This is a genomic window from Spectribacter acetivorans (assembly GCF_031846305.1).
Classification (GTDB): Bacteria; Pseudomonadota; Gammaproteobacteria; order Nevskiales; family Salinisphaeraceae; genus Spectribacter; species Spectribacter acetivorans.
The window spans coordinates 230,687-286,592 of sequence record NZ_JAVRHY010000004.1; the positions used below are offsets into that span (position 1 = coordinate 230,687).

Sequence of the window (55,906 nt, forward strand, 5' to 3'; positions counted from 1 at the left end):
TCGAGGAGGCGTTCTATTACGCGGGTGGTGATCTGGTGGATTACGCCACCTACGACACCTCGCAGAACGACCACGCCGAGCCGATCAAGCGGGTGCTCAGGTATACCGGTGTGCGCGAGGGACAGGCCCGCGAGGTTGCTACCAATGCTGATGGCGAACCGGTTGAGCAGGGCCGGCGCCAGGACGTGGACTTCGTGTTTCTGGCCGCCCAGCCCAACCACGCGCGGCTGATCCGCACTCAGCTGCGCTTCTACCGGGCCACGAGCCTGCCGGTGCTGGCCACCTCCCACGCCTATACCGGCCAGGTCGACCCGGACCGCGATATCGATCTGAACGGCCTGATGTTCGCCGACATGCCCTGGGTGCTGGCACGCGACGATGTCCCCCGGCTGAGCGCAATCGCCGAACGCTGGCCGGATGATGCCGACCGCTATCCGCGCCTGTTCGCCATGGGGCTGGATGCCTGGCGACTGGCGGCTCGCATCCGGGCCGGGGAAATGCGGGCGGGCGACCTGTTTGAGGGTGCGACCGGCGCGTTGTATCTGGAGCCCGACGGTCAGATCCGTCGCCGCCTGAACTGGGGCGAATTCAGCCGCGGCAAGCCCACGCCGATCGAGCCGGCACGGCCGGAAAACGGGTTCATCCCGCTGGACGCCGGGCAGAGCGGCAGCTGATTCGCCCATGCCCGCGACCACCCGGCAGGCCCGCGGCGCGGCCGCCGAGTCGGCGGTGCTGGAACGCGCCCGTCAGCAGGGCCTGCGCTGTCTGACCCGCAATTTTCGCCGCCCCGGCGGCGAACTCGACCTCGTCCTGGACGACGGCGAGACCGTTATCGTGGTGGAAGTGCGCCAGCGCAGTCGATCGGATTACGGGCGGGCGGTGGAAACCGTCACCGCCCGCAAACAGCAGCGGCTCATCCATGCCGCCCGCTGTCTGCTGCAGGCCCGCCCGGCACTGGCGGCGCGGCCGCTGCGGTTCGACGTGGTGGGCGTGGGCCCCGATGGCGCTCTCGAATGGATCGAGGACGCCTTTCAACTGGACTGACGAGCATGAGCACGACCCATCGGATCACCCAATTCTTCGAAGACAGCATCGCCGCCAAGCGCGATACGCTGACACGCACCCTGCCCCAGATCAGCGCCGCCGGCACCATGCTGGCCCACCAGCTGGCCGCCGGCCGCAAGATTCTTTCCTGCGGCAACGGCGGCTCGTCGGGCGACGCCCAGCATTTCTCCTCGGAATTGATCAACCGTTTCGAGCGGGAACGGCGGGCGCTGCCGGCGGTGGCGCTGACCACGGAAAGCTCGACGCTGACCGCAATCGCCAACGACTACAGCTACGAGCGGCTGTTCTCCCGGCAGGTCGAGGCCTTGGGCCAGCCCGGTGACGTGCTGCTGGCAATCAGCACCAGCGGCAACTCGCCCAACGTGGTAGCGGCCATCGACAGCGCCCACGCGGCGTCGATGCGGGTACTGGCGCTGACCGGCCGGGACGGGGGAGCGATGGCCACCCGGCTGGGCGCGGAGGACATGGAACTGCGCGCCGCCTCCGACGTCACCGCCCGCATCCAGGAAGTGCACCTGCTGTTCATCCACTGCCTGTGCGACACCATCGACGAAGCCCTGTTCGGGACGCCCTGAGTCCGACGGCTACTTGACCACCTTGAGGTGACTGCCGCGCGGCTTGCCGCCGGTGTCGCTGTCATCATCACCGCCGGTGTCGGGCGGTGGCGGTTCGGGCGGGTCCTCGGCCTCGCCGAAGAGCATGCCCTCGCCGTTCTCGCGAGCGTAGAGCGCCAGCACCGCGCCGGGGGGCACATTCACCTGGAACGGCCGGCCGGAAAAGCGGGCCGAGAAGTGAATCCAGTCGTTGCCCAGCTCGAGATTGCGCACCGCGGTGGGGCTGACGTTGATGGTGATCCGGCTGTCCTCGGTGACGAACTCCCCCGGCACCTCGACGCCGACAGCATCGGCCGCCACCAGCAGATGCGGCGTCAGGCCGTTGTCCAGCACCCAGTCATAGATGGCCCGGATCAGATAAGGGCGGCGGGAAGTCACATCGGCCATGGTAACGCGTGTCGTCGGGGGCCCGTCATCCCGCCCGCATGGCGGCTTCCTGCTCGGTCAGGCTGGCCCGGAAGGCAGCGCGCCCGAACAGGCGACGGGCGTATTCGCCTAGGCGCTTGCCCTGCTTGGGCGGCAGTTCCACGCCGTAATGGTCCAGCCGCCAGAGGATCGGCGCGAAGGTGCAGTCCACCAATGAGAACTCCTCGCCCATGAAGGGACGGGCGGAGAAATCGGCGGCCAGGGTGGTGAGAATCTCGCGCAGGCGGGTGCGGGCCTTGCGGACCTGCGCCGGGGTGCCGTGCAGATCGTCGATCAGACCGTACAGGTCCTGTTCCATGCGGAAGATGGCCAGACGGTAGCGGGCCCGCATCACCGGATCCACCGGCATCAGCGGCGGATGGGGGAAGCGCTCGTCGAGGTATTCCATGATGATGCGCGGGTCGTACATCACCAGATCACGGTCCACCAGCGTGGGCACCGTGTTGTAGGGATTGAGGTCGATCAGGTCTTCGCTGGTCTCGCCCGGCCGGACCTCGACCGTATCCAGGCTGTCGATCCCCTTTTCGGCGATCACCATCCGGATGCGATGACTGTGCGGACAGTCGGCGCCCGCGAACAGTGTCATCAGGGATCGCCGGCTGGCCGCGCTTACCATGAGCCGACCGCCTCAGACTTCATTGCCGATATCCAGCGATGGCGGATCAATGCACGTCACGCCAGAATTCACGCTTGAGCAACCATGCCAGAAGCGTGAAAACCGCCAGGAAGAGAATCACCTTGAACCCCATGCCGTAACGCACCATTTTTGCGGGCTCGCCGGCGTACACCAGAAAATTGGTGATGTCGGCAACCGCCTGTTCGTACTGGTCCTCGCTCATGCTGCCGGCCTGAACCAGTTCGAACTCGGGCGCGCCACCGTGGCCACCGCCTCCGTCGTCGTGAGCCGGCTCGGCCTGATAGCCCTGCAGGGGGGCCAGCACGTGGGGCATCGCGGTGTTCGAGAACACCACGTTGTTGACGCCGGTCGGCCGGCTGTCATCGATGTAATAGGTCCGCAGGAAGCTGTACAGCCAGTCCGCCCCGCGTGAACGCGCGACCAGCGTCAGATCCGGCGGCGCCTTGCCGAACCATGTCGACGACTTCTCGGGCAGCCCGGTGTGGATGCGCTCGTGATTCGGCACATCCGAGAAGATCAGGTTTTCCTGCACCATCTCCTCGGGAATGCCGAGATCATCGGTCATCCGCTGATAGCGCAGATACTGCAGCGAGTGGCAGCCCGAACAGTAGTTCATGAACAGGCCGGCGCCTCGCTGCAGCGAGGCTTCGTTGCCCAGGTCCGGGCTGAAATCGTAGGGCACCGCATGGCCACCGGCCGCCCACACACCCGGCGCCATCAGCGCTGCCGACAATATGAGTACCGCCCGCCGCATCATTGGGTCACCCTTTCCGGAACCGGCTTGGTCTTGTCGAGCCTGCTGTAGATGGGCATCAGCAGGAAGAATGCAAAGTACACAATGGTGCCGATCAGCGCCGCCGGACCACGCCAGCCGCCGGGCGGCTGGGTACCCAGATAGCCGAGCAGCAGGAACGACGCCACGAAGACCGCCAGGATCACCTTGAACAGCAAGCCCTTGTAGCGGATCGACTTGACCGGGCTGCGATCCAGCCACGGCAGGAAGAACAGGATGGCCACCGCGCCGAACATCAGGATCACGCCCCACAGTTTGGCCGGCACCCACAGCATGTCGAACGTGATCGCCCGCAGGATCGAGTAGAACGGCGTGAAATACCACACCGGCGCGATGTGATCCGGGGTGGCCAGCGGGTCGGCCGGCGTGAAGTTAGGCGGCTCCAGGAACAGGCCGCCGAACGTTGGCACGAAGAAGATCACGCCCGCGAACAGCATCAGGAACACCCCGACGCCGAACAGATCCTTGACCGTGTAGTACGGGTGGAAGGGGATACCGTCCTTGGGAATGCCGCGCTCATCCTTGTTCTTCTTGATATCCACGCCATCGGGGTTGTTCGACCCCACGTGGTGCAGCGCCATGATATGGGCGACCACCAGGCCCAGCAGCACGATCGGCAGCGCGACCACATGCAGAGCGAAGAAGCGGTTGAGGGTGGCGTCACCCAGGACGAAATCGCCCTTGACCCACGTCACCAGCGTATCGCCGATCACCGGAATGGCGCCGAACAGGGAAATGATCACCTGCGCGCCCCAGTAGGACATGTTGCCCCAGGGCAGCACGTAGCCCATGAAGGCTTCGGCCATCAGCACCAGGAAGATCAGGCAGCCGAATATCCAGATCAGCTCGCGCGGCTTCTGGTAGGAGCCGTAGAGCAGCGCCCGCATCATGTGCAGGTACACCACGATGAAGAAGAACGAGGCGCCGGTGGAGTGCATGTAGCGAATCAGCCAGCCCCACTCCACGTCGCGCATGATGTATTCCACCGACGCGAAGGCTTCCGCCGCCGACGGGGTGTAGAACATCGTCAGCCAGATGCCGGTGAGCAGCTGGTTGACCAGTACCAGCATCGCCAGCGAGCCGAAGTAGTACCAGAAGTTGAAATTCTTGGGCGCGTAGTACTCGGAGATGTGTTCGCGCCACAGTTGCGAGGCCGGGAAGCGCTCGTCGATCCAGGTCATCAGACTCATTACGCCGCCTCCGTCTCGCTGTCGGGATCTTCACCCACCACGATCACGCTGTCGTCGGCATAGCGATGGGGCGGCACCTGCATGTTCAGCGGCGCCGGCACACCCCGATAGACGCGTCCGGCAATGTCATAGGCCGAGCCGTGGCAGGCGCAGAAGAAGCCCGGATAGTCGAGCTGCCCCTGGGCGTTGTCCGGGCGATAGTCCGGCAGGCAGCCCAGATGCGTGCACAGCCCCACCATCACCAGATACTCCGGCTTGATCGAGCGCTGGGCGTTCTGGCAGTAGGACGGCTGCTGGGGCTTTTCACTGTCGGGATCGCGCAATTCGCCGGATACCGGCTCCAGCGATGCCAGCATCTCGTCGGTACGCCGAACGATCCACACCGGCTTGCCCCGCCACACCACGGTCAGCCGCGCGCCCGGTTCGAGTTCGCCGACATTCACTTCCACCGGCGCCCCCGCCGCCCGCGCTCGCGCGCTGGGCTGCCAGGAACTGATAAACGGAACGGCCACGAATGCGGCGCCCACACCACCAACGGCCGAGGTGGCAGTGGTCAAGAATCGGCGCTTGCCGACATCGACCCCCTCGTTGCTCATGAGACCTGTCCTCTGACGATACGCTCAAGGGATGCGGCTGCGAGGCGTAATACCGCGCGCCGATGACGGCACGAAACGGTCGGGATCGCCCACTGCTGCGGTGACTCAGTATACCACAGCGGTCAGCCGCGATCGGCGGCAGTAACCACCTCCAGCGCCCGGATCAGGGCGTCGATTTCCGCCGGCGTTCCCACCGTTGCCCGCAGACAATCCGCCACCCGCGGATGGCTGCCGTGAAGATTCTTGATCAGGACACCCTGCTCGCGCAGCGCCGCGTGCCAGGCCGGCGCGCGACCCGGCGGCACCCGCATCAGCAGAAAATTGGCCTGACTGGGAAACACCTCGACCCCGTCCAGGCCTGCCAGCGCCGACGCCAGGCGCGGCCGCTCCCTGCGGATCGCCTCGGCCTGCGCCTGAAACGCGGGATAGTGCGCGAGTGCCAGGGCCGCGGCGGCCTGGGTCAGGCTGTTCACGTTGTAGGGCAGTCGCAGAGGTTCCAGCGCCTCGATCCAGGCCGGGGCGCCGGCCAGCAACCCCAGCCGCAGCCCGGCCAGCCCGAGTTTGGACACCGTGCGCATGATCAGCAGCTGCGGGTAATCGTCCAGCCACGCGAGGCAGTCATCATCCGCGAACGGAAAATAGGCCTCGTCGATCACCATGGCGCCGGGCGCCGCCTCCACAACGCGGCGCAGCGCCGCGGCATCAAAGGCATTGCCGGTCGGATTGTTCGGCTGGGCCACGATCACCAGTGCCGGCTGCTCTCGCTCGATGGCCGAGACCATGGCATCGGCGTCCAGCGAAAAATCATCCGCCAGCGGCACCGACACGCAGCGCAGCCCCACGGTGCGCGCGATCAGGCCGAACATGGCGAAACCCGGCGCCGGGGTCACCAGACAAGCGTCGGGCGCAGCCACCGCCAGCATCAGTATCTGCAGGATTTCATCGGAGCCGTTGCCCAGCATCAGCGATGCCGACGCGGGAATGCCCATCGCCTGCCGCAGCGCCTGCTTGACCTCGCGCGCCGCGGCATCGGGGTAGCGATTGACCGGCAGGCCACTCAGCGCCTCGCCCCACTGCCCGGCCACCTCGGCCGGCAGATCGAAGGGGTTCTCCATCGCGTCGAGCTTGATCAGGCCGTCGGCCTCGGCCACCTGGTAGGCCTGCAGCCCGCGCAGTTCCGGGCGCAGCCAGTCGTCGGGCCGGCTCATCGCGCGTTGGTAAAAGGTAACCGGCGGCAACCCGGGCGGCGTGTTTCAGGCATCGCTGCCGCCCGCCCGGGCCTCGGCCGATTGCGCGTGGGCCTCCAGCCCTTCGCCGCGCGCCAGCGTCGCGGCAATCGGGGCCAGCCGGGCTGCACCGGCGGGCGAGGCCTGGATCACGGACAACCGCTTCTGGAAGTCATAAACCCCCAGCGGGGACGAGAAGCGGGCCGTGCGGCCGGTGGGCAGCACGTGGTTGGGCCCGGCGCAGTAGTCACCGAACGCTTCCGGCGAATAATGACCCATGAACACCGCGCCGGCATGGCGGATGTCGTCGATGATCACGTCCGGCCGGTCCAGCGCCAGCTCCAGATGCTCGGGCGCGATGCGGTTGCTCAGATCGACGGCCTCGTCCAGATCGCGGGTGTGGATCAGCGCACCGTGGGCGGCCAGCGACGCCCGGATGATCGCCGCCCGCGGCTGCTCGTCCAGCCGTCGTTCAACCGCGGCGGCCACCGCATCCAGGTAATCGGCATCCGGGCTGATCACGATCGCCCGGGCCTCCTCGTCATGCTCGGCCTGGGCAAACATGTCGAGCGCCGCCCATTCGGGATTGCCGCTGCCATCGGCAAGAATCAGCACTTCCGAGGGGCCGGCGATCATGTCGATGCCGACCTGACCGAAGACTTCCCGCTTGGCCGCAGCCACATAGGCATTGCCGGGGCCGACGATCTTGTCCACCGCCGGCACCGTCTCGGTACCGTAGGCAAGCGCGGCCACCGCCTGGGCGCCGCCGATCGTAAACATGCGATCCACCCCCGCCAGCGCCGCCGCGGCCAGAACCAGCGGATTGGTTTCGCCCGCCCGCTGGGGCGATACCAGAATGATTTCCCCCACGCCTGCCACCTGCGCCGGGATCGCGTTCATCAGCACGGTCGAGGGGTAGGCTGCCTTGCCGCCCGGGGCGTAGACGCCCACCCGTTCCAGCGGCCGTACCAGCTGACCCAGGGTGTTGCCGTCGTCGTCCTCGAACTGCCAGGCGTCGATGCGCTGGCACTCGGCGTAATCGCGCAGGCGGTCGGCGGCGTGGCGCAGCGCGTCGCGCTCCCGCCCGGGGATGTCCAGCAGCGCCTGCTCGAGTCGCTCGCGGCTGATTTCCAGCCCGGCCACCGAGTCGGCCTGCACGCCGTCGAGCTCGCGGCTGTAAGCCAGCAACGCGGCATCGCCACGGGTGCGGACCTCGTGGATGATCCGTCCCACCCGGTCGGCCACTTCGGTCTCGCGTTCGTCCTCGCGCCGGATGAACGCGGTGAACTCGGCGTCGAAACCGGGCTGCGAGCTAGCCAGCCGCCGCATCACCGCCTCCGGTGGCTGTGGCGAACGTCGCCAGCAGGCGCTGGATCGCCGCGTGCTTCATCTTCATGGATGCCTTGTTCACTACCAGTCGCGAACTGATGGTGTCGATCTCGGTGAAGGCCTCAAGCCCGTTGGCGCGCAGCGTGTTGCCGGTGTCCACCAGGTCCACGATGACATCGGCCAGACCCACGATCGGCGCCAGCTCCATCGAGCCGTAGAGCTTGATGATCTCCACCTGACGCCCCACCCGGGCGAAGTGCGCGCGGGCGGTTTCCACGTACTTGGTCGCCACCCGCAGCGGGCGCGAAGCCGGCCCGTCCAGGGCTCCGGGCAGGCCGGCCACCATCATCCGGCAGCGGGCGATGCCCAGATCGAGCGGCTCGTACAGGTCACGGCCGCCGTGCTCGACCAGCACGTCCTTGCCGGCCACGCCGACGTCCGCGGCCCCGTAGGCAACAAAGGTCGGCACGTCCGAGGCCCGGATCACCAGCAGCCGCAGCCCGGGATCGTTGGTGGCGAAGACCAGCTTGCGGCTGGTCAGCGGGTCTTCCTCAGGCGTCACGCCGGCGGCGGACAACATGGGCAGCGTGTCCTCCAGAATCCGCCCCTTGGAAAGCGCCAGCGTCAGGCCGCTCACGAGACCGCCTCCATGGGCGCGCGGTCCGGCAGCCGCTGAATGCGGGCGCCGAGCTGGGCCAGCTTCTCCTCGATGCATTCGTACCCACGATCGATGTGATAGATGCGCCGGACCTCGGTGGCGCCATCCGCCACCAGTCCGGCCAGCACCAGCGAGGCCGAGGCCCGCAGGTCGGTGGCCATCACCGGCGCGCCGGTCAGTTCGGCCTGGCCACGCACGATCACGGTGTTGCCTTCCTGGCGGATGTCCGCACCCATGCGCTGGAGTTCCGACACGTGCATGAAACGGTTCTCGAACACGGTTTCGGTAATCGTGCCCACGCCCTCGGCCACCGCGTTGAGGGTGCAGAACTGGGCCTGCATATCGGTCGGGAAGCCCGGGTATGGCGATGTCCGCAGGTTCACCGACCGGGGGCGCCGGCCCTCCATGTCCACCGCCACCCAGTCCGGTCCGGTGGTAATGCGGCCGCCGGCCTCTTCCAGTTTGAGTGTGATCGCCTCGACCAGGGCCGGATCGGTGTTGTTCACCCGCACCCGGCCGCGGGTGGCCGCGCCGGCCACCAGGAAGGTACCGGTCTCGATGCGATCCGGCAGTACCCGGTAGCGGGCACCGTGCAGCGCGCGCACCCCTTCAATGGTGATCACCGACGAGCCGGCCCCGGACACGCGCGCGCCCATGGCGTTGAGGCAGTCGGCCAGATCCACCACTTCCGGCTCGCGGGCGGCGTTTTCCAGCACCGTGGTGCCCTCGGCGAGCGTGGCCGCCATCATCAGATTCTCGGTGCCGGTCACGGTCACCGTGTCCATCGCGATGCGCGCGCCCTTCAACCGGCCGGCCCGGGCGCGGATGTAGCCGGCCTCGACCGTAATCTCGGCCCCCATCGCGGTAAGCCCGCGCAGGTGGATGTCCACCGGCCGCGCGCCGATGGCACAGCCGCCCGGCAGGGAGACCTCCGCTTCGCCGTGGCGGGCCAGCAGCGGGCCGAGCACCAGGATCGAGGCGCGCATGGTCTTGACCAGCTCGTAGGGTGCGACCTTCGAGGTAATAGTGGAGGCATCGGCTTCCACCACCATATGGTCGCCGATGGTCACGCTCACCCCCATCTGCGCCAGCAGCATGTTGGTGGTGGTCACGTCCTCCAGATGCGGCACGTTTTCCACGATCAGCGGCTCGTCGATCAGCAGTGCGGCCGACATGATGGGTAGCGTGGCGTTTTTCGCCCCGGAAGCGCGAACCTCACCCTCGAGCGGCCGCCCGCCAGCTATGCGCAGCAGGTCCATCAATCAAATGCCCTCTGTTTCATTCCCCGCGACCCGCGGAACGGCGGTCACTGGCCGCCGGCCTGATCCGGGGTCAGAGTGCTCAGCGACAGGGCGTGGATTTCCCCGCCCATGCGCTCGCCGAGGGTGGCGTAGACCATCCGGTGCTGCGCCAGCTTGCCCTGCCCGGCAAAGCTGGGCGACACCACCCGGGCGGCGAAGTGGGTGCCATCGTCGCCCACCACTTCCACCGTGGCGTCGGGCAGACCGGCTTCGATCAGCGACTTGATTTGCTCGGGTGTCACCATGCGCGAAAGGCCTGATTCCGGGGCTGGAACGTCGATTATTGCGGGCGGCGAAGTTTATCACGCCCGTCAGGGGACTCTCTGATCCATTCCTCGCCGGCGTCAGCTGCGGATGCGCGTCCCCCGCGCCAGCATGACGATGGCTAGCCCCGACACCGCCACGAAGAACACCGACACCACCCCCAGCGTCTGCCAGGGGCCGACGTCGCCGACGCCGAAAAAGCCGTAACGGAAGCCGTCGATCATGTAGAAGAACGGGTTGTAGTGCGATGCCGCACGCCAGAAATCCGGCAGCGAGTGAATCGAATAGAACACCCCGGACAGGAATGACAGCGGCATGATGAAGAAATTCTGGAACGCCGCCAGATGCTCGAACTTGTCGGCCAGAATGCCGGCAATCAGCCCCAGCACTGCCAGTGTGCCGCCGGCCAGGAACAGCATCGCCAGCACCATCATGGGATGCGCCAGGGGCGTGCGCACGAAGAACTGGGCCATCAGGAACAGGCCGCCCGCCACCAGCGTCGCCCGCACCAGCGCGGCGCCGATATAGGCCATGTAGAGCTCGAATGCCGACAACGGCGTCATTAGCACGAACACCAGGTTGCCCATCACCTTGGACTGGGTGATGGATGACGAGGTGTTGGCGAAGGCATTCTGGATGATGCTCATCATGATCAGGCCGGGAATCAGGAACGCGGTATAGGCCACGCCGTCATAAACCTGCACCCGATCCTCGAGCACCTGCCGGAATACCAGCAGATAGAGCATGGCGGTGATGACCGGCGCGGCCACGGTCTGGCCGATCACGCTCCGGAAGCGGCGGATTTCCTTCTTGAACAGCGTGTAGCAGCCAAACCAGTTCATGCCGGCATCCCCTGGTCTGCCGTGAGCTCGACGAAGATATCCTCCAGCGAAGGTTCGCGGGTGCGTACGTCCTGCACCCGGAAACCGGCGGCGCGGATCGATTCGATCACGTCGGAGATGTTGTGGCGCCCCTGTTCCAGCCGCAGTTCGATCTCCTTGCCGTTGATATTCTCGGCCAGCGCCCGGACGTCGTCGGGCAGCCGCCCGCGGCCTTCCAGGCGCAGCTTGAGAAAGCGGAACGGATGCCGGTCCAGCAGCGCCCGTTTGTCCTCCAGCACCCGCAGTTCCCCGTGATTCAGGATGGCAATGCGGTCGCACAACTCTTCGGCTTCCTCGAGGTAGTGCGTGGTCAGCACGATGGTGTGGCCGTCCTCGTACAGCCGGCGGGTGAACCGCCAGAGGGTCCGCCGCAGCTCCACGTCCACCCCGGCCGTGGGCTCGTCGAGAATCACCACGTCGGGTTTGTGCACCAGCGCCTGGGCGATCAGCACCCGGCGCTTCATGCCACCGGACAGCTGGCGCATGCTGGCATCACGCTTGTCGTCCAGCTCCAGCGCCTCGAGCAGTTCGTCGATCCACGGCCAGTAGTCCCGGCCGCAGCCGTAATAGCCGGCCTGCAGGCGTAGCAGGTCCTCCACCGGGAAGAACGGGTCGTAGACCAGTTCCTGGGGCACCACCCCTAGGCTACGGCGGGCCGCACGGTAATCGCTGACCACGTCATGGCCGAGCACCGCGATGTTGCCGCTGGTGGCGCGACACAGGCCCGCGATGATGCTGATCAGGGTGGACTTGCCGGCGCCGTTCGGGCCCAGCAGGCCGAAGAATTCCCCTCGCTGGATGTCGAACGACACACCTTTCAGCGCCTCGAAATCGCCGAATCGCTTGTAGATGTCGCGGATGGAAACGGCGGGCTGGGTCATGCGATTGGCGCGGCTCGGACAGACGCAACAGTATACGCCCCGGGGTCAAGCGTCCGCAGCCGCAAGGATTGCCGGTAGCCCTGCGTTATCATCCGCGTTTTCGCGCCGAGCGCCAAGGATCCTTCCCGAATGATGCTGGCCGATTTCCTGGCCGTTGCCGGCGGCCTGGTCGTTCTCGCCCTGTCCGCCGATCGCTTCATCAATGCGGCCGCCACCACGGCGCGCCTGCTGGGCGTTCCCCCGCTGCTGGTCGGCCTGACGGTGGTGGGGTTCGGCACCTCGGCGCCGGAAATGGTGGTGTCGGTGATCGCGTCGATCCAGGGGCGCGAGGGCATTGCCATCGGCAACGTGATCGGCTCCAACGTGGCCAACATGACGCTGGTGCTGGGCAGCGCGGCGGTGATCACGCCGCTGGTGGTACAGCCCATGCTGGTGCGGCGCGAAATGCCGCTGGTGATCGGCATCAGCGTACTGACGGTGGGACTGGCGCTGGACAACCAGCTCTCGGCCATCGACGGCATCATCCTGCTGATCGGGCTGGCGGGCTTCCTCGGCTTTCTGGTGATGCTGGGCCGGCGCGGCGAATCCGATCCGCTGGCCCCGGACCTGGCATCCGACCCTGCGGAAAGCATGTCCCCACGCGCGGCCGTGCTGTGGCTGCTGCTCGGGCTGGCGCTGCTGCCGGCCAGTTCCCAGGCACTGGTATGGGGTGCGGGCAACATCGCCGCCGCCATCGGGGTCAGCGAACTGGTGATCGGATTGACCGTCGTGGCAGTGGGCACCTCGCTGCCCGAGCTGGCCACTGCCATCTCCGCGGTGCGCCAGAAGCAGCCGGACCTGGTGATCGGCAACGTGCTGGGCTCCAATCTGTTCAACATTCTCGCGGTCCTGCCCTTCCCCGCGCTGCTGGCGCCCGGGTTCATTCCGGCCGGCGCGCTGGTGCGGGACATGCCCGCCATGCTGGCCGCGATCCTGGCCGTATATCTGTTATCCCGCTTCGGCGCGAACCGCATCGGCCGCGGCGGCGGGCTGCTGTTGCTGGGCGGCTTCGTGGGCTACGGGGTGCTGCTGTTCATGCAGCGTTTCCAATGAGCGCGGTGGCGCTGGATAATGAGGCCATGAGGAACAGCGAACAGCTCATTGCCATGGGGCGCCGGGTGATCGACATCGAAGCCGATGCCGTCACCGCGCTGCGCGAGCGTATCGACGAGCACTTCGCCGCCGCCTGCCGGCTGTTCTACGAATGCCGCGGCCGCGTGATCGTGACCGGCATGGGCAAATCCGGCCACATCGGCGGCAAGATCGCCGCCACCCTGGCCTCCACTGGCACCCCCGCCTTCTTCGTGCATCCCGGCGAGGCCAGCCACGGCGACCTGGGCATGGTCACCGGCACCGACGTGGTGCTGGCCCTGTCGAACTCCGGGGAAACCGCCGAGATCCTGACCATCCTGCCGCTGATCAAGCGCCTCGGCGTGCCGCTGGTGGCGATGACCGGCAAGGCCGATTCCACGCTGGCCGTGCGCGCGGATGTGCACATCAACGTGGCAGTGGCACTCGAGGCCTGCCCCCTGGACCTGGCCCCGAGTTCGTCCACCACCGCAGCGCTGGCCATGGGCGATGCGCTGGCCATCGCCCTGCTCGAGGCGCGCGAGTTCACCGCCGAGGATTTCGCGCGCTCGCATCCCGGCGGGTCGCTGGGCAAGCGACTGCTGGTGCGGCTGGCGGATGTGATGCACCAGGGCGCCGATGTGCCGGCCGTTACCGACACCACGCCCCTGCGCGAGGCCCTGCTGGAAATGACCCGCAAGCGCCTGGGCATGACTGCGGTGACCGACGCCGATGGCCGGCTGGCCGGCCTGTTCACCGACGGCGATCTGCGCCGGGCGCTGGACGCCGACGTCGACGTGCGCACCACGCCCATCCGCGCGGTGATGACACCGGACCCGCGCACCGCCCCGGCCGACATGCTGGCCGCCGAGGCCCTGCGGATGATGGAAACCGAACAGATCAACGGCCTGCTGGTCGTGGATGACGAGCGGCGCCCGATCGGGGCGCTGAACATGCGCGACCTGCTACTGGCGAGGGTGTTATGAGCGATTGGCAGACCCGGGCGGCTGCGGTGGAACTGGCCGTATTCGATGTCGACGGCGTACTCACCGACGGCCGCCTGTGGCTGGGGCCCGACGGCATGGAGCTCAAGACCATGCATGTGCGCGACGGGCTGGGCCTGAAACGCCTGCAGGCGGCCGGGATTACCCCGGCGGTGATCAGCGGCCGGCCCTCGCGGGCGGTGGAAGACCGCCTGCTGGACCTGGGCCTGCAGTACATCACCCTCGATTGCGACGACAAGCTCGCCGCCTTCCAGGGCCTGCTCGAGGAACGCGGTATCGACGCCGCCCGGGCCGCGGTGATGGGCGACGACCTGCCCGACCTGCCGCTGATGGAACAGGCCGGCGTGGCGCTGGCGGTGGCCGACGCCGTACCCGAGGTACGCGCCGCGGCCGACTGGATCAGCCGCGCGGCCGGCGGCCACGGCGCCGTCCGCGAAGCCTGCGACCTGCTTGTCGCGGCCCGCGAAGGCTAGCCGGTGCGCCCGCTGGTGCTGATAGCGGCGCTGGCCGCCGCGGTGGTGATCCTGCTGCTGACCCGGGGCGGTTCACAGGCCCCGGATACGCCGGTTGCCACCACCCCCGAGGGCAGCAACTATTATCTGCTCGACGCCCAGGTCCGGCAGTTCAATGCCGCCGGCGATCCGGCGTATCGAATCCGGGCGGCCTCGTCGCTGCACTTCCCCGACGAATCCGCCCGGCTGACCGACATCCGGGTCGACTACCCCCGCGATATTGACCGGGCCTGGACCCTGGCGGCCGACGAGGGGCGCATCCCGGCGGGCAGCCGCGACGTGCGCCTGAGCGGTGACGTCACCGCGGACTACAACGGCGCGGGCCGCCGCGACTGGACCATCACCACGCCGTGGCTGTGGATTCGCGCCGAACAGGAACAGGCCGAAACGGATGCCGCCATCGTGGGTAACGCGCCCGGCCAGCGGGTCAGTGCTCGGGGCATGCGCTTGCGCTTCGGCGAGGAAAGTCTGACATTGCGGAACGATGTGGAAGTTCGTTATCAACCCTGAACCCCGGCGCGCAACCCGCTGGCTGGCGCCCCTGCTACTGGCGCTGGTGAGCCCGACCGTGTGCGCCCAGGGGTTCCCGATCGATATCGAGGCAGATCGCGCCGAGGTATCGCAGAAGACCGGCGTGAGCACCTATACCGGCAACGTGGTGCTCACCCGTGGTCCGCTGCGCCTGTCGGGCAGTCGTCTGACCGTCAGCCGCAGCGACGACGGCGAAATCCGGGCGGAACTCGAGGGCGAGCCGGTGCAGATCCGGCGCGACCCCGACGATGACGAGGACGGCGCCGCCATCACCGGCCGCGCCAACCGCCTGACCTATCGCGCCGCCGAGGCGGTGCTCGAACTCAACGGCAGCGCGGTGCTCAACCGCGATGGTGACGCGGTACGCGGTGACCGCATCCGCCACTTCCTGGACGGCGGCCGCACCGAGGCCATGCGCGGCGACGACGAACGCGTACGCATCACCATCCAGCCGGAAACGGCCGCCGGCGCCGGCGTCGAAGGCGAAGATACGAGCGAGCCACCCGCCGACGACGCCGACGGCACTGACACCCCCGATGGTGGCTGAGGCCCGCCGGCTCGAAGCCGAGCGGCTGAGCAAGCGCTTCCGCGGCCGGCCGGTGGTGCGGGACGTGTCGCTGCAGGTCGCCAGCGGCGAGGTCGTGGGGCTGCTCGGCCCCAATGGCGCCGGCAAGACCACCTCGTTCTACATGATCGTGGGCCTGATCAACGCCGATACCGGGCGCATCCGGCTGGGCGACGAGGACCTCACCCGGGCGCCGATGCATATCCGCGCACGGGCCGGGGTCGGCTACCTGCCCCAGGAGGCCTCCATATTCCGCAAGCTATCGGTGGCCGATAACATCATGGCCATCCTGGAGACCCGCCGGGATCTGGGCCGGACCGGCCGCCGGGCGCGGCTGGACAACCTGCTGGAGGAACTCAGCATCGGCCACATCCGCGACGCCATCGGCCTGTCCCTGTCCGGGGGCGAACGCCGCCGGGTGGAGATTGCCCGGGCTCTGGCCGCCGAACCCGCGTTCATGCTGCTGGACGAGCCGTTTGCCGGCATCGATCCGATTTCCATCGGCGACATCCGGGCGATCGTGCGCCACCTGCAGGCGCGGGGAATCGGTATCCTGATCACCGATCACAACGTGCGCGAAACGCTGGGCATCTGCGACCGCGCCTACATCATGAGCGACGGCGAAGTCATCGCCGCCGGCGACGCCGACACGGTACTGGCCAACGAACAGGTGCGGCGTGTGTATCTGGGAGACGAATTCCGGTTATGAGCCTCAAGCAGTCGGTTTCACTCAAGCTCGGGCAATCGCTGACCATGACCCCGGCGCTGCAGCAGGCCATCCGCATGCTGCAGCTGTCTACGCTCGATCTGAGCATGGAAATCCAGCAGGCGCTGGACTCCAACGTCATGCTCGAGACCGAGGAGCCGGAGGAAACTGCCGCCGAACCCGCCGACCAGGCCGAGGAAAACCGCCCCGCCGCAGAGGACATTCCCGAGAATCTGCCGGTGGACGCCGACTGGGATGATATCTACCAGTCCGCCCCCGCCCGCCAGGCCAGCGCCGAGGACGAGGCCCTGTGGGAATACCGTCAGGCCAACCTGCATACCCCGCCGGACCTGCACGAACATCTGACCTGGCAGGCCGAGCTGGCCGGCTTCGGCGACAGCGACGCCCTGGCCGCAGCGTACATCATCGATGCCGTCGACAACCACGGCTATCTGCAGGACTGGCCGGAGCTGGCCGAACGCCTGATCGCCGATACCGGCGCCGACGAAACCCGGCTGACCGCGGTGCTGACCACCATCCAGGCCTTCGATCCGCCCGGCGTGGCCGCCCGCTCGCTGCAGGAATGCCTGCTGATCCAGCTCGACCAGGTGGAACCGGATGCCCCCGGACTGGCCGCGGCGCGGGCGATCATCGAAAACGACGGCCTGGAGGCCCTGGGCGCCCGGGATCATCCCGCCCTGGCACGACTGAGCGGCATCGACGACGCCGATCAACTGGCCACCGGCATGGCACTGATCCAGACCCTCCAGCCGCATCCGGGCGAGGCCTACGGCGGCCAGGAGGCACAGTACATCGTGCCGGAGGTATTCGTGGTCCGGCGCGAGGGGCGCTGGCAGGTTCAGCTCAACCCCGACATCGCCCCGCGGCTGCGGATCAATCCGCAGTACATGGCCATGGTCAAGCGCGCCGACAAGAGCGCCGACCAGACCACGCTGAAGGAACATCTGCAGGAAGCCCGCTTCTTTCTCAACAGCTTGCGCAGCCGCAACGAGACCCTGCTAAGGGTGGCCCAGTGCATAGTTGAAGCCCAGCGCGCTTTTCTGGAATATGGAGAGGAAGCGATGAAGCCGCTGGTACTGCGCGACGTCGCGGACGCGCTGGACATCCACGAATCCACGGTCTCCCGTGCCACGGCGCACAAGTACATGCAGACACCGCGCGGACTATTCGAACTGAAGTATTTCTTCTCCAGCCATGTCGCCACCACCGATGGCGGCACCTGCTCGGCCACCGCCATCCAGGCCATGATCCGTCGGCTGGTGGCCGGAGAAACGCATGGCAAGCCGCTGTCCGACAGCCGGCTGGCCGATCTGCTGCTCGACGAAGGCATCCAGGTAGCCCGGCGCACCGTTGCCAAGTACCGTGAAGCCATGTCCATCCCGCCTTCCCATCAGCGTCGGCGCCAGCATGCCTGAGGCACGCGCCACGCCGATACCCGCCGGCCCCGGCCGGCCGAATGCCGTCTGCCTGCGTATCCCGGTTGAAAACAGCCATGGAGCGGCGACCGGGAACGGTTTTCAGCGGCCTCGCAAGCCGCAAGTTACCAAGGAGTGCACCATGAACCTGAATATATCTGGGCATCACATGGACCTGACCGACGCGCTGCGCGATTATGTCAACGCCAAGCTGGCGCGCGTGGAACGACATTTCGATCACGTGATCGAGGCCGAAGTCGTTCTGGAAGTGGAAAAGGAACGCCACAAGGCCGAGGCCACGCTGAAGCTGTCCGGCACCACGCTGCACGCCGAAGCCACCGAAACCGACATGTATGCGGCGATCGACCTGATGGCCGACAAGCTCGACCGCCAGACCCGGAAGTTCAAGGAAAAGATCACCGATCATCACAATCGCGAAGCACAGCGCCTGCAGACTGGCGCGGTTTGACATGACCCCGGCCCGCGGCGATGCCGGCAACGGCGCGCCGCGGGCTTTCCATTTGCCACCACGGGTTGCGACATGAACCTAGCCGACATCATTGCCGCCGAACGAATCCGCGTGATCGACGACGCGCAGAGCAAGAAACGTTCGCTGGAGCGTCTTTCCGAGATTCTGGCGGAGGGCACGCCCTATCTTTCGGCAACCGAGATATTCACCGCCCTGGTGGCCCGGGAAAAGCTGGGCAGCACCGCGCTGGGCGACGGCGTGGCCATCCCGCACGGCCGTCTCAAGGGCCTGGACGAATGCGTCGGCGCCATGATCCGCCTGCCCGAGGGGGTGGACTTCGAGGCGCCCGACGGCAAGCCGGTGGACATCCTGTTCGGTCTGCTGGTCCCGCAGGATTCCACCGATGTGCATCTCAACATCCTGCGCGGGCTAGCCGAGTTGTTCACCGAGGAAGACACGCTGCGCGCCATGCGCACCGCCGACACCGACAAGGCGCTGCACGAAATCCTGATCGAACGCGACCCGATGGCCCAGGCCGGCTGACGCCACCGGTGATGGACAGCCACGCCGTCACCGTCCGGACCGTGGTCGATGCGCTGGCCCCCGCCCTGGCATTGCGCTGGCACGGGGCGCCGACCGGCGGCGACAATCGCCTGGACCAGCCTGCCGGCGGCGAGACCGTGCCCAAGGTCGGTTATCTGAACTTCATCCATCCGCCGCGGGTACAGATCATCGGCGCGGCGGAAGCCACCTATCTGCGTCAGGCCTCGCCGGCACTGCGCGACCACATCATCGACCGCGTGCGCACCAGCGACACCGCGATGATCGTGATCGCCGACGGCATGAGCCTGGAAGAACCCCACGCCCGGGCGCTGCAGGGCGCCGGCATCGCCCTGCTGGCCACGGACACCCCGGCGCACAAGGTCAGCTACCGGATGCGCCATTACCTGAGTTCGGCGCTGGCCCGACGCACTACGGTACACGGGGTATTCCTGGAGATTCTCAGCATCGGCCTGCTGCTTACCGGGCGGCCGGCCGTGGGCAAGAGCGAACTCGCGCTGGAGCTGATCACCCGCGGCCATCGACTGGTGGCCGACGATGCCCCCGAATTCGCCCTGCTGGGCCCGGACGATCTCAACGGCGGCTGTCCGCCGGTGCTGCAGGACTTTCTCGAAGTCCGCGGCCTGGGCGTGCTCAACATCCGGGCCATGTTCGGCGAAGCCGCGATCAAGCGCCGCAAGCAACTGGGGCTGATCATCAACCTGCTGCGGCCGGACGATCCCGACCTGCCCGTCACCGACCGGCTCTCGGGAAGCCGCCGGGAACGCGACATCCTGGAAGTGGCGATTCCCGAGATCACCCTGCCGGTGGCCCCCGGCCACAACCTGGCGGTGCTGGTGGAGGCCGCCTGCCGCGATCACCTGCTGCGCCAGCAGGGCCATCGCAGCGACGAAATCTTCGCTGCGCGGCAGGCCGCGCACATGCAGGACGGGGCGGCCTGATGCGGCTGGTGATCGTCAGCGGACTGGCCGGATCGGGCAAGTCGGTGGCCCTGGGCATGCTCGAGGATCTGGGCTACTACTGCATCGACAACCTGCCGATCACGCTGCTGCGCGACGTCACCGCCGACAGCCTGCGGCGCGAGGAGCTCGATATCGAGCGGCTGGCCGTGGGCGTCGACGCCCGGGCCCGGTCACGCCAGATTGCCGCCTTCCCCGAGGGCGTGGCCACCCTGCGCGCGGGCGGGCTCGACGTGCAGGTGCTGTACCTGGAAGCCGACGACGAGGTGATCCTGCGCCGCTACGGGGAAACCCGCCGCAAGCATCCGCTTACCGACGCCGAGACCCCACTGGTGGAGGCGGTGCGCGCCGACCGCGAGCTGATGCGGCCGATCGCCGATCAGGCCGATCTGACCATCGATACCAGCCGCACCAACATCCACCAGTTGCGCGAACTCATCCGCACCCGCGTGGAAGCCGCCAGCGACGGCGGGCTGTCGATCCTGCTGCAGTCATTCGGCTTCAAGTACGGGGTGCCGGACGCGGTGGACTTCGTGTTCGACGTGCGCTGCCTACCCAATCCCCACTGGCAGGACGGGCTGCGCGAAGCCACCGGACGCGATCCGGCGGTGGCCGAGTTTCTGGAAAAGTCGCACGAGACCGTGAAGATGCGCGACGATATCGCTGGTTTCATCGAAGCCTGGCTGCCGGCGTTCGAGCGCGAGAACCGCGCCTACATCACGGTTGCCATCGGCTGCACCGGGGGGCGGCACCGGTCCGTCTACCTGGTGGAACGGATTCACGAACGGTTGCGCGAGCATTACCCGCGCACCCAGATCAAACACACGGAGCTGCCATGACGCCTGTCGGTATCCCGGTACGGGACAACCCCTCATGATCGGTGTCGTGCTCATCACTCACGGTCAACTGGGCCAGCAGCTGGTCGACACCGTGACCGGCATGCTTGGCGGCCTGAGCCTGGCCACCGAGGTGGTGGCCGTCCACCGCCATGACGACCCGGATGAACGGGCCGAACAGGCCGCCGCCGCGATGGCCCGGCTGGGCGACTGCAGCGAACTGCTGCTGCTCACCGACGCCTTCGGCTCCACCCCGAGCAACATCGCCAACCGTCTGGCCGGACCGGGTCGGCGGGTGGTGGCCGGCGTCAACCTGCCGATGCTGGTACGTATCTACAACTATCCCGATCTCGAGCTGGGCCGGATGATCGAAAGCGCGGTGGAAGCCGGGCGTAACGGCATCATGCCCTGCGGGGATACCAGCGGAGACAACGCCCGTGGTTGAACGCGAGCTGTCCATCGTCAATCGTCTGGGCCTGCATGCCCGGGCGGCATCCAAGTTCGTGCAGACCGCGGCCGGCTTCGACGCCGATCTCAAGGTCAGCAAGGACGGCCGTGAGGTCTCGGGCAAGTCGATCATGGGCATCATGATGCTGGCCGCCGCCCGCGGCAGCCGCATTCTGGTACGCGCCGAAGGCCCCGACGCCGAGGCCGCCGTGGATGCGCTGGAAGAACTGGTGCGCGACCGCTTCGGCGAGGGCGAATAGCCATGCTGACGGCGTCATTCCTCCCGACCATGCAGGCCACGCCATGAGCCTGTGGCTGTCCGGCATCGGCGTGTCGCGCGGCATCGCCATCGGGCGCGTGCACCGCATCCACGCCACCGATCTCGATATTCCCGAGTACGAGATCGCCGCGGACGCGCTGGACGCCGAAGTCCAGCGCTTCGAGGAAGGCCTGGCCCGGACCCGGGAACAGCTCGAAACCATCCGCGACCAGGTTCCGGCCAACGCGCCGCCGGAAATCGCGGCGTTCATCGAGACCCATCTGCTGATGCTCGAGGACAGCGCTCTGTCCGACACCGTGGCCAAGCTGATCCGCGAGCATCACTGCAATGCGGAGTGGGCCCTGAAGCTGCAACAGGACCATCTGGTATCCGTGTTCGATCAGATGGACGACGCCTACCTGCGCACCCGGCGCGACGACGTGGTGCACGTCACCGCCCGCCTGCAGCGAGTGCTGCTCAAGGAGGAGCGCCACATCGAGGCGCGGCGCGAGGCCAATCGCGAACCACCGGTAATCGTCGCCGACGACCTGACGCCGGCGGATATCATCATCCTGCATCAGCAGGGGGTGGGCGCGTTCATTTCCGAGCACGGCGGCCCGCTGTCGCACAGCGCGATTCTCGCCCGCAGCCTGCGCATTCCCGCCGTGGTGGGCATGCATGCGGCGCGGCGGCTGCTGCTGGACGACGAGACCGTAGTAGTGGACGGCGAGGCCGGTCACGTCCTGGCCGCGCCGGATGCCGAGGCCATCGAGTTCTACCGCCACCGTCAGAAACGGGATCAGCGCTACCGGCGCATGCTCGGCAAGCTCAAGGGCGAGCCGGCGGTTACCGCCGACGGCGTGCCCATCCGCCTGCTGGCCAACGTGGAACTACCCGATGACAGCGCCGATGCCGCCGAAGTAGGCGCCGACGGTATCGGCCTGTACCGCACCGAATTCCTGTACATGAACCGCGAGGACATGCCCACCGAGGAGGAGCAACTGGCCGCCTACCGGCGGGTACTGCGCTCGGTGGACGGCCCGGTGACCATCCGCACCCTGGATCTTGGCGCGGACAAGACCCTCGGTCAGGGGCGCGACCCGGCGCAGTCCACCAACCCGGCCCTGGGCCTGCGCGCAATCCGGCTGTGCCTCAAGGAAACGGACATGTTCAGGGTCCAGCTGCGGGCCCTGCTGCGCGCCTCGGCCGAAGGCGACGTGCGGGTGATGCTGCCGATGATTTCCAACACCCAGGAACTCAAGCAGACCCGCCACCTGATCGGCGAGACCATGAACCAGTTGCGCGCGGAGGGGCATGCATTCAACAGCGCCCTGCCGGTGGGGGCGATGATCGAGGTGCCGGCGGCGGCCCTGTCCGCCCCGTTGCTGGCCCGACATGCCGACTTCTTTTCCCTGGGCACCAATGACCTGATCCAGTACACCCTGGCCATGGACCGGGTGGATGACGAGATCAACTATCTGTACGACCCGCTGCACCCGGCCGTCCTGCGCCTGATCAAGCTGACCATCGAGGCCGGGGAACAGGCCCCGATACCGGTATCCATGTGCGGCGAGATGGCCTCCGACCGGCGCTACACGCGCCTGCTTCTGGGGCTGGGGCTGACCGAGTTCTCCATGCACCCGGCCAGCATTCTCGAGGTCAAGCAGCTGATCATGCAGTCGAACGTGGCCGCCCTGCGCGAACAGGTGGACGCCATGCTCGCCTGCAGCGATGCCGACGAGTTCCGCGAGCATCTGGACGCACTCGACGAACCGGCGCCCGCCTGACTACAGGCGCGTTTCGCGCTCGGTGTCGCCGGTGGCCACAACTGCACGTGGTCGCGCCTTTCTTCTTCTCGAAACTTGAAACCCGAAACCTGAAGCGGGCGGCAGGCGGCAATAGACGCCTGCCGTCATTACCGGTACCTTCACGCAGTCCCCACGCGTCCCGCGACCGAGCCCGACAGGCATGACCGAAGCCGCGCAACTCGACGAGTCCACGGCCTCCGAGGCCCGCCTGCAATACCTGCATGAGGTGCTGGAATCCGGCCGCATGCGCCGGCTCAAGCCCCTGCTGCATTCGTTGCATCCCGCCGAGACCGCGCTGCTGCTCGAGGGCGTGCCGCGCACCAAGCGCATGCTCGTGTGGGGCCTGGTGCCCGACGACGATCACGGCGAGGTGCTGCTGCACGTCAACGACGAGGTCCGCAGCCAGCTGATCGAGGGCCTGGACGACGACGTCCTGCTGGCCGCCGCCGACGGCCTGGAAATGGACGACCTGGCGGACCTGCTCGAGGACCTGCCGGAGACGGTCACCCAGCAGGTTCTGCGGTCCATGGACCAGCAGAACCGCGAGCGCCTGGAATCGGTGCTGTCCTACCCGGCCGACTCCGCCGGCGGTCTGATGAATACCGACACGGTCACGGTGCGCCCGGACGTGTCGCTGGACGTGGTGGCCCGCTACCTGCGCCAGCGCGCCCAGCTACCGGACCAGACCGACACTCTGTTCGTGGTCAGCCGCTACGGCCGTTACCTAGGCATGCTGTCGCTGGCCCGCCTGGTGACGCTCGACCCGGAACGCGACGTCTCCGAAGTCATGGACACCTCGGTGGAAGGCCTGCTCGTCGACATGCCGGCCAGCCAGGTGGCCAAGCGCTTCCAGGATCTCGACCTGATCTCCGCCCCGGTGGTGGACGATAACGAGCGGCTGGTCGGCCGCATCACCATCGACGACGTGGTCGATGTGATCCGCGACGAGGCCGAGCACAGCATCATGAGCATGGCCGGCCTCGACGAGGAGGAGGACGTGTTCGCCCCCATCGCCCGCAGTGCCCGTCGGCGCGCGGTATGGCTGGGCATCAACCTGTTCACGGCATTTCTCGCCGCCCAGGTCGTGGGCCTGTTCGAGGCCACCCTCTCCGAAGTGGTCGCGCTGGCGGTGCTGATGCCCATCGTCGCCTCCATGGGCGGCATCGGCGGCAGTCAGACGCTGACCATCATGATCCGCGGTCTGGCCATGGGACAGATCGCGTTCTCCAATGCCCGCACGTTGTTCTTCAAGGAACTGGCGGTGGCGATGATCAACGGCGTCACCTGGGGCCTGGTCGTGGGCGTGGTGGCCTATATCTGGTTCGGCAATATCACCCTGGGCGTAGTGATCGGCACCGCTCTGATATTCAATCAGATCGGCGCAGCCGTGGCCGGCGTGGGCCTGCCGCTGCTGATGCGCAAGATGGGCATCGATCCGGCTCTGGCCGGTACCGTGGTGTTGACCACGATTACCGATATTGTGGGTTTCGGGTTGTTTCTGGGGATGGGGACGTTGTTGCTGCTCTGACTAAAACTCAGACTGCCCCGCAGACCGGAATAAGCGGAAACTTTTCGGCGATTCAGAAATCCCGAATCGTCGTAGGCGAAAGAAGATTCCGCCCCGCTGAAGCGGGCCGGGTGACTTTCTTGTGCGACAAGAAAGTCACCAAAGAAACGCTCCCGGCGGGCGAGTCCTGCCTCGAACGGGGTTCGAGGCAGGATGCCCTGTGCGCTTCGGTCAGCGAGGGGGTGTTTCGACGGATCATCCATGACCCGGCGAAAACCGCGCGCCCGTCCTGGGCGCGCCCCTTCGGGCCGGGAACCTCGCCGCCCTGCAGTGCTCGGCTCGTCCCGACGGGAATGAAGAAAAGGTGCCACAGCCGGGTGAGATCGCTTCTTCCCTCCCGTTAGCGCTTGCCGCCTGGCCGGCGGGCCATAGGGTAAGCCGGACAGGACGTCCGGCTTAGCGCCGCCGGCACACGGAGGTGCCGTCGGCGCGACCCGGCCATGGCCCGGCGGCCAGGCGGGCACCCCTCGGTCAGCCTTCGCTGACCGAGGGGCAAGCGGTCCGGGTCGCCTTTCTTTTCGTGTCTTTTCTTTGGCGACGCAAAGAAAAGAGACTCGCCCTTCAGGGCGAAATTCTTATATTTTCGGGCAAGCATTCAGGCCGGGCGATCACCGCCATAATGGCCGGCATTAGTTGCCACGCCCCCGCTCGGCCCGACAAGCCTCCCCCATGGAAGGCGGCCGCCCGAGCCGCCGAAAACTGCCATCCGCCTGCCGCTTCTCGACCGTGATTCGGCAGCGCCCGGCTTCCAGGTCCACGTTGTTGATCAAGCGGTACTCGGCCCCCGGATCCGCCAGGAATGCCAGATCGTCGATCAGGCACTTGCGGTCTTCGGTTCCCTGCCAGAACAGTTCCACGGCAAGCGGCTGATTGGCCGGCAGCGTTACCCTGCTCTCCGGCTGCTCATAATCAACCTGGCGGATATCGCCGAGCGGCCGACGCTGCCGACTGCAGAAACTCGGTTTGGCGAACAGGTACAAGCCGCTCACGCCCACGGCCCGCCCCATGAAACCCTCGCCCAATCGATTGCTGGTATAGGTCAGCGTGGCCTGCGGCCCGACAATCGGCTCGTCATAGGTCGGCGCGCGCTGCATACAACCGGCGGCAAGCAGCGCGGCGGCACCCGCCAGCGCAAGTCTCGCGGCGTCGTTCAGGCGTAGGTTTCCTTCCACCGCTGTACCCGTACCTGCTCCTTGAGCAGCTCCACCACCTCGACAATCGCCTCGTTGATATCGGGGCTGACGCTGGCCTGTGTTTCCAGCAGCTGGGCCAGGACGCTGTCGGCAATGTGCTGGACCATGTCGTCGAACTCGTCCGACTCCAGGCCGGTGACGGCTTCGTCGAGCACGCTGTTGACGGCATCACGGATGGCCCATTCCAGGCTGCGTGTCACTGCCGCGCCCAGCATCGGCACGCGCTCCACGCCGGCGATGGCGACGTTGTCCGACACCGCGCGATTGACCAGCTTGCTGACGTAGCCCTGGATCTCGTCGCGATTGTCGCCGTAGGCCTTGGTCACGGCCGCCTCGATGCGCTGGCTGATCACGTTGACCAGCTGCTGCCGGCGGGGCTGGATGATCTCCTGGAGCACGCGGGTGGTCAGATCCTTGCCGCCGCTACGCACCTCCTCCTGGATGCCATCGAGCACGTTCACCACCACCCGGTCGGAGACCTCTTCCACCAGGATGTCGTAGTACTTCTTGGCGAACGCATAGGCCCGCCACTGACGGACGTCGATCAGCCCCAGCCGCTGCAGACGGATGCCCAGAGCCAGCACGCGCAGCACGCGCAACCAGCGGAAACCGGCCAGCGGAATGCAGCCGAGCACGTCGTACCAGTGCACGAAGGGATAGAAGAACCAGCGGTGGTAGCGCTGATACCAGATGGCCAGGCCCCAGCCGATCAGCACGTCGGCAATGAAGATGGCCACGAAGTAGAGATCGATGGTGGCGAAATGCTCGTGCACGGTGGCGGCATACCAGTCATGCACCGCCGGCGAGAGCCAGGCGACACCAGCGGCGAAGGTCTCGATCACGAACAGGCTGTCGAAGAGGATCAGCCCGAGATTGATCGCTACCAGGGCGAGCACGGTCAGGTCCCAGGCCAGCCCGGCCCAGGCGAGCGTGCCCCGGCCACTCGGCCGAATGACCGGCGCCCGGCTCACGAAACCGCCTCGGCGCTCACGGCGGGCCGGCCCGCCGCTTCCCAGGTCGCCGGCTGGAGCATGGCCGTCACCTCGGGCAGCCGGGCGTCCATCTGATCCCAGCCCCACTGGAAGGCCTGGTCCAGCGACGCAGCCGCCGGCACCAGGTTGATCGGCGACAGGGTGGGGGAAAAGCGCACCATGGAGTCAGCGTAAACCCGATTGGACCGCATCTGCATCTGGACCGCCTGCGAGATCGGCCATAGCCACAGGTGCTTGGGTTCCCATTTCGGCTGAAAGCAGTCGAAGGCCAGATAGTAGGCGTTGCGGGTGCCGATGCGGCCGGATTCCACGCCTTCCCAGGCGGCCCGGGCCGGCACGTTGTCCGCCACCCCGCCATCGACCAGCGCGCTGAGATCGTGGCGATTCATCAGCTCCGCGAATATCTCGCGGCTGGTGCCCGCGCGACCGCGCAGCTCGTACTGCAGGATCGTCGGCACCGCCGCGGAAAAGCCCACCACGTCCACCGCGTGCAGCGAGCGGGTGTCCTGGTCGCGGCCGAATACCAGCGGCTTGACCAGCGTCGGACTGAAGAAACTGGCCAGCCGCCACAGCCGCGAGGCCAGCTTCATGGAGAAGGGCAGCAGCCGCGAGGCCCCGGACTCCGGCTCACGCACGTCGTCCGGCATGCGCTCGAGCGAGCGCCGGCGCACCCCGGCCACGATCAGGTCCAGCGGAATCTCCATCTCGTCCAGCCGCAGGGGCCGGCGGTGATCGCCGGTAACAAAGCGCGAATGCAGCACCTTGAGATGCAGTTGCAGCAGCCCCGGCAGGCACAGATCCGCCCGGCGGCGGCCGGCGGTGAACACGTCGGCGCGGCTCAGCGATTTGGCGAATGCCAGATATTCGTCCACCTCGATACGGCGCCGGGCGGCCCGGAACAACCCCATCACCGCGCCGATCGAGTTGCCCACCATGTAATCCGGCGTCAGGTCGGCCGCCATCAGGCGGGCGTAGGCGCCCAGATAGACGTAACCCGCACCGCCCCCGCCGCCGGCCACGCTCACGAACGCCCGGTGGCCGGCCTCGCGGTCGAGCGCGGCGGCGTCGAAATCATCCGGGTGGCTGGCCAGCAGCGCCTCGCGGGCCCGGGCGGTGAGTTCGCGCACCCGGGGCATGGCCTGCACACAGGTGGCCAGTCGCTCGCTGTCGCTGGCAGCACTGCGCAGCGGCGCATACAGATGTGCCAGCAGCCAGTCCGCCAGCGTAGCGTTGGCGCCGAGATTGATGCGCACGTCGCGCTTGCTGCCCCGGGGCGTGAATCGGTGAATTCGCGCCAGCCCCATGGCGTAGCGCAGGCACTGGTAATCGGTCTCGGACAGGTCCTGCGGTCGGGCCAGGCGCGCCCGGACCAGGGCGCGTTCCATGCGCTGCAGCTGCAGTCGCTGGCTATCCCGGTCGGTGGATAACTCGGCGGCGGACAACGTCTTCCCCCCAGACAAAAGTCGTGCGAAAGCACGCATAGCAGGCGAATCCGGCCCCGAAGTCAACCCCGGCGGGTGGTCAACGCCACCCAACTGCGGTAAAAACGCCGCCGTTATTACGCACCGTTCAGGAGAACCCACCATGCAGATTGCCGACCGCTGTTTCATCGTCACCGGGGGCGGCTCCGGCCTCGGCGAGGCCACGGTTCGCGCCATCGTCGAACAGGGCGGGCGGGCCGTGATTGCGGACGTGAACGCCGAGGCCGGTCAGGCCCTGGCCGACGCGCTGGGCAATGCCGTTCGGTTCGCGCGCTGCGATGTCACGCAGGAGGAAGACGGTCGCGCGGCAGTCGAGCTGGCCGTCAGCGAATTCGGCGGTCTGCACGGCCTGGTCAACTGCGCCGGCATCGGCATCCCGGCCAAGGTGCTGGGCAAGGACGGCCCGATGGATCTGAAAAAGTTTTCCAAGGTGATCGAGATCAACCTGATCGGCAGTTTCAACATGATCCGGCTGGCCGCGGAAGCCATGGCCAGAGGCGAAGCGGACGCCGGCGGCGAGAAGGGCGTGATCATCAACACCGCGTCGGTTGCCGCGTTCGAGGGCCAGATCGGCCAGGCCTCCTATTCCGCCTCCAAGGGCGGCGTGGTGGGCATGACCCTGCCCATCGCCCGGGAACTGGCCCGCGACGGCATCCGCGTTATGACCATCGCCCCGGGCCTGTTCGACACGCCCATGATGGCCGGCCTGCCAGAGGACGTGCGCGAGTCGCTGGGCAAGCAGGTGCCGTTCCCGCCGCGGCTGGGTCTGCCTTCCGAGTACGCCCGCATGGCCCGCGACATCATCGAGAACCCGGTGCTCAACGGCACCACCATCCGTCTGGACGGGGCGATCCGGATGCAGCCCAAGTAGGATTGTGCGCCTACCCGATTCAACACCATCCAATCTGACAGGACGATCATGACCCAACCTGCAACCAACGATCCCGTCGTCATCGCCGGCATGGCGCGCACCCCCATGGGTGGCCTCATGGGCAGCCTGAGCACGCTGTCGGCCGGTGAACTCGGTGCCGCCGCCATTCGCGCCGCGGTCGAGCGCGCGGGCCTGGACGCCGCGCAGGTACAGGAAGTGATCATGGGCAACGTCCTGTCGGCCGGACAGGGCCAGGCCCCGGCGCGCCAGGCCAGCCTGGGCGCCGGACTGCCGCAGGGTGCGGGCTGCACCACCGTCAACAAGATGTGCGGCTCCGGCATGAAGGCGATGATGCTGGCGCACGATCTGCTGCTGGCGGGCAGCGCCGACGTGATGGTGGCCGGGGGCATGGAAAGCATGTCCAACGCCCCCTATCTGCTCGCGAAGGCCCGCGGCGGCTACCGCCTGGGCCACGGCGAGATCAAGGACCACATGTTCCTGGACGGGTTGGAGGACGCCTACGACCGGGGCCGGCTGATGGGCAGCTTCGCCGAGAACTGTGCCGACAAGTACGCGTTCTCGCGCGAGGCGCAGGACGCCTTCGCGGTGTCGTCACTCGAGCGGGCCCGCCGGGCCAGCGAAAGCGGCGATTTCGACGCCGAGCTGATACCGGTGGAGATCACCACCCGCAAGGGCAGCCACACCGTCGACCGTGACGAGCAGCCCTTCGCCACCAACACCGACAAGATTCCAGGCCTCAAGCCCGCCTTCAAGCCGGACGGCACCATCACCGCCGCCAACGCCAGCTCCATTTCCGATGGCGCCGCGGCGGTGGTAATGGTCCGCGAAAGCCGGGCCCGGGCGCTGGGCCTGACGCCGCTGGCGCGCATCGTGGGCCACACCAGCCATGCCCATGAGCCCGGCTGGTTCACTACCGCCCCGGTGGGTGCCATGCACAAGCTGTTCGACGCCACCGGCTGGTCGGCCGGCGACGTGGGGCTCTACGAGATCAACGAGGCGTTCGCGGTGGTCACCATGGCCGCGATGCAGGAGTTTGATCTGCCCGCGGACCGGGTCAACGTCAACGGCGGCGCCTGCGCGCTGGGCCATCCGATCGGCGCCTCGGGCACCCGCATCGTGGTGACGCTGCTGGCGGCGATGGCAGCGCGGGGCGTGGATCGCGGCATGGCGTCGCTGTGCATCGGCGGCGGTGAGGCCACGGCCCTGGCGGTGGAACGGCTGTAAACCGGCGGCGCCGGCCTCAGGGCAGGCGGAATCCCGGCCAGAACAGGTCGTCCGGCAGCGTATCGAGTTCGCCGGCCAGTTCCTCGCCGGCTTCGGCGGCGAGAATATCGAACACCTGCTCGGCGGCTTCAATCTGCGCCGGCCCGTACTCGCGCGGAATGCCTTCGCGATAACCCTCCCGGATGGCGGCAAAGACGGCACGGGTTTCCGGTTTCACCAGCTCCCGGATGCCCTGCCATGGTGTATCGGACGCCGCCAGGATCGACTTGGCCTCGAAACTGGCGGCCAGGAAGTCTTGCAATAACGGCGCGTTGGCGTCCGCCCAGTCCTGCTTGAACACCCAGCCGAGCACCGGTGGCGACATGGCCACGCCGAGCTCGGAAAACAGCTCGCCCAGGGTGATCAGCGGCGACATGCCCAGGGCCTGTAGCCGGGCGTTGTAGTGCCAGTAGTTGATGGCGGCCGGCAGCTCGCCATCCAGCATCATCTGGTTGACCGTCGGCGGCGATTCGAAACGCGGCCGCACCCGCGTTTCAAGATCCATCGAGGCCTGACGGTCGGCATAGGCCCGCAGCAACAGCCAAGTCTTGTCCAGACGGCCGCCGGCGATACCGAGATCCCGGTCCACCAGGTCCGCCAGTTCGTCGATGTCGGCCCCGGGGTTGACCATGACCGCGCCTACCGCAAGTGAGTAGGGCGCGAACTGGTAGCGCTGGCCGCTGGCCCGCTGGCGCGCGGCCCACAGCCAGTCGGACACGATCAGGTCCACCCGGTCATCGGCCAGCGCCTCGGTCATGGCGGATTCCGAGGCCATGGGCAGCAGTTCCAGACGGATGCCCCGCTCGCGGGCCAATCCCCGGTCGCGGATCACCGTGAGTTCCCAGTTGACCGTGCCGTATTCGAGCACGCCCACGCGCAGGGTCTGAAGGGATGCGTCGTCGCTACAGGCGATGAGCAGCGGCAGCAGGCAACCGGTCACCAGCAGCCGGCGCAGCCAATGCCCCAACGCCACCAAGAGACCGGCCGGCCGACGGGAGTACTGACTCGTCGGGCCGGCCGGAACGCCGCGATTTGGCGGGAGAGGAGTGAAGTGCACGGAGGCGCCGGCCCGAACGGGGCCGACGTTCCGATACTCACTCCGCCAACGATTGAGCAAACTCCCTGCCAAACCGGAAATGCCTCGATGATTGCGGAAAACGAACCCGGTACGGGTCTGCCTGCGCCAATGCCATGACAGGTCGACGGCGCAGTGGTGCGTTCCCGCAACAGATCACGGACCCTCAGTCCGATTCCTCGTCCCGCGAGCTACGCCCGGCGCGATCCTGCCAGGGCGACCACCATGCCATATTCCGCCGACCCAGTTCGGCCATGGCGCCCCAGGGGCCGCGCTCGATCATGTCGCCCACGCGGCTGTGCACATCGTCGATCTGATCGATGAACAGCGCCACGCTCTGCTCCAGATAGGCAGTCATGTAGTCCTGCAGGGCATGGCCGCGGAAGCGGATCAGATTCTGCAGCAGCGTCTGGCTGAGAATGGGCCGGCCCTGATCCTCGGCGTCGACGATGATCTGCAGCATGAGCGCGCGCGTGATGTCGTCGCCGGTGGCCTTGTCACGGACTTCCAGCGCCACCCCCTGTTCCACCATCTCGCGCAACTGGCCAAGATTGATGAACTGGCCGGTTTCGGTGTCGTAGAGGCGGCGATTGGGATATTTTCGGATCACGCGCATGACCGGATTATCCGCCCCGCCCGACGGGGGTGCAAAACCGCCCGGCCACGGCGGCGGCAGTCCGGCAGAACTGCCGCCGCATCGCCGGTCAGTGGATGAAGTGACCGCCGTTGACCGTGAAGTCGGCCCCGGTGATCCAGGCCGCCTGCTCCGAGGCCGCGAACGTCACCATGCTGGCGATGTCCTCGGGCTGGCCGAAGCGGCCGACGGGGATTTCGGCCTCGATACCGGCGCGGATGTCATCGGGTACTGCCCGGATCATGGGGCTGTCGATGTAGCCCGGCGAGATGGTGTTCACGGTCACGCCCTTGCGCGCCACTTCCCGGGCCACGGCCATGGTGAAGCCGTGTACGCCGGCCTTGGCGGCCGAGTAGTTGGCCTGGCCGAACTGCCCCTTCTGGCCGTTGATCGAGCTGATGTTGATCACCCGGCCCCAGCCGCGGTCGCTCATCCCCTCGATCACGTTGCGGGTGCAGTTGTAGATGCCGCCGAGATTGATGTCGATGACCTTCTGCCAGGTCTCCGGGTCCATCTTCTTGAGCGGCTTGTCCTTGGTGATGCCGGCCACATTGACCAGTATATCCACCGGCCCGAACTCCGCCTCGCCCTCGGCGATGGCGGCCCTCGTGGCCTCGAAATCGGACACGTCGAACTCCAGCAGCTTGATCTGGCAGCCCTCCTTCTTCTCGTCGGCCACCAGCTGCTCGGCCACGTCCTTGTGGAAACCGGCGTGGCCGGCCAGCAGCTTGCAGCCGGCGTTGCCCAGGTAGTGGCAGATCATGCGGCCGATGGCCCCGTTCGCGCCGGTGACCAACGCCACCCTGTCCTTGAGATTGATCTTCATGTCTCGCCCCTCTCCTCCTTTATTGATGGCTCGGTTGCTAGCGCTCCAGCGCCACCGCTACACCCTGGCCGCCACCGATGCACAGCGTGGCCAGGCCCTTGTGCACATCGCGCTTGATCATTTCGTGGATCAGCGTCACCAGAATGCGGCAGCCCGAGGCGCCGATCGGGTGCCCCAGGGCAATGGCCCCGCCGTTGACGTTGACCCGGTCGAGGTCCCATTCCAGTTCTCGGGTGACCGCCAGGGCCTGGGCGGCGAAGGCCTCGTTGGCCTCGACCAGTTCCAGGTCCTGCACCTGCCAGCCGGCCCGTGACAGACAGCGTTTGGTGGCCGGAACCGGCCCGATGCCCATGATCGCCGGATCCACCCCGGCGTTGCCGTAGGCAGCGATGCGCGCCAGCGGGGTCAGACCCAGTGCATTGGCGCGGGTCTCGCTCATCACCATCACCACCGCGGCCCCGTCATTCAGGCCCGAGGCATTGGCGGCGGTGACCGTGCCGTCCTTCTGGAAGGCGGGCTTCATGCCGGCCAGGCCCTCGGCGGTCACGCCCGCGCGCGGGAATTCATCGCGGTCGAAGGGCACCGGATCGCCCTTGCGCTGGGGCACATCCACCGGGATCACCTCATCCTCGAAGCGGCCGTGCTTGAGCGCCTCCTCGGCCCGCTGCTGGGAGGTGGCGGCAAAGGCATCCTGTTCCTCGCGGGAAATGTTGTATTTCTTCGCCAGATTCTCGGCGGTCACGCCCATGTGGAAGCTGTTGAACGCATCCCACAGGCCGTCGGAGATCATCGAATCCACCAGCTTGGCGTCGCCCATCTTGGTGCCGTTACGCGAGCCGGGCAGCACGTGCGGGGCCGCGCTCATGTTCTCCTGCCCACCGGCGATCACGATGTCGGCATCGCCCAGGGCGATGGACTGGGCCGCCAGCATTACCGAGCGCAGGCCGCTGCCGCAGACCTTGTTGATGGTCATGGCCGGCACGCTGTCGGGCAGGCCGGCGTTGATCGACGCCTGCCGGGCCGGGTTCTGACCAACGCCGGCGGTGAGTACCTGGCCGAGCACCACCTCGTCCACCTGCTTGCCTTCCACGCCGGTGTCAGCGAGCAGGCCGCGAATGACATGGCTGCCCAGCTCGGTCGCGGGGATGCCGGCCAGGGTGCCGCCGAAGCTGCCGATGGCGGTGCGCTTCGCGGCGACGATGACTGCCTGTTGGGTCATGGTTTCACTCTCCTTGCAAATCGGTTAGCGGTTAGCGCTGGTGAACGTAGGTGCCGGGGGCGTCCGCCAGGGAATCGCCCAGGGCCGGCGGCGCCACCTTGTTGCCGGAATGCCCCGCCAGCCAGGCCTGCCAGGCCGGCCACCAGGAGCCTTGCTCGGGCTCGGCCCGCTCGCAGAATTCGTCCGGGGACAGATAACGGTCATCCGGGCCCCAGCGGTACTGGCGATAGCGCCGGCGCGGGTGGCCCGGCGGGGTGATGATGCCGGCGTTGTGGCCACCGCTGGTCAGCAGGAAGGTCAGGTCGTCGGTCTGCGACAGCAGACAGATCTTGTAGGCCGAGTGCCAGGGGGCGATGTGGTCGGTTTCGGTGCCCACGGCGAAGATCGGCACGCGGATGTCCCTGATCGCGATCGGACGGCCGTCCACCAGATACCGCCCCTGGGCCAGCTCGTTGTGCAGATAAAGCCGGCGCAGGTATTCCGTGTGCATGCGGTAGGGCATGCGGGTGGCGTCGGCATTCCAGGCCATCAGGGGGATGCCGCGGCCGTCGGCGCCGAGCAGGTAGTTGTCCACGAACGGCTGCCAGACCATGTCGCTGGCCCGCAGCAGCTTGAAGGCGCCGGCCATCTGATCCTTCTCGAGCACGCCCTTGCGGTTCATCAGATGATCCAGCCAGGTCAGCTGCGCCTCGTTGATGAACAGCTTGAGCTCGCCGGCCAGGGTGAAGTCGGATTGCGCAGCCAGCAGAGTGAGCGATGCCAGGCGATCGTCCCCGTCGCGGGCCATGGTGGCAGCGGTTATCGACATCAGCGTGCCGCCCACGCAGTAGCCCATGGCGTGTACCGACCGTGCGGGCAGCAGGTCGCCGATGGCATCCAGCGCGGCCATCGGTCCCAGGCTGCGGTAGTCGTCCATGCCCAGGTCGCGGTCGCCGGCATCCGGATTCTTCCAGGACACGATGAACACCGTGTGGCCCTGGTCGAGCAGGTAGCGGACCATCGACTGGCCCTCGGCCAGGTCCAGGATGTAGAACTTCATGATCCAGGCCGGCACGATCAGCACCGGTTCCGGGTGCACCCGCTTGGTGGTGGGTTCGTACTGGATCAGTTCGATCAACCGGTTGCGGTACACCACCCGGCCCGGCGTGGTCGCCAGATTCTCGCCCACCCTGAAATCGGCCAGCGCCGCCGGCGGCTGGCCGGTCTTGTCACGGTAGACATCGCGCACCAGATTGCGCGCCCCCCGCAGCAGGTTGGCGCCCTTCTCCTGCCAGGTGGTGCGCAGCACCTGCGGGTTGGTCAGCGGGAAGTTGCCGGGCGCGATGCTGTCCAGCAGACGATCGGTGAAGAAACGCACCAGCGCCGCGTCCTGGTCGGAGACCCCGCGCACGCCGGTGGTGGCCTCGCGCCACCACTCCTGGCGCAGCAGAAAGGCCTGTTCCAGCAGCGCGAACGGCGGATTGCGCCAGCCCTCATCAGCAAAGCGACGGTCGCCGGCCTCCGGCTCCACTTCGCGGGGAGCCGACGGGCCCCGAATCATGGTGTTGAGGGTGAATCGGCCCATGCGGCGATACTGACGCGCCCAGGCCTCGACCAGTTGCCCCACCTTGCCGGGCGACAGGCCCAGATGCATCGCCCAGTCGGCATACGCCAGCAGGATCCGCGGCAACGGCAGACCCGCGCTGGCACGCGCCACCGCCGCGCCGGCGGCGCGATCGATGCGCTCGGCAATGCGGTCGCTCAGCCAGCGGCTACTGACCAGATCGGTCATGGCGCCGGCCGTGGCCATGTCGGCAGGTTGGTCGGTCATCCTCGCACCCTGATCGTGTGCCGCCTGATGGCGGTCTGCCTGTATTGATTGTCACCGGCACCATCGGCGCCGGCCGGCCCTCTCCGGGGCCGCGGGTCGCGAAGGCCGACGGCGTCAACCGCCGGCCTTCGCGGCCTTTCGAGCCGGTCAGACGCCGGCTTGAGCGTCCGCCCGGAAGTCGTCGAACCGCTGCCACCAGCCCGCCATCGTTTCCCGGCCCAGCGCCTGCAGCGCATTGCCGGTATCGGTCGTGGTGGTACGCAGGGTTTCGACATAACCGGTGCCGGCCTCACTCAGCGCGGTCATGGCGCTGTCGTCCTGCCAGTCGCCGTCGGCCACTGCCTTGCACCGCGCAGCGCCGGCGCTGACCCAGGCATCCGCCAGGCGCAGCTGGGCTTCCACCAGCGTGCCCATGGCATCCACGCCGATATCGGCGGCACGAACCGCAGGCTCGAACACTTGCTTGCCGGCATTCATCACGTCATCGAATCCGTTGATCATGGCATCACCCGTTTGGTTTAAACACGCTCGTATTTTGCGATGCAAAATACTCACGCTTTCTTTATAGGTATTTTTGACTACCATTTCAACCCATCGGGACAATATTTTTTGCGATGCGGAAATCATGCGAGTTGATGGCCGGCATCCCGCCAGGCCTCGAACCCGCCGGCGATATGCGCCGCATCGTCACGACCCATCCGATACGCGGTGTGTGCCGCCAGGGCCGAACGCCAGCCACTGCGGCAGAAGAACAGCAGCTGTGGCGCGGCCGCGAGATCGGGCTTGTGATACGGCGAAGCCGGGTCCAGCCAGAACTCCAACATGCCGCGCGGGCAGTGATAGGCGCCGGGAATGCGCCCGTCACGGTCCAGCTCGCGGATGTCGCGCACGTCCACGAACAGGACATCCTCGCGCCCGAGCCAGTCGGCGGCTTCGTCCACGCTCAGCGTCCGGATATCACGCTCGGCGGCTTCCACCATCGCGGCAGCGGTGACGGCCTCGCTCATGCGGTATCTCCCATGTGGTGCTGCAGAAAGGCATCGAGTTGCTGCCGGCGCTGGAACCCGTTCTTGACGCCGACACGCTGGCCGCCCTGAAACAGCATCAGGGTCGGTGCGCCACGCAACTCATGGGTCTGCACCAGCGAGGGGTCGTCCGCCAGGTCGACCAGGACGAGGTCCACCCGGTCCGCCCACTGCGTGGCCAGTTCCTCCAGCTGGGGCAACTGCCGCTCGCACCAGGGGCAGTCCGGCTTGACGAAGGTGACCAGCAGCGGCCGGCCGCCATCGGCCAGCCGCTGCTCGAGTGCCTGCGGCGTCAACCGCGTCGTCCCCGTCATCGCCTACCCCCGCAACTGATCGAGAATCGCCGGGTTCTCGAGCGTGGAGGTGTCCTGGGTGATGTCCTCGCCCTTGGCGATGGACTTGAGCAGACGCCGCATGATCTTGCCCGAGCGGGTCTTGGGCAGACCTTCGGCAATGCGCACCTCCTCCGGCCGGGCCAGCGCGCCCAACTGCTCGGTGACATGCTTGCGCAGTTCCTGATCCAGGCCCTCCTCGTCGGCATAGCCGGACTTGAGGACCACGAAAGCCATGATCGCCTCGCCCTTGACCTCGTGCGGGAAACCCACCACCGCGGCTTCCGCCACCGCCTTGTGGGCCACCAGGGCGGACTCCACCTCCATGGTGCCCAGCCGATGGCCGGACACGTTCACCACGTCGTCGATGCGGCCCAGAATCCAGAAGTACTCATCATCGTCGCGCTGGGCGGAGTCGCCGGCGATGTAGACGTGATTCCCGAACTTGAAGAAGTAGGCGTCCCTGAACCGCTGATCATCGCCCCAGACAGTGCGCAGCATCGACGGCCAGGGCTTGGTGACCACCAGATAACCGCCGACGTTGGGTTGGGTAACCTCGTTGCCCTCCTCGTCGTAGATGGTGGCGGCGATGCCCGGCAGCGGCCGGGTGCAGGAGCCGGGCTTGAGCGTGGTCTGGCCGGGTAGCGGCGAGATCATGATGCTGCCGGTCTCGGTCTGCCACCAGGTATCCACGATCGGGCAGTTGTTCTTGCCGATGGTCTCGCGGTACCACATCCAGGCTTCCGGGTTGATCGGCTCGCCCACCGTGCCCAGCAGCCGCAGCGAGGACAGGTCGTAATCCTTCGGAATGTCGTCGCCGGCCTTCATCAGCGCGCGGATGGCGGTGGGCGCGGTGTAGAAGATCGTGACGTTGTGATCCTGCACCATGCGCCAGAAGCGCCCGGCGTCGGGATAGGTGGGCACGCCCTCAAACATGATCTGGGTGACCCCCACCGCGGTGGGGCCGTAGCAGATATAGGTGTGACCGGTGATCCAGCCGACATCGGCGGTGCACCAGTAGATGTCGTCCGCGTGCAGGTCGAACACCCACTTGTTGGTCATGATCGCGCCCAGCAGATAGCCGCCGGTGGAATGCTGAACACCCTTGGGTTTGCCGGTGGACCCGGAGGTGTAGAGGATGAACAGCGGATGCTCGGCATCCACCCATTCGGGTTCGCACTCGGTGGACTGGCCGGCGACCACGTCGGCCCAGCTGATGTCACGGTCCGGGTTCATGCCGACGTCGAGACCCGCGTGCAGCAGCACCACGGATTTCTCGATCGACGGGCAGCCCGCGTCCAGGGCCTTGTCGGTCATGGACTTGAGCGGCACTTCCTTGCCGCCGCGCAGGTTGCCGTCCGCGGTGATCAGCAGCTTGGCCTCGGCGTCGTTGATGCGATCGCGCAGGGCCTCGGAAGAAAACCCGCCGAACACCACCGAGTGGATGGCGCCGATGCGGGCGCAGGCCTGCATGGCGTACACCGCTTCCGGCACCATCGGCATGTAGATGACCACCCGGTCGCCCTTGCCCACGCCGAGCGCCTTGAGCCCGTTGGCGAAGCGGCAGACCTCGTCGTGGAATTCCTGGAAGGTGATGCGGCGGACTTCGTCACCGGCGTCGTTCTCCCAAATGAAGGCCAGCTTGTCGGCCTTGTCGGCCAGATGGCGGTCGATGCAGTTGTGCGACACGTTGAGCTTGCCGCCCACGAACCACTTGAAGAACGGCGCGTCGCTGTCATCCAGCGCCTGGCCGAAGTCCTGCTGCCAGTCGATTTCGGCGCGGGCGAGTTCGCCCCAGAAGCCGGCGTGATCTTCCTCCGCCCGGGCGTTCAGCGCATCGAAATCCGCCTGACTGAGCACGCTGTTGTCGATGAACTTCTGCGGCGGGGCAAAGGTGCGGTTTTCCTTGAGGACCGATTCAATCTGATTGCTCGCCATGTCTGTCTTTCGCCTCCGATTCCGTTTGCGTCTCGCGTATGTCTTGTTTGATCCGGGCGGTTGTATGCGCCATACCGCCGGCTGACGTGCCTTTTGCACGTTGCGTGCCATGACCCGCCCGGTACCGGGGCACGCCTGCTCGCGGCAACTGTCAAACCCGTTCGAGTGTGACACAGTGTCACGCTGGGCTCACGACCGTACGCGCGGTGCAACATAAGACTTTGGTCGCAACGAACAACCAGACCGACGGTGGCTTCAAGGGGATCGGAAACCGACCATGCACACGCCCACCCATCTGCTACGCGTGATGCTGCTGGCGGCGGCCGCCACCGGCTGCAGCGAGCGGCCGAACGCCGTGCCGCCAGCGCCGCCTCAGGCACTGGCCTGTTTCGGCTGCCACGGACCGGCCGGCCGCTCCGATGGTGATATCCCCGATCTGGCCGGCATGCCGCGTGACCGTTTTCTGGCCCGCATGGCGGCATTCTCGGGGGACGACGAAACCGGCGGCGTCATGAGCCGGATCGCCCCGGCCTATAGCGAGCGCGAGCTGGCCCGCCTGGCCGATTACTTCGCCGACCTGGAACCGGCACCCTGATGCGGCTGTCCCGACGCGAACTCCTGCGTGCCGCGGCCGGCCTGACCGGCCTGGGCCTGATCGGGCCCGGCTGGTCGGCGGATCGCGCCCGGGGCCGGGTGGTGATCGTGGGCGGCGGCTTCGGCGGCGCCACCTGTGCCCGTTACCTGCGGGCAATCGCCCCGGGCGTGTCGGTCACGCTGATCGAGCGCCGGGCCCGGCTGGCGACCGGCCCCTTCTGCAACACGGTGGTCGCCGGTATCAATCCGATCGAGGCCATCACGGTCGATCACCGGGCCCTGGCGGCGGCCGGCGTGAACGTCATCCACGCCGACATCCGCGAACTCGATCCGGTCGCCCGGCGCGTACGCCTGCCTGATGGCGGGAAACTGGAGGCCGATCATCTGGTGGTGGCCCCGGGCATCGATTTCGACTGGTTCCCGATCGAGGGCTACGGACCCAAGGTGACCGATGCCCTGCCCCACGCCTGGACCGCGGATCGCGACCAGATCACCAATCTGCGTCAGCAGCTGCAGGCGATGCCGGACGACGGGGTGGTCGCCATCGCCATCCCGCCCAACCCCTATCGCTGCCCGCCCGGGCCCTACGAACGGGCCAGCCTGATCGGCCACTTTCTGACACAGCACAAGCCCCGGGCCAAGCTGCTGCTGCTCGACGCCAAGGATCATTTTTCCAAGGAGGCCCTGTTCCGGGCCGGCTGGGCCGAGCACTACGGCGAGCGCATCGAATGGATCGGCCGGCCGCAGGGCGGCGCGGTGGTGGCGGTGGACGCCGGCAAGCGCACGCTGATCACCGCCGGCGGCGAGCGTATCCGTGCCGACGTGATCAACGTGATCCCGCCTCAGGTCGCCGGGGCGCTTGCCCGCGACAACGACCTGACCGACATCAGCGACTGGGCGCCGGTGGATCACCGCAGTTTCGAGTCCACCCGCCATCCCCGGGTGCACGTGCTCGGCGATGCCTGCCAGGGCGGGCCGATGCCCAAGTCCGGCTATGCCGCCAACGTGCAGGGCAAGATCTGCGCGCATGCCATTGCCGCCGGCCTGGCCGGCGACACCTTCGCCGGTACCCGACTGATCAACGCCTGCTACAGCCTGGTGACCCCCGATCACGGCATCAGCGTGTCGCAGGTCTACGACCTTAACGGCCCGCATTTCGCGGCGATCCCGGATACCGGCGGCACGTCGCCGCTGGCCGCGTCGCCGCAGGATCGGGCCCGGGTGGCCGGCTATGCCCGCAGCTGGTATCGCAACATCGTGCGCGATACCTTCGGCAATCCGGCGACGCCGTAACCGTCGCGCCGGCGGGTCACTGCGTGACGCCACGCACCAGTTCCGGGGCATTCATGCGGCCGCGTCAGCGCTCAGCCGGCTCTCATACCGCGGCACGGACATTGCTGTAATGTTGCGAAAATGTTGCGAACGATCATGACCACCACGCCAGCCATCAATCGCGCCTTCGCCCTGCCACCCGCCTACGGCCTGCTGCAGGCCTGGCTGATCGTGATGGGCGCAGTTGGCTTTGCCGCCTATCTCGGCCGGGAGTTCGGCATCATCGGCGAGCTGCTCAGCCAGGACGCGACCCGGCTTTGCTTGCTGATCATGCTGGCGTTCATCGGGGCCAGCCTGCACTGCGGTGCCCGCAGCCTGCGACTTTCGCGCGAGATCCGGCGTTTCGACGAGATCGAAGCCGCGCATTCCGAGCATGCCGGCCTGCGCCTCGACGACGACGGCGAACTCGCCAGCGGCGACCGGCGGCTGCCGGATTCGCTGTGCGCCGACTACCTTGCCGGTCTGCTGGCACGCCGGCAGCGCGACGGCCTGTCGTCGCCCGAGTACAGCCAGCTCACCGACGTCCTCAACGAACGCATCCGCGGCTCGCATGAATTCGGCTGGTTCGTCACCGGCATGCTGATCAAGCTCGGGCTGCTGGGCACGGTGATCGGCTTCATCATCATGCTGGGGGCGGTGGACAGCGCCGGTTCCTTCGACGTCGCGGCGGTGCAGCAGCTCCTGGGCAGCATGAGCGAGGGCATGAGCGTGGCCCTCTACACCACCCTGACCGGCCTGAGCGCCAGCATGGTGCTGGGTTTCCAGTACCTGATGCTCGATCGCGCTGCCGACAGCCTGCTGGCGCGCGTGGTGCATTTCGCCGAACGCCGGCTGGCGGTCTGACCGGCCCGGCACGCGACGCATCATGGCGTTCCGACGCAAGCACCGGGACTTCGACCAGGACCCGTTCACCGACCTGCTGTTCAACGCGCTGCTGGGTTTCACCTTCATGTTCCTGGTGGCGATCATGTTCCTGAACCCGCCAACCAAGACCGGCATCGTCGATCCCAAGGCGGAATACATCATCACCGCCACCTGGGAGGAAGGCCGCCCGGATGATCTGGACCTATGGGTTCAGGGCCCCGGCAACGAGGTGGTGTGGTTCCGCAATCAGGAAGCCGACCTGATGCACCTGGATCGCGACGACCGGGGCACGGTGAACGATCAGCTGGTGGTCGACGGCAAAGAGGTGAGAAACCCGCTGAATCAGGAAGTGGTCACCATCCGCGGGCAGGCCCCGGGTGAGTACATCGTCAACCTGCACTACTACAATACCCAGACCAAGCGCCCTCTGGACGCCGAGGTGGAAATCGTCAAGGTCAACCCGCGGCTGGAGGTGGTGTTCCACGGGACGGTGCGGCTGGAACGCCTGGGCCAGGAGAAGACTGCCGCCCGCTTTACCGTGGCACGGGACGGTCGCGTCACCGACGTGAACACCCTGCCCGCATCGCTGGTCAGCGTGGACCGCTGACCGACCAGCCGGGCCGGCGCAGCCCGCAAAACGACAAACGGCCCCGGCGCCGACGCGACCGGCCGACAGGAGGATAACGGATGACCGAAGCGGTACTTTACCTGGCGCTGGGCTATGCGGCCCTTGGCGTGGTGGTTCTGGGCCTGAACGTCTACAGCCGCTGGCCGCTGTGGGTAAAGCTGGGCAGCATTGCCGTGGTAACCGGCTTCTACTTCGTCACCTGGCAGTCGCTGCAGGGGGTGCTGGGCTGGCCGGCCCGGGTGGACCTGCCCGACCGCTTCATCCTGCTGTCGACCTCGATCCATGAACCCAACAAGTCCACCGGAGAGCCCGGCCGGGTGCATCTGTGGGTGACGCCGGTAGGGGCCGACGACCGGCCCATGGATCAGCCCCGCGCCTTCGAGCTGCCCTACGACGACACGCTGCACTCCCGCCTCGAGGAGGCCAAGAAGGAGATGCGCAACGGCGTGATGCAGATCGGCAAGGCCGAACCCAGCACCGGCGAGCAGGAAGACGCCACCGACACCACCCGCTTCTCCCGTCGCGAACAGGACGTCAGCTTCGAGAAGATGCCCGACCCCGCGCTGCCCGAGAAGTGAGCCGCCGCAAGCTTTGTCTCGCGCTGTGCCTGGCGCCCCTTGCCTTGCTGACCGGCTGCGGGCAGGACATCGAACACACCTGGTTCCCGCTGGCCGACGGGCTGCACTGGGAATATCGCGTCACCCGCACCGACGCCCGGGGTCAACGCGAGGTGGAATCCTTTTCGCAGACCAACCTCGGCTCCACCACCCTGCAGGGCACCGCAGTGTTCGAACGCCGCAACAGCCACGGCACGCACTACTTCATCGAGGCGCGCGAGGACGGCCTCTACCGGCTGGCGTCACAGAACATCGGCGATTTCCATCCGCAGATGGACCGTCCGCCACGGCTGATCCTGCCGGAGCCGCCGGACGGGATTGCCGAGTGGCGCGCCCCCACCGTGACCTATCTGCTCAAACGCATCTTTCCGTTCGAGCGGCACTACCGCCACCGCGCCTCGATCAAGCTGGAATTCCGGCTGGCGGCGACCGGCGTATCGGTGAGCGTGCCGGCCGGTCGCTTCGAGAATTGCCTGCGAGTGGATGCCGAGGCCGAAATCCAGGTGTCGTCGGATCCCCGCTACGGCCCCGCGCCGGTACCGATCACCCAGAGCGAGTGGTACTGCCCGGACACCGGACTGGTCAAGCTCACACGCCGCGAGGAACTCGATTCCGACCAGGCCGCCATTATCGGCGGCGACCTGCACATGGAGTTGACCCGGTTCGACGACTGAGCGCCGCGGGTTATTTCTGACCGGCCACCGGTTCCAGGACATCGGCCTCGATGTCCGGATACAGGTGGGACACCGAGCGGCGGAACTCCGGCACGATCACGGCCAGACCGCGCCACCGGTAGGGCAGCGCCTGCATCATGACTTCCGGCATGTCCAGACCGTGGCCGGCGGCGGCGTTGAGATTGCGCCACAGCCAGCTCAGATAGGCCTGCGTCTGGGCGATGGCCTCGGCGTCGTCACGCACCGGCCCGTGGCCCGGCACCAGGGTGGTGAACTCGCGCTGGCTCAGCGTGTGAAGCGTCTCGACCCAGGTGGTCATATCGGCGTTCGGGGTGGTCGGTGTGCGGTTCAGAAAGGCCAGGTCACCGGCAAAAAGGACTCCGGTGGTGTGGTCCAGAATCGCCAGGTCGGCCCCGGTATGCCCCTGCATGCCGATCAGTTCCAGCTCGTGGCCGCCGACAGTGACCCGACTGCCGGCCGTGACCTCCTGCGTGGGCGGCAGGGACTCGGTGCCGCGCATGGCACCGCCCACCAGGTTGTACATGTTGGTGGTCAGGTCCGCCCCGATGGCGCGAATCTGCTCGATGGTGCCGGACAGCGCGCCGATATCGACATCGGCGAATGCCTGATTGCCCAGGTAGTGGTCGGGGTGATGGTGGGTGATGTAGACCTGCACCACGGGCTTATCGGTGACCCCGGCGATGGCCTCGCGCATGGCTTCGCCGTAGAGCCGAGAGGGGCCGGTGTCGATCACCACCACGCCATCGTCGGTGACGATGAATCCCGTGTTGACGATGTTGCCGAGGTTGTCGTAACTGAAATGCTCGAGCGCCCCGACGAACACGTAGGTGTTGTCAGCCACCTGCTTCGGTGTCAGCTCATAGGGATTATCCGCAGCAGCCGTCAGCGGCCACACCAGCGCCGCCAGCAGCAGAAACCAGCGCGTCATGGCGAGTCCGGCGCCGGCAGGGTCGCCGCGAAACGGTTGCCGTTGTTGTCACGGCCGGACAATGCGACCGGTCCGCGGTAACGCAGATCGACGCTGATCACCGGGTTCTCGGACACCGGCTCGAACGGCTTGAGCCGCGCCAGCGTCTCGCCGTCCGGCGTGGCCAGCGTGACGTCGGTGATGTGGAACACCGGAATTCCGGCCGCCAGGCCGGTATCCATGGGATGCACCACCCGGAACCGCAGCCGCTCGCGCTCGGGGCCTCGCGCCCAGGCGTTGCCGGAAATCTCGCCCAGTCGCGATTCCCAGATCGGCGAACCGGCCGCCACGCTGGGGGCCGTGCAGCCGCCGCCGGCCGCCTCGATCCACATGCCGCCCACGTGCCAGACGCCATCGGCCGTGCGCATGGCCGCGCGTACCGGCGTGGCCTGCTGAATCTTGAAACGAAAGGCCAGGGTCGGGGACGCCCGCTCGGGGTAGTACTCCAGAATCTTGGTGATCGGGTTGAGGTCGGCGAACACCACCACCGACTCCACATCCGGCAGATCCGGGGCCTCGACCATCACCGGGGTTTCCATCGCGTCCTCGGCATAGCCGGCCGCCAGCACCCGCACCCGGTCGTCGAACACGATCTCGGCATCCTCGCCCAGGTGCTTGGTCACCATACTGTCCCACTGCGGGGAGTCCAGCGGATCGTCGGGAACCGTTGCCACGGCCACGGTGCATACCAGCCACAGGCTCGCCGCCGTCATCCGGGTGAGGTATCGCATGCTCAGTCTCCTGCGGCCGCCTGGCATCCAGTATGCAAAGCGGTTATCGCTAACGTCGGGCCGACGTCGAGTGCGGCTGCCGGTGGCGTGCGGCGACCGGCAGCCCGCCGACGCCTGCGCGCTGCATCAACGGCCGGCCGTGCTCTGAGCCGACTCCGGGCCGGTGGGCGACCGGTACGGCACGCCGTAGTCGTTGAAGATTTCCTCCAGACGTCCGGAATCCCGCAGCTCGGTCATCGCCTCGCCCAGCGCTTGGGCCAGTTCCGGATTGCCGGCCTTGATCGCCAGGCCCACATCCCAGTCGTTCTGGTACAGCCCGGTGAGCTGTACCTGACGGATATCGATATTCTCGTTCTCGAGCATGTTCACGGCGCCACGCAGTTCACCCAGGGGCGCCATCACCCCGGCGAGTTCGCCCTTGTTGAACGCGCGCATGGCCTCGGGAACGCTCTTGAAGTGCTCGACGTCATCCCGAAGCTGGCCCTGAAAGGCCGAGGTCAGGTAGAAGTCGCCGAGCGTGTCCAGTTGCACACCGATCTTGTTGCCGGCCAGCGCCAGCGGACTGTCCACGTCGGCCCCGAAACGCTCGGCGTCATACACGAAACCCATGGTCTCGTTGTAGTAGGCACCGAGGAAGGTGGCCTGATCGTTTTCCGCCTGGAATGACGGGGCCATGCCCACATGCAGCATGGCATCGGCCGGCTTGCGCCCGATGTAGTGCCCCTTCCAGACCATGTTGCGAATGTCGTCGCCCATGGACTCGTCCGCGGGGAACGCATTGATGGTGGTGGACACGCCGAGCTTGTCACCCAGCGCCTTCGCGATATCCACGTCGATACCGGTGTAACCGCCGCTTTCGGCCTTGTAGGACCAGGGCGGGAAACTGTCGTAGACCGCGATCTCGACGCGGCCACGCTCTTTGATTTCGTCGAGCTTGTCGGCCCGATCGTCCTGTGCGCTCGCGCTGCCGGTAACGACAGCCAGGGCCAGCGCCAGCAATGCTGTTTTCACAGCCATGACATGCCTCAACTTGTTGAATGAAGGACGCCGGTCTGACACCGGCGTCGGCAGGCGGTTCTATTCCGCCTGTTCGTAAAGTTCGGCGAGATCCTTGTCCTTGTATTCGTAATGCCGCTTGTCGATGTAGGAGCGGATGGCCCAGATGGCTTCCTGTCCCATCACGTCCTCGAAGCCGGGCATGTAGGTCATGCCGTTGCGCTGCACGCCATTACGGACCTTGTTCACGAAGTACTCGTCGTCGAACTTGGTCAGTTCACGCAGATCCGGCGCGATACCACCCGACATGGCTTCCAGTCCGTGGCAGCGGGCGCAGTTCTGGTTGTAGGCCGAGGCACCGATCTCGATCGCCTCCTTGTTTCCGCGGTACGGGTTTTCCGACAGCCACTCATCTTTCGGCAATTCCTTGAGGCCTTCGGTATCGACTTCCTGCGGCGCCACGTCGCCGTGGCTGTACACCGCCGTCGCCGATGCCGCCAGTGCCAGTGCGGTAACGAATCGAATCTTGCTGTTGATCATCTGCGCTTTCCGTTCTCGAGAAATGTTCGTCATTCGCCCCGCAAGGCGGGGGCTGGCGGCACATGGCCGCACAGCCCCCTGTTCGCACGGGACCTGGTTTACTGCAGTTCGTCCGGGATCTTGAACACCCAGACACTGCCGCCCTGGTTCAGGAACTTGACCCGCTTGGCGACTTCGCCGCCCCACAGCGGGACCGCGCCGCCCCAACCCGAGGTCACGGCAACGAACTGATCACCGTTCTGCTCCCAGGTAATGGGCTGGCCGACCACGCCGGAACCGGTCTGGAACTTCCACAGCTCCTTGCCGTTACGGGCGTCAACCGCCTTCAGATAGCCTTCCGGCGTACCGAAGAACACGAGGTTGCCCGCGGTGGTCATCGTGCCGCTCCACAGCGGTGCGTTGTTCTTGACTTCCCACTTGATCTCGCCGGTCTTGGGATCCACCGCGCGCACGGCGCCGATGTAATCCTCGTACAGCGGCTGGATGTTGAAGCCCGCACCGAGGAACGCCGCACCGGCCTTGTAGGTGATGGGCTCGTTCCAGATGTCCATGCCCCATTCGTTGGCCGGCACGTAGAATAGGCCGGTCTTGGGGTTGTAGGACATCGGCATCCAGTTCTTGCCGCCCAGGAAGGACGGGGACACGAATACCGACTCACCCTTCTTGCCCTCGGTCTTCGAGGGATCGCCCGGGCGGTTGCCCGCTTCCACCGGACGGCCGGTCTTTTCATCGATCTTCTCGGCCCAGGTGATCTTGGACACGAACGGCGAGGCGCTGCGCATCTCGCCATTGGTGCGATCGAGTACGTAGAAGAAGCCGTTGCGGTCGGCCGAGGCGCAGTACTTGCCGCTGTCCATGTTGAACGGCACGCACATGTTCACGCCATCGTAGTCCCAGGCATCGTTCGGGGTCTTCTGGAAGGCCCAGTCGATCTTGCCGGTCTTGGGATTGAGCGCGACGATGGAGGTCGAGTACAGGTTGTCGCCCGGACGCAGATGCGAGTTCCACGGTGCCGGGTTACCGGTGCCGAAGTAGGCCAGGCCGGTCTCGTCATCGTAGGTGCCGCCGAGCCAGGGCGCGGCGCCGCCATGCTTCCACATGTCGCCCGGCCAGCTCTTGCCGCGCTCACCGGTGATGCCGTTGTCGACCATCTTGTCGCCCTTGCGGATCTTGCCCATGTGGCCTTCGACCACCGGGCGCACCCACTGCATCTTGCCCGACTGGGCATCGCGGGCTTCCACCCGACCGATGACGCCGAACTCGCCCCCGGACACACCGGTCAGAATCATGTCACCAACCACCAGCGGGGCGGCGGTGTAGGAGTAGCCGTCCTTGAAGTTGTCGATGGTTTCCTGCCACACGACATCGCCGGATTCCTGGTCCAGGGCCACCAGCTTCGCGTCCAGGGTGCCGAAGATGAACAGGTCGCCATGCAGCGCGCCGCCACGGTTGACCACGTCACAGCAGGGCAGAATGCCTTCCGGCAGACGATGCTCGTACTGCCAGATCTCCTCACCCGTCTCGCTGTCGATCGCCCAGGCCCGCGAATAGGAGCCGGTGACGTACATCACGCCGTCCTTGACCAGCGGCTGGGATTCCTGGCCGCGCTGCTTTTCGCCGCCGAAGGAAAACGACCACGCCGGATACAGGTGCTCGACGTTGTCGGCGTTGATCTTGTCCAGCGGGCTGTAGCGCTGGGTCTGAGTGCCCATACCGTTGTGCAGGACGTCACCGGTGGACTGCTGGTCGTTGTTGATCTCGTCCCAGCTCACGCCCGCGGATGCTGCGGTGGAAACGGCCAGTGCCGTGGCCCCCACCGTCAGCAGGCTTCCGCGCAGCCAATTCTTGGTTGCAGAACTCATTGATTCAATCTCCTCGTCAGTCGCTCTTGACTTGTCGTGTTGCGTCTCCACTGCCGCGTGCCAACGGCAGTCTCCCGGTGCCATCAGGCAAGTCCGATGCCATTTCTGTCAGGGCATCGCCAGACGGCGCCATCACCTTGCTTGCGGGCCGATCGTCGCCGGCTTGGAAGCGGGACTGGAGCTTATCACTACGGCGGAGACTGATCATGAGATGCCGTCCGGGCGACACGGTGCACAACAGGCGGCCGGACTGTCCCGCAGCCATTACAGACTGTAACGGCACAAACGGGGCCGGGATTAGCTCGACCCTTGCTGCAACGCCGCAAGACGCTGGTCGGGCGGCGGATGCGACGCATGGAACGCCGCATAGAGCGGATCGGCGGCCAGGGCGGCCGCGTTCCGGGTCAGCAGCTTGTGCAACGCCGATACCAGGGCGCCGGCATCGGCATGACGCACGGCGAAGGCATCGGCCTCGAACTCGTAGCGCCGCAGACAGGCGGCCAGCCAGGGCTGCAGCGGCCAGGCTATCAGCGGCAGCAACAGATACCCGGCCGCCAGCCATGCGCCCGCCATTGCCGGTACGCCCAGCTCACCCAGCCAGCCCCATTCACCGGCAGCGCCGAGACCCACGATCCCGACCATCAGCAGCCCCCCGAGGCGGGCATAGTGACGACGGATATGCCCTTCGCGATCGTGCCCGAGTTCGTGTGCCAGCACCGCCTCGATCTCGTCATCATCGAGTTCGCGGATGAGGGTGTCGAACAACACCACCCGCTTGGCCCGGCCAAAGCCGGCGAAATAGGCATTGGCCAGCGCCGAGCGCCGCGACCCGTCCATCACGAACATGCTCTCGGCGCGGGCACCACAACGCTCGATCATGGCTTCCAGGCGCTCGCGCAGCGGCCCCTGTTCCAGCGCCTCGAAACGGTTGAACAGCGGCGCAATCAGCCGCGGTTGCGCCCATAACAGGAATCCGCCCGCCAGCACCGCCGCCAGCGCACTGAGCCCCCAGCCCGGCGGGCCCATGAGCATCACCGGCACCAGCAGCGCCAGGCCGCCCCCAGCGAGCAGCGCGGCCGCCAGCGCCGCCTTGATCAGGGCATCCCGGGCGAACAGCAGCGGGGTCATCCGGTTGAAGCCGAAGCGGGTGTCCACCACGAAAACCTGGATCAGCCGCGGCGGCACCCGCAGACATTCATGGATGCCGGCGAAGGCCGCCAGCAGCAGCACCTGACCCACCCAGCCGGCCGGCATCAGGGCAGCCAGCGCGGCCAGCCCGCCGCCCAGCGTCCAGACAACCGCCAGCAGCAGGGTCCAGCCGGAATCCGCCAGACGCGTCAGCAACCGGGCGCGGCCGTAGGCGCAGGCGCGGGCATGCTGGTGCGGCGCCACCGAGTCGGCGAACATCGCCGGCACCCGGGCCGTGGCCAGGAATCGCGCCTGACGCCGGGCCAGGTAGGCCTGCACCGCCCAGCCAAGCAGCACCCAGATCATCACCAACAGGGAAATCGTGCTTGCCATAGCCGGTCGAAGGTATCAGATTTACAGGTTGACCCCGACCGCAAGCAACGCGACCGATAATGCACGCCGCGATAGAAGCCATCGCCTATATTCTTCCCGCCCGCACCGAGACCAGCGAGGAGCTCGCCCACGCCCATCCGGACTGGCCGCTGGAAAAACTGGTGGAGCGCACCGGCGTACGCATCCGCCATGTGGCCGGCGACGACGAATGCGCCTCGGACCTGGCCGTGGACGCCGCCCGGCGCCTGTTCGTCGACCACAACTTCGAACCCGGCGACTTCGACTTCGTGCTGTTCTGCACCCAGACGCCCGACTACCTGGTGCCCACCACCGCCTGCCTGCTGCAGGAACGGCTGGGCATGCCCACCTCGGTGGGCGCCATGGACATGAATCTGGGCTGTTCCGGTTACATCTACGGACTGGGCATGGCCAAGGGCCTGATCGAAACCGGCCAGGCCCGGCGCGTGCTGCTGGTCACCGCGGACACCTACAGCAAGTTCGTGCATCCGCGGGACAAGAGCGTACGCGCCCTGTTCGGCGACGCCGCGGCGGTTACCTCGGTCGTCGCCACCGACGACGGCCCGGCGATCGGCCCCTTCGTCTACGGCACCGACGGGTCCGGGGCGGAAGACCTGATCGTGCCCATGAGCGGCATGCGTCAGCGCTTCGGCAGCGCCCCGCCCCCGGACGTGCCCGACCGCTTCGGCAATGTGCGCAGCGCGCAGCACATCCACATGAACGGCAAGGGCGTGGTGGATTTCACCCTGCGCGAAGTACCCGGCGCGGTGCGCGCCATCTGCGAACGCAGCGGTTTGTCACTGGATGATTTCGACGCCGTGGTGCCGCACCAGGCCAGCGCCAAGGTGCTGGAAGGGCTGCGACGCAAGATCGGGCTGACCGAGGACCGTTTTCTGGTCTACATGCAGGAGATCGGCAACACCGTCTCCTGCAGCATCCCGATTGCGCTGGCCCGCGCCCACGAGGACAGCAAGCTCCGTCCCGGCGCCCGGCTGCTGCTGGTGGGTTTCGGGGTCGGCCTGTCCTGGGGGGCAACCGTCGTGCGCTGGCCGGACAACGCCTGACCGCAGCGGCCGGCTATTCGTCCGGGAATGGCTCGTAGTCGCGCATCGCGCGGCAGTAAAGCGACCGCCGATTCTCGTTGTACTGCGAGCCGCCCACCGCGCCCGTATCCACCTTCTCGGTGTAATGCTTGCAGCGATCCCGGAACACCTCCACCGCGTGCTCGCGACAGGCGCGATAAGTATCCGTGCCGCGCTGGTAGTTGGTGCAGACCGTGTCGAGATCAATGCGCCCCCACCAGCCCTTTTCCCAGGAGACCGGGGGCTTGGGCGCTGCCAGGGCCGTGCCGGCGGCTACAGCCGGCAACAACGACATCAGGATGATCCTGCGCGACCAGGATTCGAACACGCCATGCTTCACGGGTGGCTCCGGCAGTTCTCGGGGCGTCGGCGACTGGCCTAGCAAACAGTTTGCCAGCAACGCCGGCGGCGAGCGAGCTACCGGAAAGCCTGAGCCGGGAGCGGCGCCGCGTCGAGCGGTGTAACCGCGTCACACCACGGCTGCGACGTCCTCAGGGCGGGGCGGAAGGGTCGGCGCTACGAGCCAGGACCGTCGATGCATCACCAGCCTGCTGGAAGTGATGGCCCTGGAAATACTCGACCCCCAGGTCCCGCAGGCGATCCAGGGCGCCTTTGTCCTCCACACCCTCGGCCACCACACCGAGTTTCATTGCCCCGGCGACCTCCATGACGGCACGGATCAGGCTATGTCCGACGGGATCGTTGTCGATATCACGGGAGAAATCGCGGTCGATCTTGACCCCGTCGACGCGCAGGGACTTGAGCAGGTCGAACGAGTTGTATCCGGTGCCGAAATCGTCAAGCCAGACTTCGTGCCCGGAGCGACGCAACGTCCGGATCAGATCAAGTGCCGCATCGCCGTCGATCCGATCGGTCTCGGTAACCTCGAAGCGCAGGGAGCCAATCGGCAGACGGGCATCGGCCAGCATCCGGCCGAGCCGTTTCGCAAACCCCGGATCGCCAAGGCTTGTCGCGCTCACATTCACCGAGATATAGCGCCCGGCAATCCAGGTGCCGGATTCAACGCCCTCGCGGATCAGCCTGACGGCGCTGGCGGCAACGGATTCATCGACCCGTGCGAGCAGGCCAAGTCGTTTCGCGGCCGGAAGAAAGGTGGCCGGTGCATGCAGCCGTCCCTGTTCATCGCGCAGCCGCACCAGTGCCTCATACCCGGCAACCTCGCCTTCACCATTGACGATGGCCTGCAAGTGCAGTGCAAGATTTCCACTGTCCAGTGCCCGCCGGAGGCGCTGGGCCATGTCCAGCGTCGACGTATTGCGCCCGATGTCGGCGTCACCGGGCACAAAGCGGTGCCAGCGATGCCGCCCCGTTTCCTTGGCCACATAGAGCGCCTGATCCGCCCGGGCAAGGATTTCGGCAGGATCGCCCACAGTGATATCGATCGAGGCAAGCCCGATGCTCAAGCCGACGGCAAACCGCCTGCCGTCGGCGACGAGTCCATAACTCTCGACTGCCTTGATCATGCGATCCGCAAGCACCTCGGCTTCTTCCGGCGTTGCCGATTCGACGATGGCCGCGAACTCGTCTCCGCCCAATCGCGCCAGTATGTCGTCGCCGCGCAGCGAACCGGTCATGACCTCGGCGATTTCGCGCAGGACACGGTCGCCGATCGCATGGCCGCCGGTATCGTTGACTGCCTTGAAGTGATCCAGGTCCAGATACATCACGAAACCGGACCACCGCCCCCGCCGGGCTCGTCGCCAGGCATCACCCAACAGGCTGCCGAAACGCCGTCGGTTGGGTAGCCCGGTCAACGCGTCGTGATCTGCCTGATGCGTCAGCTGGGCAGTGATCCGCTGGGTTTCGCTCATGTCCTGGAACACGAAAACAGCCCCGATCACCCGACCCGCGCGATCGCGCATGGGCGATACCGAATCCGCAACCGGAGTCATCCGGCCGTCCGACCGCCGCAGCCGCGTGAATACCGGCACCCGCATGGGAAGGCCATTGGCAAGCACCCGGGCCATCGGATCCTCGACCCGACGAGCCTCGCTGGGATGAAACAGTTGCACGACGTCGCCAAAGGACCTGCCCTCGACCGCCCTGGGTTCAACCCCCAGGAGCGCGGCGGCAGCCGGATTACAGAAGGTAATCATCGCGTCCGCATTACAGCGGAGCATGCCTTCACCGACGGCGGCCAGGGTGACCTCCGCAAGTTCGTTGGCTTCGAAAAGCGCATCCTCGTCATGCTTTCGCTGCGTGATGTCCTGAATCTGCGAGATGAAATGGATCGGCTCGCCCCGATCATCGCGCAACAGCGACACATCCAGTTGCGCATACACCACATGGCCATCCTTGTGGCGATATCGCTTTTCAATGCGGTAGGCGTTCTTGGTACCGTCCAGCAGCGTCTGGACCTGCGCCAGATCCTTGTCCAGGTCATCGGGGTGCGTCAGCGCCTGGAAGTCGCTGCGCAGCAATTCCTCCCGACGATACCCGAGCATTCGGCAAATGCTGGTATTGACCGCCAGGAAACGACCGTCCGGCGACACTAGCGCCTTGCCGATCGGCGCATAGTCGAACGACTGATGAAAACGCCGTTCGCTTTCTTGGAGCGCTGACTGCGCAGTCAGCATCTCGCTTATGTCGCGGCCCTCGGGTACCAGGAGCTCGATCTCGCCACGGGCATTCCGATAGGGCGTGAGCGAAAAGTCGATGGTGGTCCGTCCTTCAGCACCACTGATCTCGACATTGAAGCGCACGAACTCACCCTGCGCGCCCCGTGCCACGGCGTCCTGCATGGCCTGGCGCACGGTGTCGCTGTGGGCAAACCAGGGACAATCCCAGAGTTTTTGACCAATCACCGCCCCGCGCCCGATCCCGGCAAAATCCAGCGCGCGGGTATTGGCCTCCAGGAGCGTGCCGTCGGGTGCCAACAATCCGAAGAACTGGTAGAGATTCTCGAACAGGCCGCGGAAGCGGTGCTCACTCTCGGCCAACCGGGCCTCCGCCTGCATTCGCGCATCGATATCGGCGTGGGTGCCGATTACTCGCGCCGGCTTGCCCTGCTCGCGCCAGGCGACGACGCGACCGCGATCGTGTATCCACTTGTAGCCACCATCCTTGCAACGCATACGATGCTGGTTGTCGTACGTCGGAGACCGCCCGGCAAAGTGCGCTTCCAGGTCTGCCAGGCGAGCAGGCAGGTCATCGGGATGAACCCGGCTCGACCACTCATCGAGACTGTCGCCGATTTCATCCGGCGCGAAGCCCAGCATTGCCTTCCACTGATCCGAGAAATAGACCCGGTCCCGGGTCGCATCCCAGTCCCAGAGGCCGAGCCCCGAGCCGTCGATGGCGAACTGCCAGCGCGCCTCGGTGTCGACGATGGCCTGGTTCAGTAACGCCTGCTCACGACGCGCCTGGTACTGGTCCTCGACATCGATGAATGCGCCGACCAGCCCGACAACTCGGCCCCGGCGGCGGGACGGCTCGGCAACACTCTGGACATGGCGCAACGAGCCATCTCGATGCACGAGTTCCAGTTCCAGATTGAAGCCACTGCCATCGGCCTCGCACTTGGCGAGTGCCTGCCGCAGCAATCCCCGGGAATCGGGGCTGAAAAAGCCGATCGCGGTATCCAGATCCGGCACCGGGCTGTTCGGATCGAGCCCGATGATTCGGAAGATTCCGGGCGACCAGGTCAGCGTCCTCGATTCATACGCCAGTGCCCAGGTCCCCACGCGCGCGGCGGACTCGAGCACGGAAAATGCATTGTTATGGGGCACGGCAACCTCATGGGCGTATCCCGATCAGTATCGGCCGATGCAGGAGCCGGCGTAGACCGGATGCGGCCGTTCGGAACGAGACCTCGCCGATTCCCGCGAAAAAGGGCCACCGGCGTGCGGTTAATCCGGCCATCCCTTGCCGGATTGACCGAACTCCCGGATTGCTTATTGAGTCGGGAGTTCGAATGTGTCGTCGCCAACGAAAAAAGGCCCACCATGTGGTGAGCCTTCGTTCAAAATATGGCGCGCCCGGGAAGATTATTCGGGGCGTCCTGCCCCTCGCCCTTCGGGCCCGCACGCCTATCGGCGTGCGGTTAATCCGGCCGTCCCTGGCCGGATTGATCGAACTCCCGGATTGTTTATTGGGTCGGGAGTTCGAATGAGTCGTAGCCAATGAAAAAA

Annotated in this window: 59 protein-coding genes (1 of these 59 only partly in view); 27 read left to right on the forward strand and 32 right to left on the reverse strand. The window is 66.6% G+C overall.

Annotated features, from left to right (window positions below; translation table 11 throughout):
- The 3 genes in view from RM531_RS06365 to RM531_RS06375 are tightly spaced (at most 7 nt apart) and all read left to right on the forward strand, a layout consistent with a single transcriptional unit that may run on beyond the window.
- A protein-coding gene (locus RM531_RS06365; RefSeq protein WP_311658135.1) for a penicillin-binding protein activator crosses the window boundary here: on the forward strand, window positions 1–674 show its 3' end. Its footprint begins 1,243 nt before the window's first position; only the last 674 of its 1,917 coding nucleotides appear in the window; its start codon lies off the left edge, out of view; it ends in the stop codon at window positions 672–674.
- Window positions 675–681: 7 nt separating this feature from the next.
- Complete coding sequence (locus RM531_RS06370) at window positions 682–1,044, forward strand: YraN family protein (RefSeq protein ID WP_311658136.1); 363 nt, start codon at window positions 682–684, stop codon at window positions 1,042–1,044.
- 5 nt (window positions 1,045–1,049) lie between these two features.
- A complete protein-coding gene (locus RM531_RS06375; protein WP_311658137.1) occupies window positions 1,050–1,640 on the forward strand; it encodes a phosphoheptose isomerase in 591 nt (196 codons plus the stop codon).
- A 9-nt stretch (window positions 1,641–1,649) separates the two neighbouring features.
- Here RM531_RS06375 and RM531_RS06380 read toward each other — a convergent pair whose 3' ends face one another.
- The 12 genes from RM531_RS06380 to RM531_RS06435 form a co-directional block, all read right to left on the reverse strand.
- Window positions 1,650–2,057 carry a ClpXP protease specificity-enhancing factor gene (locus RM531_RS06380; RefSeq protein ID WP_349255406.1) on the reverse strand — a complete coding sequence of 136 codons (408 nt, stop codon included), beginning with the start codon at window positions 2,055–2,057 and terminating at the stop codon, window positions 1,650–1,652.
- A 34-nt stretch (window positions 2,058–2,091) separates the two neighbouring features.
- Window positions 2,092–2,721, reverse strand: a complete 630-nt coding sequence (locus tag RM531_RS06385) for a glutathione S-transferase N-terminal domain-containing protein (protein WP_349255400.1) — start codon at window positions 2,719–2,721, stop codon at window positions 2,092–2,094.
- A 46-nt stretch (window positions 2,722–2,767) separates the two neighbouring features.
- On the reverse strand, window positions 2,768–3,496 hold the full coding sequence (locus tag RM531_RS06390; RefSeq protein ID WP_349255407.1) for a cytochrome c1: 729 nt from the start codon (window positions 3,494–3,496) through the stop codon (window positions 2,768–2,770).
- Window positions 3,496–4,725 (reverse strand): cytochrome b, encoded by a 1,230-nt coding sequence (locus RM531_RS06395; protein WP_311658141.1) that lies wholly within the window; start codon window positions 4,723–4,725, stop codon window positions 3,496–3,498. Before RM531_RS06395 ends, RM531_RS06390 begins: the two co-directional genes overlap by 1 nt.
- A complete protein-coding gene (gene petA / locus RM531_RS06400; RefSeq protein ID WP_311658142.1) occupies window positions 4,725–5,321 on the reverse strand; it encodes a ubiquinol-cytochrome c reductase iron-sulfur subunit in 597 nt (198 codons plus the stop codon). The genes RM531_RS06395 and petA overlap by 1 nt, the downstream gene beginning before the upstream one ends.
- A 122-nt stretch (window positions 5,322–5,443) precedes the next feature.
- On the reverse strand, window positions 5,444–6,529 hold the full coding sequence (gene hisC, locus RM531_RS06405) for a histidinol-phosphate transaminase (protein WP_311658143.1): 1,086 nt from the start codon (window positions 6,527–6,529) through the stop codon (window positions 5,444–5,446).
- Window positions 6,530–6,574: 45 nt separating this feature from the next.
- Entirely contained in the window at window positions 6,575–7,876 is a 1,302-nt protein-coding gene (gene hisD / locus RM531_RS06410) for a histidinol dehydrogenase (RefSeq protein WP_311658144.1), read from the reverse strand.
- Window positions 7,860–8,513, reverse strand: a complete 654-nt coding sequence (gene hisG / locus RM531_RS06415) for an ATP phosphoribosyltransferase (protein WP_349255401.1) — start codon at window positions 8,511–8,513, stop codon at window positions 7,860–7,862. The genes hisD and hisG overlap by 17 nt, the downstream gene beginning before the upstream one ends.
- Complete coding sequence (murA, locus tag RM531_RS06420) at window positions 8,510–9,793, reverse strand: UDP-N-acetylglucosamine 1-carboxyvinyltransferase (RefSeq protein WP_311658145.1); 1,284 nt, start codon at window positions 9,791–9,793, stop codon at window positions 8,510–8,512. Before murA ends, hisG begins: the two co-directional genes overlap by 4 nt.
- A gap of 47 nt (window positions 9,794–9,840) precedes the next feature.
- Window positions 9,841–10,080, reverse strand: coding sequence for a BolA family protein (locus tag RM531_RS06425; RefSeq protein ID WP_311658146.1), 240 nt, complete (start codon window positions 10,078–10,080; stop codon window positions 9,841–9,843).
- A gap of 99 nt (window positions 10,081–10,179) precedes the next feature.
- The gene (locus RM531_RS06430; protein WP_311658147.1) at window positions 10,180–10,941 is read right to left on the reverse strand and encodes an ABC transporter permease; all 762 of its coding nucleotides are present in this window, start codon (window positions 10,939–10,941) and stop codon (window positions 10,180–10,182) included.
- Entirely contained in the window at window positions 10,938–11,861 is a 924-nt protein-coding gene (locus tag RM531_RS06435) for an ABC transporter ATP-binding protein (protein WP_311658148.1), read from the reverse strand. The genes RM531_RS06430 and RM531_RS06435 overlap by 4 nt, the downstream gene beginning before the upstream one ends.
- Before the next feature lie 129 nt (window positions 11,862–11,990).
- Between RM531_RS06435 and RM531_RS06440 the strand changes: the two genes are divergently transcribed.
- From RM531_RS06440 to mgtE, 15 genes are all read left to right on the forward strand, one after another.
- Window positions 11,991–12,953, forward strand: coding sequence for a calcium/sodium antiporter (locus RM531_RS06440; protein WP_311658150.1), 963 nt, complete (start codon window positions 11,991–11,993; stop codon window positions 12,951–12,953).
- A 26-nt stretch (window positions 12,954–12,979) separates the two neighbouring features.
- Entirely contained in the window at window positions 12,980–13,954 is a 975-nt protein-coding gene (locus tag RM531_RS06445) for a KpsF/GutQ family sugar-phosphate isomerase (protein WP_311658152.1), read from the forward strand.
- Window positions 13,951–14,445 carry a KdsC family phosphatase gene (locus RM531_RS06450; protein ID WP_311658155.1) on the forward strand — a complete coding sequence of 165 codons (495 nt, stop codon included), beginning with the start codon at window positions 13,951–13,953 and terminating at the stop codon, window positions 14,443–14,445. Before RM531_RS06445 ends, RM531_RS06450 begins: the two co-directional genes overlap by 4 nt.
- 3 nt (window positions 14,446–14,448) lie before the next feature.
- The gene (lptC, locus tag RM531_RS06455; RefSeq protein ID WP_311658158.1) at window positions 14,449–14,994 is read left to right on the forward strand and encodes an LPS export ABC transporter periplasmic protein LptC; all 546 of its coding nucleotides are present in this window, start codon (window positions 14,449–14,451) and stop codon (window positions 14,992–14,994) included.
- Complete coding sequence (lptA, locus tag RM531_RS06460) at window positions 14,969–15,562, forward strand: lipopolysaccharide transport periplasmic protein LptA (protein ID WP_311658160.1); 594 nt, start codon at window positions 14,969–14,971, stop codon at window positions 15,560–15,562. Before lptC ends, lptA begins: the two co-directional genes overlap by 26 nt.
- Window positions 15,552–16,289, forward strand: a complete 738-nt coding sequence (lptB, locus tag RM531_RS06465) for an LPS export ABC transporter ATP-binding protein (RefSeq protein WP_311658162.1) — start codon at window positions 15,552–15,554, stop codon at window positions 16,287–16,289. Before lptA ends, lptB begins: the two co-directional genes overlap by 11 nt.
- Window positions 16,286–17,722, forward strand: a complete 1,437-nt coding sequence (locus tag RM531_RS06470; RefSeq protein ID WP_311658164.1) for an RNA polymerase factor sigma-54 — start codon at window positions 16,286–16,288, stop codon at window positions 17,720–17,722. Before lptB ends, RM531_RS06470 begins: the two co-directional genes overlap by 4 nt.
- A 142-nt stretch (window positions 17,723–17,864) precedes the next feature.
- On the forward strand, window positions 17,865–18,191 hold the full coding sequence (gene hpf / locus RM531_RS06475; protein ID WP_311658166.1) for a ribosome hibernation-promoting factor, HPF/YfiA family: 327 nt from the start codon (window positions 17,865–17,867) through the stop codon (window positions 18,189–18,191).
- Window positions 18,192–18,263: 72 nt separating this feature from the next.
- The gene (locus RM531_RS06480) at window positions 18,264–18,734 is read left to right on the forward strand and encodes a PTS sugar transporter subunit IIA (protein ID WP_311658167.1); all 471 of its coding nucleotides are present in this window, start codon (window positions 18,264–18,266) and stop codon (window positions 18,732–18,734) included.
- An 11-nt stretch (window positions 18,735–18,745) separates the two neighbouring features.
- On the forward strand, window positions 18,746–19,693 hold the full coding sequence (hprK, locus tag RM531_RS06485; RefSeq protein ID WP_311658168.1) for an HPr(Ser) kinase/phosphatase: 948 nt from the start codon (window positions 18,746–18,748) through the stop codon (window positions 19,691–19,693).
- Window positions 19,693–20,550: an RNase adapter RapZ gene (gene rapZ, locus RM531_RS06490; RefSeq protein ID WP_311658169.1), complete on the forward strand. Its 858-nt coding sequence runs from the start codon at window positions 19,693–19,695 to the stop codon at window positions 20,548–20,550. The genes hprK and rapZ overlap by 1 nt, the downstream gene beginning before the upstream one ends.
- A 34-nt stretch (window positions 20,551–20,584) precedes the next feature.
- A complete protein-coding gene (locus RM531_RS06495) occupies window positions 20,585–20,992 on the forward strand; it encodes a PTS sugar transporter subunit IIA (protein WP_311658171.1) in 408 nt (135 codons plus the stop codon).
- The gene (locus RM531_RS06500; RefSeq protein WP_311658173.1) at window positions 20,985–21,254 is read left to right on the forward strand and encodes an HPr family phosphocarrier protein; all 270 of its coding nucleotides are present in this window, start codon (window positions 20,985–20,987) and stop codon (window positions 21,252–21,254) included. Before RM531_RS06495 ends, RM531_RS06500 begins: the two co-directional genes overlap by 8 nt.
- Window positions 21,255–21,297: 43 nt before the next feature.
- Window positions 21,298–23,040, forward strand: coding sequence for a phosphoenolpyruvate--protein phosphotransferase (ptsP, locus tag RM531_RS06505; RefSeq protein WP_311658174.1), 1,743 nt, complete (start codon window positions 21,298–21,300; stop codon window positions 23,038–23,040).
- Window positions 23,041–23,221: 181 nt separating this feature from the next.
- Window positions 23,222–24,589 (forward strand): magnesium transporter, encoded by a 1,368-nt coding sequence (gene mgtE / locus RM531_RS06510; protein WP_311658175.1) that lies wholly within the window; start codon window positions 23,222–23,224, stop codon window positions 24,587–24,589.
- A 668-nt stretch (window positions 24,590–25,257) separates the two neighbouring features.
- Here mgtE and RM531_RS06515 read toward each other — a convergent pair.
- Genes RM531_RS06515 through RM531_RS06525 form a run of 3 tightly spaced genes read right to left on the reverse strand, consistent with a single transcriptional unit; the run spans window position 25,258 to window position 28,255 of the window.
- Complete coding sequence (locus tag RM531_RS06515; RefSeq protein WP_311658176.1) at window positions 25,258–25,800, reverse strand: hypothetical protein; 543 nt, start codon at window positions 25,798–25,800, stop codon at window positions 25,258–25,260.
- Window positions 25,779–26,792 carry an ion transporter gene (locus RM531_RS06520; RefSeq protein WP_311658178.1) on the reverse strand — a complete coding sequence of 338 codons (1,014 nt, stop codon included), beginning with the start codon at window positions 26,790–26,792 and terminating at the stop codon, window positions 25,779–25,781. The genes RM531_RS06515 and RM531_RS06520 overlap by 22 nt, the downstream gene beginning before the upstream one ends.
- On the reverse strand, window positions 26,789–28,255 hold the full coding sequence (locus RM531_RS06525; protein WP_311658179.1) for a patatin-like phospholipase family protein: 1,467 nt from the start codon (window positions 28,253–28,255) through the stop codon (window positions 26,789–26,791). The genes RM531_RS06520 and RM531_RS06525 overlap by 4 nt, the downstream gene beginning before the upstream one ends.
- Before the next feature lie 142 nt (window positions 28,256–28,397).
- Between RM531_RS06525 and RM531_RS06530 the strand changes: the two genes are divergently transcribed.
- Window positions 28,398–29,165, forward strand: a complete 768-nt coding sequence (locus RM531_RS06530) for a 3-hydroxyacyl-CoA dehydrogenase (RefSeq protein ID WP_311658180.1) — start codon at window positions 28,398–28,400, stop codon at window positions 29,163–29,165.
- Window positions 29,166–29,213: 48 nt separating this feature from the next.
- Entirely contained in the window at window positions 29,214–30,410 is a 1,197-nt protein-coding gene (locus RM531_RS06535; protein ID WP_311658181.1) for an acetyl-CoA C-acyltransferase, read from the forward strand.
- A 16-nt stretch (window positions 30,411–30,426) separates the two neighbouring features.
- Here RM531_RS06535 and RM531_RS06540 read toward each other — a convergent pair whose 3' ends face one another.
- From RM531_RS06540 to acs, 9 genes are all read right to left on the reverse strand, one after another.
- A complete protein-coding gene (locus RM531_RS06540) occupies window positions 30,427–31,422 on the reverse strand; it encodes an ABC transporter substrate-binding protein (protein WP_311658182.1) in 996 nt (331 codons plus the stop codon).
- A 268-nt stretch (window positions 31,423–31,690) separates the two neighbouring features.
- Entirely contained in the window at window positions 31,691–32,140 is a 450-nt protein-coding gene (gene phaR / locus RM531_RS06545) for a polyhydroxyalkanoate synthesis repressor PhaR (protein WP_311658183.1), read from the reverse strand.
- 88 nt (window positions 32,141–32,228) lie between these two features.
- Complete coding sequence (gene phbB / locus RM531_RS06550) at window positions 32,229–32,984, reverse strand: acetoacetyl-CoA reductase (RefSeq protein ID WP_311658184.1); 756 nt, start codon at window positions 32,982–32,984, stop codon at window positions 32,229–32,231.
- Window positions 32,985–33,021: 37 nt separating this feature from the next.
- Window positions 33,022–34,203 carry an acetyl-CoA C-acetyltransferase gene (locus RM531_RS06555; RefSeq protein WP_311658185.1) on the reverse strand — a complete coding sequence of 394 codons (1,182 nt, stop codon included), beginning with the start codon at window positions 34,201–34,203 and terminating at the stop codon, window positions 33,022–33,024.
- A gap of 31 nt (window positions 34,204–34,234) precedes the next feature.
- On the reverse strand, window positions 34,235–36,013 hold the full coding sequence (locus RM531_RS06560; protein WP_311658187.1) for a PHA/PHB synthase family protein: 1,779 nt from the start codon (window positions 36,011–36,013) through the stop codon (window positions 34,235–34,237).
- Window positions 36,014–36,160: 147 nt separating this feature from the next.
- On the reverse strand, window positions 36,161–36,514 hold the full coding sequence (locus RM531_RS06565; RefSeq protein ID WP_311658188.1) for a phasin family protein: 354 nt from the start codon (window positions 36,512–36,514) through the stop codon (window positions 36,161–36,163).
- 122 nt (window positions 36,515–36,636) lie between these two features.
- Window positions 36,637–37,020, reverse strand: a complete 384-nt coding sequence (locus RM531_RS06570; RefSeq protein ID WP_311658189.1) for a rhodanese-like domain-containing protein — start codon at window positions 37,018–37,020, stop codon at window positions 36,637–36,639.
- Window positions 37,017–37,352, reverse strand: a complete 336-nt coding sequence (locus tag RM531_RS06575) for a thioredoxin family protein (protein WP_311658190.1) — start codon at window positions 37,350–37,352, stop codon at window positions 37,017–37,019. Before RM531_RS06575 ends, RM531_RS06570 begins: the two co-directional genes overlap by 4 nt.
- A gap of 3 nt (window positions 37,353–37,355) precedes the next feature.
- Window positions 37,356–39,308: an acetate--CoA ligase gene (gene acs, locus RM531_RS06580; protein WP_311658191.1), complete on the reverse strand. Its 1,953-nt coding sequence runs from the start codon at window positions 39,306–39,308 to the stop codon at window positions 37,356–37,358.
- Window positions 39,309–39,585: 277 nt separating this feature from the next.
- On the opposite strand from acs, the gene RM531_RS06585 reads away from it, so the two are divergent.
- The 6 genes from RM531_RS06585 to RM531_RS06610 all read left to right on the forward strand — a co-directional run bounded on the left by RM531_RS06585 (window position 39,586) and on the right by RM531_RS06610 (window position 44,017).
- Window positions 39,586–39,903 carry a c-type cytochrome gene (locus tag RM531_RS06585; RefSeq protein WP_311658193.1) on the forward strand — a complete coding sequence of 106 codons (318 nt, stop codon included), beginning with the start codon at window positions 39,586–39,588 and terminating at the stop codon, window positions 39,901–39,903.
- On the forward strand, window positions 39,903–41,195 hold the full coding sequence (locus RM531_RS06590; RefSeq protein WP_311658194.1) for an NAD(P)/FAD-dependent oxidoreductase: 1,293 nt from the start codon (window positions 39,903–39,905) through the stop codon (window positions 41,193–41,195). Before RM531_RS06585 ends, RM531_RS06590 begins: the two co-directional genes overlap by 1 nt.
- A 135-nt stretch (window positions 41,196–41,330) precedes the next feature.
- A complete protein-coding gene (locus tag RM531_RS06595) occupies window positions 41,331–42,077 on the forward strand; it encodes a MotA/TolQ/ExbB proton channel family protein (RefSeq protein ID WP_311658196.1) in 747 nt (248 codons plus the stop codon).
- Window positions 42,078–42,099: 22 nt separating this feature from the next.
- A complete protein-coding gene (locus tag RM531_RS06600) occupies window positions 42,100–42,705 on the forward strand; it encodes a hypothetical protein (RefSeq protein ID WP_311658197.1) in 606 nt (201 codons plus the stop codon).
- Window positions 42,706–42,785: 80 nt separating this feature from the next.
- Entirely contained in the window at window positions 42,786–43,304 is a 519-nt protein-coding gene (locus RM531_RS06605; protein WP_311658198.1) for a hypothetical protein, read from the forward strand.
- The gene (locus RM531_RS06610; protein WP_311658200.1) at window positions 43,301–44,017 is read left to right on the forward strand and encodes a hypothetical protein; all 717 of its coding nucleotides are present in this window, start codon (window positions 43,301–43,303) and stop codon (window positions 44,015–44,017) included. Before RM531_RS06605 ends, RM531_RS06610 begins: the two co-directional genes overlap by 4 nt.
- Before the next feature lie 10 nt (window positions 44,018–44,027).
- Here RM531_RS06610 and RM531_RS06615 read toward each other — a convergent pair whose 3' ends face one another.
- From RM531_RS06615 to RM531_RS06640, 6 genes are all read right to left on the reverse strand, one after another.
- Complete coding sequence (locus tag RM531_RS06615; RefSeq protein WP_311658202.1) at window positions 44,028–44,966, reverse strand: quinoprotein relay system zinc metallohydrolase 1; 939 nt, start codon at window positions 44,964–44,966, stop codon at window positions 44,028–44,030.
- Window positions 44,963–45,736 (reverse strand): quinoprotein dehydrogenase-associated SoxYZ-like carrier, encoded by a 774-nt coding sequence (locus RM531_RS06620; protein ID WP_311658204.1) that lies wholly within the window; start codon window positions 45,734–45,736, stop codon window positions 44,963–44,965. Before RM531_RS06620 ends, RM531_RS06615 begins: the two co-directional genes overlap by 4 nt.
- A gap of 126 nt (window positions 45,737–45,862) precedes the next feature.
- A complete protein-coding gene (locus RM531_RS06625) occupies window positions 45,863–46,753 on the reverse strand; it encodes a substrate-binding periplasmic protein (RefSeq protein ID WP_311658206.1) in 891 nt (296 codons plus the stop codon).
- Window positions 46,754–46,813: 60 nt separating this feature from the next.
- Window positions 46,814–47,272, reverse strand: coding sequence for a cytochrome c-550 PedF (pedF, locus tag RM531_RS06630; RefSeq protein WP_311658207.1), 459 nt, complete (start codon window positions 47,270–47,272; stop codon window positions 46,814–46,816).
- A 98-nt stretch (window positions 47,273–47,370) separates the two neighbouring features.
- Window positions 47,371–49,134, reverse strand: coding sequence for a PQQ-dependent methanol/ethanol family dehydrogenase (locus RM531_RS06635; protein ID WP_311658209.1), 1,764 nt, complete (start codon window positions 49,132–49,134; stop codon window positions 47,371–47,373).
- A 297-nt stretch (window positions 49,135–49,431) separates the two neighbouring features.
- Window positions 49,432–50,655 carry a M48 family metallopeptidase gene (locus RM531_RS06640; RefSeq protein ID WP_311658211.1) on the reverse strand — a complete coding sequence of 408 codons (1,224 nt, stop codon included), beginning with the start codon at window positions 50,653–50,655 and terminating at the stop codon, window positions 49,432–49,434.
- Window positions 50,656–50,714: 59 nt separating this feature from the next.
- On the opposite strand from RM531_RS06640, the gene RM531_RS06645 reads away from it, so the two are divergent.
- On the forward strand, window positions 50,715–51,737 hold the full coding sequence (locus RM531_RS06645) for a 3-oxoacyl-ACP synthase III family protein (RefSeq protein WP_311658213.1): 1,023 nt from the start codon (window positions 50,715–50,717) through the stop codon (window positions 51,735–51,737).
- Window positions 51,738–51,750: 13 nt separating this feature from the next.
- On the opposite strand, the gene RM531_RS06650 is transcribed toward RM531_RS06645, so the two are convergent.
- Together RM531_RS06650 and RM531_RS06655 are read right to left on the reverse strand one after the other, a co-directional pair.
- On the reverse strand, window positions 51,751–52,095 hold the full coding sequence (locus RM531_RS06650; RefSeq protein ID WP_311658214.1) for a hypothetical protein: 345 nt from the start codon (window positions 52,093–52,095) through the stop codon (window positions 51,751–51,753).
- Between the two features lie 151 nt (window positions 52,096–52,246).
- On the reverse strand, window positions 52,247–55,504 hold the full coding sequence (locus tag RM531_RS06655) for a PAS domain S-box protein (RefSeq protein WP_311658216.1): 3,258 nt from the start codon (window positions 55,502–55,504) through the stop codon (window positions 52,247–52,249).
- Window positions 55,505–55,906 lie beyond the last annotated feature (402 nt).

Excerpts from the sequence above, each read along its gene's own strand:
- RM531_RS06370 (WP_311658136.1), top strand. The coding sequence starts at position 682 with ATGCCCGCGACCACCCGGCAGGCCCGCGGCGCGGCCGCCGAGTCGGCG.
- RM531_RS06375 (WP_311658137.1), top strand. The coding sequence starts at position 1,050 with ATGAGCACGACCCATCGGATCACCCAATTCTTCGAAGACAGCATCGCC.
- RM531_RS06385 (WP_349255400.1), bottom strand. The coding sequence starts at position 2,721 with ATGGTAAGCGCGGCCAGCCGGCGATCCCTGATGACACTGTTCGCGGGC.
- RM531_RS06390 (WP_349255407.1), bottom strand. The coding sequence starts at position 3,496 with ATGCGGCGGGCGGTACTCATATTGTCGGCAGCGCTGATGGCGCCGGGT.
- RM531_RS06395 (WP_311658141.1), bottom strand. The coding sequence starts at position 4,725 with ATGAGTCTGATGACCTGGATCGACGAGCGCTTCCCGGCCTCGCAACTG.
- petA (WP_311658142.1), bottom strand. The coding sequence starts at position 5,321 with ATGAGCAACGAGGGGGTCGATGTCGGCAAGCGCCGATTCTTGACCACT.
- hisC (WP_311658143.1), bottom strand. The coding sequence starts at position 6,529 with ATGAGCCGGCCCGACGACTGGCTGCGCCCGGAACTGCGCGGGCTGCAG.
- hisD (WP_311658144.1), bottom strand. The coding sequence starts at position 7,876 with ATGCGGCGGCTGGCTAGCTCGCAGCCCGGTTTCGACGCCGAGTTCACC.
- murA (WP_311658145.1), bottom strand. The coding sequence starts at position 9,793 with ATGGACCTGCTGCGCATAGCTGGCGGGCGGCCGCTCGAGGGTGAGGTT.
- RM531_RS06425 (WP_311658146.1), bottom strand. The coding sequence starts at position 10,080 with ATGGTGACACCCGAGCAAATCAAGTCGCTGATCGAAGCCGGTCTGCCC.
- RM531_RS06430 (WP_311658147.1), bottom strand. The coding sequence starts at position 10,941 with ATGAACTGGTTTGGCTGCTACACGCTGTTCAAGAAGGAAATCCGCCGC.
- RM531_RS06435 (WP_311658148.1), bottom strand. The coding sequence starts at position 11,861 with ATGACCCAGCCCGCCGTTTCCATCCGCGACATCTACAAGCGATTCGGC.
- RM531_RS06440 (WP_311658150.1), top strand. The coding sequence starts at position 11,991 with ATGATGCTGGCCGATTTCCTGGCCGTTGCCGGCGGCCTGGTCGTTCTC.
- RM531_RS06445 (WP_311658152.1), top strand. The coding sequence starts at position 12,980 with ATGAGGAACAGCGAACAGCTCATTGCCATGGGGCGCCGGGTGATCGAC.
- RM531_RS06450 (WP_311658155.1), top strand. The coding sequence starts at position 13,951 with ATGAGCGATTGGCAGACCCGGGCGGCTGCGGTGGAACTGGCCGTATTC.
- lptA (WP_311658160.1), top strand. The coding sequence starts at position 14,969 with ATGTGGAAGTTCGTTATCAACCCTGAACCCCGGCGCGCAACCCGCTGG.
- lptB (WP_311658162.1), top strand. The coding sequence starts at position 15,552 with ATGGTGGCTGAGGCCCGCCGGCTCGAAGCCGAGCGGCTGAGCAAGCGC.
- RM531_RS06470 (WP_311658164.1), top strand. The coding sequence starts at position 16,286 with ATGAGCCTCAAGCAGTCGGTTTCACTCAAGCTCGGGCAATCGCTGACC.
- hpf (WP_311658166.1), top strand. The coding sequence starts at position 17,865 with ATGAACCTGAATATATCTGGGCATCACATGGACCTGACCGACGCGCTG.
- RM531_RS06480 (WP_311658167.1), top strand. The coding sequence starts at position 18,264 with ATGAACCTAGCCGACATCATTGCCGCCGAACGAATCCGCGTGATCGAC.
- hprK (WP_311658168.1), top strand. The coding sequence starts at position 18,746 with ATGGACAGCCACGCCGTCACCGTCCGGACCGTGGTCGATGCGCTGGCC.
- rapZ (WP_311658169.1), top strand. The coding sequence starts at position 19,693 with ATGCGGCTGGTGATCGTCAGCGGACTGGCCGGATCGGGCAAGTCGGTG.
- RM531_RS06495 (WP_311658171.1), top strand. The coding sequence starts at position 20,585 with ATGATCGGTGTCGTGCTCATCACTCACGGTCAACTGGGCCAGCAGCTG.
- ptsP (WP_311658174.1), top strand. The coding sequence starts at position 21,298 with ATGAGCCTGTGGCTGTCCGGCATCGGCGTGTCGCGCGGCATCGCCATC.
- mgtE (WP_311658175.1), top strand. The coding sequence starts at position 23,222 with ATGACCGAAGCCGCGCAACTCGACGAGTCCACGGCCTCCGAGGCCCGC.
- RM531_RS06530 (WP_311658180.1), top strand. The coding sequence starts at position 28,398 with ATGCAGATTGCCGACCGCTGTTTCATCGTCACCGGGGGCGGCTCCGGC.
- RM531_RS06535 (WP_311658181.1), top strand. The coding sequence starts at position 29,214 with ATGACCCAACCTGCAACCAACGATCCCGTCGTCATCGCCGGCATGGCG.
- phaR (WP_311658183.1), bottom strand. The coding sequence starts at position 32,140 with ATGCGCGTGATCCGAAAATATCCCAATCGCCGCCTCTACGACACCGAA.
- phbB (WP_311658184.1), bottom strand. The coding sequence starts at position 32,984 with ATGAAGATCAATCTCAAGGACAGGGTGGCGTTGGTCACCGGCGCGAAC.
- RM531_RS06555 (WP_311658185.1), bottom strand. The coding sequence starts at position 34,203 with ATGACCCAACAGGCAGTCATCGTCGCCGCGAAGCGCACCGCCATCGGC.
- RM531_RS06560 (WP_311658187.1), bottom strand. The coding sequence starts at position 36,013 with ATGACCGACCAACCTGCCGACATGGCCACGGCCGGCGCCATGACCGAT.
- RM531_RS06565 (WP_311658188.1), bottom strand. The coding sequence starts at position 36,514 with ATGATCAACGGATTCGATGACGTGATGAATGCCGGCAAGCAAGTGTTC.
- RM531_RS06570 (WP_311658189.1), bottom strand. The coding sequence starts at position 37,020 with ATGAGCGAGGCCGTCACCGCTGCCGCGATGGTGGAAGCCGCCGAGCGT.
- RM531_RS06575 (WP_311658190.1), bottom strand. The coding sequence starts at position 37,352 with ATGACGGGGACGACGCGGTTGACGCCGCAGGCACTCGAGCAGCGGCTG.
- acs (WP_311658191.1), bottom strand. The coding sequence starts at position 39,308 with ATGGCGAGCAATCAGATTGAATCGGTCCTCAAGGAAAACCGCACCTTT.
- RM531_RS06585 (WP_311658193.1), top strand. The coding sequence starts at position 39,586 with ATGCACACGCCCACCCATCTGCTACGCGTGATGCTGCTGGCGGCGGCC.
- RM531_RS06590 (WP_311658194.1), top strand. The coding sequence starts at position 39,903 with ATGCGGCTGTCCCGACGCGAACTCCTGCGTGCCGCGGCCGGCCTGACC.
- RM531_RS06595 (WP_311658196.1), top strand. The coding sequence starts at position 41,331 with ATGACCACCACGCCAGCCATCAATCGCGCCTTCGCCCTGCCACCCGCC.
- RM531_RS06600 (WP_311658197.1), top strand. The coding sequence starts at position 42,100 with ATGGCGTTCCGACGCAAGCACCGGGACTTCGACCAGGACCCGTTCACC.
- RM531_RS06605 (WP_311658198.1), top strand. The coding sequence starts at position 42,786 with ATGACCGAAGCGGTACTTTACCTGGCGCTGGGCTATGCGGCCCTTGGC.
- RM531_RS06615 (WP_311658202.1), bottom strand. The coding sequence starts at position 44,966 with ATGACGCGCTGGTTTCTGCTGCTGGCGGCGCTGGTGTGGCCGCTGACG.
- RM531_RS06620 (WP_311658204.1), bottom strand. The coding sequence starts at position 45,736 with ATGCGATACCTCACCCGGATGACGGCGGCGAGCCTGTGGCTGGTATGC.
- RM531_RS06625 (WP_311658206.1), bottom strand. The coding sequence starts at position 46,753 with ATGGCTGTGAAAACAGCATTGCTGGCGCTGGCCCTGGCTGTCGTTACC.
- pedF (WP_311658207.1), bottom strand. The coding sequence starts at position 47,272 with ATGATCAACAGCAAGATTCGATTCGTTACCGCACTGGCACTGGCGGCA.
- RM531_RS06635 (WP_311658209.1), bottom strand. The coding sequence starts at position 49,134 with ATGAGTTCTGCAACCAAGAATTGGCTGCGCGGAAGCCTGCTGACGGTG.
- RM531_RS06640 (WP_311658211.1), bottom strand. The coding sequence starts at position 50,655 with ATGGCAAGCACGATTTCCCTGTTGGTGATGATCTGGGTGCTGCTTGGC.
- RM531_RS06645 (WP_311658213.1), top strand. The coding sequence starts at position 50,715 with ATGCACGCCGCGATAGAAGCCATCGCCTATATTCTTCCCGCCCGCACC.